This window comes from Pseudomonas sp. VE 267-6A, assembly GCF_024126555.1.
GTDB lineage: Bacteria > Pseudomonadota > Gammaproteobacteria > Pseudomonadales > Pseudomonadaceae > Aquipseudomonas > Aquipseudomonas palmensis.
On the sequence record NZ_JAMYBY010000009.1, the window covers coordinates 1 to 55,009 of the forward strand.

Here is a 55,009-nt window from a genome sequence, read left to right on the forward strand (position 1 = left end):
TGAAGGCACCGGCGGTGATCAGGCCTTGTTTGGTGCCGGTGACGGACATGTAGGCAGGTGTTGCCATGGGGGTTTGCTCCTTGCAAAAAGTGAAGCCGGACAGGCGAAAAATGCCGTGCGGCTGCAAGGAGACAGTTCAAGACGCGTGCCAACTGAAATTTAGTTGTTGTTAATCAGTAGCTTGCGTTTTTGCTGTACGTTTTTTGAGCACTTTTACGCGAGAAAACCCGAAAAAGTGCGCAACTTCTTGCGCAGTACTGTGCAAGAAGTTGCGCAGTTGGCTGCAGGCCACGTTTATTATGACCTGCAGCAATGTATGCACAGGTTTATCCACATTTTGGTGCGCAAGAAGTTGCGCAGCTGGGTGAAAGCGACGAAAGGTGAAATCCCCCGAGAATAGCGCTCCTCGAGGGGATTCAACCGGTACAAAGCGGCCCTAGGCCGTGGCAGGCTCGAAGGCATTCGGCCGCATCGCCAACAGCACCAGCCCGAACGCGCCCGCCGCCATCAGCAGCGGCAACGCATGCCCGCTCACCCACTGGCTGCCGGCCCCTGCAGCCAATGGCCCGATCAGGCAGCCGATGCCCCACAGCTGCGCCACGTGGGCGTTGGCGCGCACCAGCGCATCATCGCGATAGCGTTCGCCGATCAGGATCAGCGACAGGGTGAACAGGCCACCGGCACTGGCGCCGAACAGCACCCACAATGGCCAGATCGCCGGCGTGTGCATCAGCACCGGAATGGCCAGGCTCGACACCAGCAGGGTCATGGCGCAGCCGGTGAACAGCGTGCGGCGCGACATGTAGTCGGCCAGCGCCCCAATCGGCAGTTGCAGTACCGCATCGCCCACCACCACGGTACTGACCATGAACAGCGCCAGCTCGGTGGTGAAGCCCTGCTGCAGGCAGTACACCGGCAACAGGGTGAGGATCATCGCCTCGAACGCGGCGAACAGCGCAATGGCCCAGGCGATTACCGGCAAGCGCCGGCAGAAGCCCACCAGGTCACGCAGGCCCACACCACAGGCTTCAGCGCTGGGCGCCCCGCTGCGGCCGATCAGCACCAGCGGTGCCACCACCAGCAACCCGGCCCCGATCCAGAAGCCCAGGTCATCCTCCGAACCCAGCACGCCCAGCAGCAGCGGCCCGGCCAGCTGGCTGAGGGCATAGCTGCTGCCATACAGCGCCACCAGGCGGCCACGCCATTGCTCGACCACCAGCTGGTTGATCCAGCTTTCACCAAGGATGAACACGATGGTCAGGATCACCCCGATCAGCAGGCGCAACGCCAGCCACACCGGATAGCTGGGCAGCAGCGCCAGCAGGCCGATGGACAACGCACCGGCCAGCAGGCACAGGCGCATCAGCGTGGCGGTGCCGAAATACGCCGCCAGGCGGCTGGACAGGCTGGCGCCAACCAGCACGCCAATTGCCGGCATCGCCGCCATCACACCAATGGCAAAGCTGCCATAGCCCCAGCTCTCCAGACGCAGCGATACCAACGGCATGCTCACGCCCAGGGCAAGGCCGACGCTCAGAACCGACGACAGCACGGCGAAGTAGGTAGCCCAACGCATGTGTACTTCCTCGCAGAATGATGGATCGCCACAAGCAACACAGCCGGGCCTGCGCTAACGCAGGGCCCGGCTGTGGCGCGGATCGCTCGGGGCGCGGCACCAGGCCGCACCCATGGCCTTACAGCTTGATCCAGGTGGCCTTGAGCTCGGTGTACTTGTCCAGTGCGTGCAGCGACTTGTCACGGCCGTTGCCCGACTGCTTGAAGCCACCGAACGGCGCAGTCATGTCGCCACCGTCGTACTGGTTGACCCACACGCTGCCGGCACGCAGGGCCTTGGCGGTCTTGTGCGCCTTGCTGATGTCGGCGGTCCATACACCTGCGGCCAGGCCGTAAGGGGTGTCGTTGGCGATCTGGATGGCTTCTTCGACGCTGTCGAAGGTGATCACCGACAGTACCGGGCCGAAGATCTCTTCCTTGGCGATGCGCATGGCGTTGCTCACGCCGTCGAAGATGGTCGGTTCGACATAGGTGCCGCCGGTTTCTTCGAGGATGCGCTTGCCGCCCACCAGCAGCTTGGCGCCATCGGTGTGACCAGCCTCGATGTAGGACAGCACGGTGTTCATCTGCTGGGTGTCGACCAGGGCACCAACGGTGGTGGCCGGGTCCAGCGGGTTGCCAGGCTTCCAGGCCTTGAGGGCCTCCAGTACCAGCGGCAGGAATTTGTCCTTGATCGAGCGCTCGACCAGCAGACGCGAACCTGCGGTGCACACTTCGCCCTGGTTGAAGGCGATGGCACTGGCCGCGGCGGCGGCAGCGGCGTTCAGGTCCGGGGCATCGGCGAACACGATGTTCGGGCTCTTGCCGCCGGCTTCCAGCCACACGCGTTTCATGTTCGATTCGCCGGCGTAGATCATCAGCTGCTTGGCGATCTTGGTCGAGCCGGTGAACACCAGGGTATCGACGTCCATGTGCAGGGCCAGAGCCTTGCCGACGGTATGGCCGTAGCCAGGCAGCACGTTCAGCACGCCGGCCGGGATACCGGCCTCGATGGCCAGCTGGGCGATGCGGATGGCGGTCAGCGGGGACTTCTCGGACGGCTTGAGCACCACCGAGTTACCGGTGGCCAGCGCCGGGCCGAGTTTCCAGCTGGCCATCAGCAGGGGGAAGTTCCACGGCACGATGGCCGCCACCACACCCACAGGCTCGCGGGTTACCAGGCCTAGCTGGTCGTGCGGGGTGGCCGCGACTTCGTCGTAGATCTTGTCGATGGCTTCGCCGTTCCAGCTCAGTGCCTGGGCAGCGCCCGGCACGTCGATGTTCAGCGAGTCGTTGATCGGCTTGCCCATGTCAAGGGTTTCGAGCAGGGCCAGCTCCTCGACGTTCTGCTTGAGCAGCGCGGCGAAACGGATCAGGGTAGCCTTGCGCTTGGCCGGGGCCAGGCGTGACCACACGCCGGACTCGAAGGTGGCGCGGGCGTTTTCCACGGCGCGCTGGGCGTCGGCCTCGTCGCAGCTGGCGACCTGCGCCAGAAGGCGTCCGTCAACCGGGCTCAGGCACTCGAACGTGGCGTTGGAAACGGCGGCGGTGTATTCACCATTGATGAAAGCACGGCCTTCGATCTTGAGTTGCTGGGCACGCTGTTCCCAGTCCGCACGAGTCAGGGTGGTCATACGAAACTCCTCCTGTTGTTGAAATGCAGCGCCGCACGAGGGGCCAGGGCGCTGTCAGAATACGGCCGGAGCGATTGTCGCTCTACGGCACTCGACACCCTAAACTCTGGCACCTGAATTATCAATATATTTGACAATACATGGCCAAATGCCTAGTGATGTGCACTTTATTTAACAATCAGGGGACCCAAACATGAATATCCAGCAGATTGTCGACTTCGCACAGGTACTGACCGAGGCCGAGCGCTACCGCCCGGCTGCCGAAAAAGTGCTCAAGGGCGACCCGGAGCAGGCGGTCTACAACCATTACGCCAGCCCTTGCGGGCAATTCGCCGCTGGTGTGTGGGAGGGAGCGCCCGGGCAATGGACCGTCAATTACACTGAACACGAGTACTGCGAGATCGTGCACGGCGTATCGGTGTTGCGCGACGAAGAAGGCAACGCCAAGACCCTGCGCACCGGTGACCGCTTCGTGATCCCGGCCGGCTTCAAGGGCACCTGGGAGGTGCTGGAGACCTGCCGCAAGATCTACGTGATGTTCGAGCCCAAGGCATAGGCCATAGATAGATACCGCCGCGCCAGCCCTCCCTGGCGCGAGCATGGCGAGGTCCTTATCCGGACCCACCTGAACTCAAGGAGCCTCACCATGCAAAAGGATCAACCGGTCGTCTGTCCCATCGAAGCGTTGCAACTGAGCAACGACGAAGTGCTCACCTGCATCGGCCGCCTGGTCGGCACCCGCTACGTGCCGACCGTGAAGGCCTACATCAGCGAACTGACCGGGCGCCAGCGCGTGGTCGGCATCGGCGAGATGTCGACCCGCGAAATGGACCCGCAACGCGTGAACATCAGCGGCAACGAGGCGGGCCTGATCAGCGGTTTCCATTTCGGCTGAACAGAAAATCGCCATAAAAAAAGGCCCGCATCGTGAGATGCGGGCCTTTTTTCGTAAGCCGGGATCAATTACTTGATCTTGGCTTCCTTGTAGATCACGTGCTTGCGAACAACCGGATCGAATTTTTTGATTTCGATTTTGTCCGGAGTGGTGCGCTTGTTCTTGTCGGTGGTGTAGAAGTGGCCGGTATTAGCGGTCGACACCAGACGGATCAATTCACGCATGATTTTCTCCCTTAGACCTTGGCGCCGTTACGGCGAATTTCGACCAGAACGGCATCGATGCCGCGCTTGTCGATGATACGCATGCCTTTGGCAGAAACGCGCAGACGCACGAAACGCTTCTCCGACTCGACCCAGAAGCGGTGATGCTGCAGGTTCGGCAGGAAACGACGACGGGTTTTGTTATTCGCGTGGGAAATGTTATTCCCGGTTACCGGACCCTTACCGGTAACTTGACAGACTCTCGACATGCCTCAGCCCTCTAAAACCACATGCCCAACCCGGCATGGGTTGGCCGCTTAATCTCTCAGTCTTTGGCGCCAGGCGCCGTGTTTCTTCAGGGTCTTATCGGCAAGATCTGCAGATGCGACAAACCGAGCCCCTAGAAAAGAGCGCTGCTTTATACCAGAAAGGCCGGGGTACAACAACATTTGATGTGATCGCACGATGCATGAATCAACCCAGGCCGCCCGGATGCAGGGCTTCCAGCGACAAAACCGCTCGTCGCAATATTCCTTGAAAAAGGAGTTGGCCATTTACGGCCTTGCGCACTAGGGTAGGAGTTTTCCAGACTGCACGGGCAGATGGGCCATTGATCAGCCAAGGAGTCACCATGCGTCGTGCCGCTTTACCCCTGTTGCTCGCAGCGCTGCTAAGCCCCGCACTGGCCCAGGCAGGCGCCTTGAGCGTATGTACCGAGGCCAGCCCCGAAGGCTTTGACGTGGTGCAGTATAACGCGCTGACCACCACCAATGCTTCTGCCGATGTGCTCATGAACCGGCTGGTGGAATTCGACGCCACCAGCGGCAAGGTGGTGCCGAGCCTGGCCGAAAGCTGGACGGTATCGGCCGACGGCCTGGTCTACGACTTCAAGCTGCGCCCGGGGGTAAAGTTTCACAGTACGCCGTACTTCAAGCCCAGCCGCGTGCTGAACGCCGACGACGTGCTGTTCAGCTTCCAGCGCATGCTCTACCCCGCCCACTCCTGGCACAAGATCACCCAGAGCGGCTACCCGCATGCCCAGTCGTTGCAGCTGCCCAGCCTGATCAAGCAGGTGGAGGCACCCGATCCGCTGAGCGTGCGCTTTACCCTCGACCATCCGGACGCGACCTTCCTCGCCACCCTGAGCATGGGCTTCGCCTCGATCTATTCGGCCGAATACGCCGACCAGTTGCTCAAGGCCGGCACCCCGGAGAAGCTCAACAGCCAGCCGATCGGCACCGGCCCGTTCGTGTTCCAGCGTTTCCAGAAGGACGCGGTGATCCGCTACCGCGCCAATGCCGACTATTTTGCCGGCAAGCCGAGCGTCGACCCGCTGATTTTCGCGATCACCCCCGACGCCAACGTGCGCCTGCAGAAACTGCGGCGCAACGAGTGCCAGATCGCCCTGTCGCCCAAGCCGCTGGACGTTGCGGCAGCCGCCGAAGACGCAAACCTGAAGGTCGAGAAGACCGAGGCGTTCATGACCGCGTTCGTCGCGATCAACAGCCAGCACCCGCCGCTGGACAAGGTCGAGGTACGGCAGGCGATCAACCTGGCGTTCGACAAGACCAGCTACCTCAAGGCCGTGTTCGAAGGCACCGCAGTCGCCGCTGAAGGCCCCCTGCCGCCCAACACCTGGAGCTACGCCAAGGACTTGCCGGGTTACCCGACCGACGCGACCAAAGCCAAGGCGCTGCTGGTCAAGGCCGGATTGCCGGACGGCTTCAGCACCACAATCTGGACGCGCCCTTCGGGAAGCCTGCTCAACCCCAACCCGAGCCTGGGGGCACAACTGCTGCAGGCAGACCTGGCGAAGGTCGGCATCAAGGCCGAGATTCGCGTGATCGAATGGGGCGAGCTGATCCGTCGCGCCAAGGCCGGTGAGCACGATTTGCTGTTCATGGGCTGGGCCGGCGACAACGGCGACCCCGACAACTTCCTCAGCCCGCAGTTTGCCTGCCCGGCAGTAGAGTCGGGGACCAACTTCGCACGGTACTGCGACAAGCGCCTGGACCAGTTGATCAGTGCCGGCAAGACCACCAACGACCAGAGCGTGCGCAGCCGCCTGTACCAGCAGGCCCAGGGGCTGATCCAGCAGCAGGCGCTGTGGCTGCCACTGGCGCACCCCACGGCAGCGGTGCTGATGCGCAAGGATGTGGAGGGCTACACGGTCAGCCCGTTCGGCCGGCAGGACTTTGCCACGGTGAAGACCGCACGCTGAACGACTCGCGCCTGCAGGCTCCTGACAGCGTCCTCTGGCAGCCCGAAGGACACTGCAGCAGCCTGCAGCGCGTGTTCAGGCCGCCAGGTGACTCTCGCCATCGACTTACGATGGTTGCCCAGCGAACCGCACCGTACGGATAGCCGCATTGGATATTGAATACTGGATCGAAGCGGCTATCGCCGGCCTCACCGTGGCACTGATACTCGGCCCGGTGGTCTTCGGCGCACTGCTTCTCTACATTGCCACCCAGCGATTGGCCGAAGCGCTCGAGCACCTTCACAACTCGCCGCTGGTTGACGCTCATCGGTACAGCCTCAACCTGGGCCTGCGCCAACGATTCAGGGCAGTGGGCGACATTGCCGGCCTGTTGGCCTACCCCGATTGCCCGGTCGAGTTCGGGGGCCTGAGCGCAGAGGACATCAAGCGCTTCCCCGGCAACCTCAGAACGCTGCTGGTTCTTAGCCACCACCTCAGGCTGGCAATGCTGGCTGTTCTGGTGCTGCTGGCCCTTGCCCTGCAGGTGCTCAAAGCCGTTCAGCACCAGGGCGAGCCGACGGAGTTCGGGCTCGGCGGGTACTCACCCTATTGGCTGCCCCTTGCACTGCAACTGCCTTGCATCGCCGGCCTGGGGTGGGTCGCCACCCAGTACGCACAGGCTGGCATGCGCTACATGACCAGTGCATCCCAGTACCTTGCCAACTGCAAGGCGGTGGTGAATCGACAGCGCCCGGTGATGTACAACACGGTGTTTGGCAGAATCGTGTTTACCGTATGCATCGCTGCGCTTCTGGCTCATGCGAAGCTCTTCATCAGAACAGGATCGCTGCAGGCCGCAGACGTGGAGTCCTTTCCAGCCACGATCAGAACCGAGCTTGTGGTGCGTCACTACCTGCTGCTGGCTTCGGTTGTCGGGCTGGCTGCGTCGTTTGTTGCAACAAAGCTGATCGACTAGTACCGCCCACGCACAGCAGCGTCAGGCAGCGAACAAGCCCCGCTCCACCATCGACAATGGCTCCCCATCGCCGATGATGATGTGATCCAGCACCCGCACCTCGATCAGGCCCAGGGCTTTCTGCAAGCGCAGGGTCAGATTGATATCTGCCTGGCTTGGCTCGGAAACACCTGACGGATGATTGTGGCAAAGGATCAATGCTGCGGCATTTCTGGCCAACGCCCGCTTGATGACTTCCCGAGGGTAGACGTTGGCACTGCTGATGGACCCGCGGAACAACGCCTCGAACCCTAGAGGACGGTGCTTGTTGTCCAGGTAAAGGCAGCCGAACACCTCGCTTTCTTCATGACGCAGCATCGATTTCAGGTAACGCCGGACCGCCCCCGGGCTCTGCAACGCCGGGTCGCGGATGATGGTTTCGGCCAAGTGCCGGCGCCCAATCTCCATCACCGCCTGCAGTTGCGCATACTTCGCCGGGCCCAGCCCCAGCTCGCGCTGAAACGTCGGCTGATCGGCCTCCAGCAGTTGCCGCAAGCCGCCAAACTGCTGCAACAGGTGGCGCGCCAGGTCCACCGCGCTCTTGCCTGCCACACCGGTGCGCAGGAACACCGCCAGCAACTCGGCGTCCGACAGGCTCCCGGCCCCTCGCTCCAGCAACTTCTCCCGCGGGCGTTCCGCCGACGGCCAATCCCTGATACCCATAGCTGTCCCTCTGTCTGTGTGTGGCTGCTCCCCATTTCAGCCCTGTGCTATCGTAGCCCCCTCTTTTTACGCGACGATTCGGCCTGGGGAGGCGTCGTCGCCGCGTGCAAACACTGATCAAAGAAAGGCAAGCCTATGCAGCGGCTGTATCGGAAACGCATCGTTCTTGGCGTCGGCGGCGGCATTGCTGCCTACAAGAGCGCCGAGCTGGTTCGCCGACTCCTGGAGCACGGCGCGCAAGTGCGCGTCGTCATGACCCACGGCGGGGCCGAATTCATCACCCCGCTGACCATGCAGGCCCTGTCCGGGCACCCCGTGCACATGGACCTGCTCGACCCTGCCGCCGAAGCGGCGATGGGCCATATCGAACTGGCCAAGTGGGCCGACCTGGTGCTGATCGCACCTGCCACCGCCGACCTGATCGCGCGCCTGGCGCAAGGCGTTGCCAACGATCTGCTGACCACCCTGGTACTGGCTACCGACGCCACCGTGGCGCTGGCACCGGCCATGAACCAGGCCATGTGGCGCGACCCGGCCACCCAGGCCAACCTGCAGCTGCTGCAAAGCCGCGATATCCAGGTGTTCGGCCCGGCCTCCGGCAGCCAGGCCTGTGGCGACGTGGGCCTTGGCCGCATGCTCGAAGCCACCGACCTGGCCTGGTGCGCCGCCGAAACCTTCAAGCGCCAGTCGCTGACCGGCAAGTACGTGCTGATTACCGCAGGCCCGACCCAGGAAAACATCGACCCGGTGCGCTACATCACCAATCATAGCTCGGGCAAGATGGGCTTTGCCCTGGCCGAAGCGGCGGTGGAAGCCGGTGCTCGGGTAACCCTGGTGACAGGGCCGGTGCACCTGCCCACACCCGACCGGGTGACCCGTATCGACGTGGTGAGCGCGCGGGACATGCTCGCCGCGTGCGAAGCGGCGATCCCGTGCGATGTGTTCATCGCATCGGCTGCGGTTGCGGACTACCGCCCCGAAGTCGTCGCCCCGCAAAAGCTCAAGAAAGACCCTACGACAGGTGACGGCCTGCTGCTGCAGATGGTGCGCAACCCGGACATTCTGGCCACCATCGCCACCCGCCCCGACCGCCCGTTCAGCGTCGGCTTTGCCGCCGAGACCGAACACCTGCTCGATTACGCCGCGCGCAAGCTCAAGGACAAGAACCTCGACCTGATCGTCGCCAATGACGTGGCCAACCCCAGCATCGGCTTCAACAGCGAGGAGAACGCCTGCAGCGTGATCGATCGCCAACTTCAAGCAACACTCTTTGCACAGACCAGCAAGGGCAAGATCGCCCGTCAGCTGGTAGCCTTCATCGCCGAACGTCTCAACCAGGTTTAACTCTGCATGCACGCCTTACAAGCCAAGATTCTCGATCCGCGCCTTGGCAGCGAATTCCCGCTGCCGCAATACGCCACCCCCGGTTCTGCCGGCCTCGACCTGCGCGCCATGCTCAAGGAAGAGACCGTCCTGGAGCCGGGCCAGACCATACTGATCCCTACCGGCCTGTCGATCTACGTCGGCGACCCGGGCCTGGCCGCGCTGATCCTTCCGCGCTCGGGCCTGGGCCACAAGCACGGCATCGTGCTGGGCAATCTGGTCGGCCTGATCGATTCGGACTACCAGGGCGAGCTGATGGTGTCGTGCTGGAACCGCGGCCAGACCCCTTTCACCATCGCCATCGGCGAGCGCATTGCGCAACTGGTGCTGGTACCGGTGGTACAGGCGCACTTCGACATCGTCGAAACCTTCGACGAAACCCAGCGTGGCGCTGGCGGCTTCGGCCATTCGGGCAGCCATTGAACAACGCGCGAGCCCTGCTGCCAGGCCTGTATTGGGGCCTGGCCGGCATGCTCGTCGCCGGGCTCGCGGTGTGGCTGACGCTGGTAATCCCTCTGCAACGCGAGCAACGTAACCTGCAGACGTATTTTCCGGCCTTCGGGCTGGTCATTGCGCTCGACCAGCAGATCGCCCGTCTGGTGTCCGAGGTCGACACCGTGGCCCGCCATCCGGCCCTGCTTGCCGCTGCCAAGGCGGCTGACGCCCGCCAGGCGCGCCAGGTGCTGGACGACTTCAGCTACCTCGAAGGGTTGGTCAGCAGTCGGTTGCTCACGCCCGGCCAGGCCAGGCGCGAGAGCCTCCACGACCGCTCACTCAGCCCGCCATTGCTGGACATGATCGGACGAGCCGAACGCGGGGTACCACCGAACCTGGAGGCCCACCCGACCAACGGGCAACTGCATATCCACAGTGTCACGCCCATTCGAGGCAGTGCGACAGGCCCGGTGCAGGCCGTGCTGCTCATGACTTTCGAGCTGCAACGTGTAAGTGCTGCTCTGAAAATAGACATGCCGGAAATCGGCAAGGCCAGCCTCGTGCAAGGCGTGTTCGACGACCCTCAGGCCGTACTGGCCAGCGCAGGCGAAAGTGATAGCCCGGCAATAACCCCGATAGGGACCTTCAACGATGCATGGAGCCTGCACTTTCAGCCCGGGGCGATCTTCCAGAGGTGATCGACGGATGAATCGCCCGGCTCAAGAACTCTATGTCGAAAATGCCGTCAAAGCCGGACATCTTTAGCCGCGCGGCGCGCCGGGTGCCTGCAGCGCATGCGACCGTCGACCCAACATAGCCCCTTCCAATTGGAGTTTCCCCAGGTGAGCAACATGGAACGCATGACCCCGAACCTCCCCGCCAGCATCTTCCGCGCCTACGATATCCGAGGTGTGGTCGGCGAAGGCCTCACCGCCGAAACCGCCTACTGGATCGGCCGCGCCATCGGTGCACAGAGCCTGGCCCAGGGCGAGCCGCATGTATCGGTTGGCCGCGACGGTCGCCTGTCCGGCCCGATGCTGGTCGAGCAACTGATCAAGGGCCTGGTCGAGGCCGGGTGCAAGGTCAGCGACGTCGGCCTGGTGCCCACGCCAGCCCTGTACTACGCCGCCAACGTGCTGGCCGGCAAGTCCGGGGTGATGCTCACCGGCAGCCACAACCCGCCGAACTACAACGGCTTCAAGATCGTCATCGCTGGCGACACCCTGGCCAATGAGCAGATCCAGGCCCTCCTGATTCGCCTGCAGACCAACGACCTCACCCGCGGCGAAGGCAGCGTCGAGAAGGTCGAGATCCTGGACCGCTACTTCACCCAGATCACCGGCGACATCAAGCTGGCGAAGAAGCTCAAGGTGGTGGTGGACTGCGGCAACGGCGCCGCCGGGGTGATCGCCCCGCAGCTGATCGAGGCGCTGGGCTGCGAGATGATCCCGCTGTTCTGCGAGGTCGACGGCAACTTCCCCAACCACCACCCCGACCCGGGCAAGCCGGAAAACCTGGTGGACCTGATCGCCAAGGTCAAGGAAAGCGGCGCCGACCTGGGCCTGGCCTTCGACGGTGACGGCGACCGTGTCGGCGTAGTGACCAACACCGGCAACATCGTCTACCCCGATCGCCTGCTGATGCTGTTCGCCCAGGACGTGCTGGCGCGCAACCCGGGCGCCGAGATCATCTTCGACGTCAAATGCACCCGCCGCCTGACCCCGCTGATCGAACAGTACGGCGGCCGCGCGCTGATGTGGAAGACAGGTCATTCGTTGATCAAGAAGAAGATGAAGCAGACTGGCGCCCTGCTGGCCGGCGAGATGAGCGGGCATATCTTCATCAAGGAGCGCTGGTACGGTTTCGACGACGGCATCTACAGCGCCGCGCGCCTGCTGGAGATCCTGAGCAAGGCCGATAGCGATGCCGAAACGCTGTTCGCGGCGTTCCCGAACGATATTTGTACCCCTGAAATCAACATTGATGTGACGGACGAGGGTAAATTCAGCATCATTGAGGCACTGCAACGCGACGCCGACTGGGGCCAAGACGCCAACCTGACCACCATCGATGGTGTACGGGTCGACTACCCCAACGGCTGGGGCCTGGTTCGCGCCTCCAACACCACGCCGGTGCTGGTACTGCGCTTCGAGGCCGACAGCGAAGCCGAGCTGCAGCGAATCAAGGACGTGTTCCTTGCCCAGCTCAAGCGCGCAGCCCCTGATCTGCAACCAACGTTCTGACCGACCCCTTGTTCCAACTGGAGCCCTGCATGACCCTTGATCGTGATGCCGCCACCCATGTCGCCCAGGTACTGTCCGAAGCGCTGCCCTACATCCGCCGCTTTGTCGGCAAGACGCTGGTGATCAAGTACGGCGGCAACGCGATGGAGAGCGAAGAGCTCAAGACCGGCTTCGCCCGCGACGTGGTGCTGATGAAGGCAGTCGGCATCAACCCGGTGGTGGTGCACGGCGGCGGCCCGCAGATCGGCGACCTGCTCAAGCGCCTGTCCATCGAAAGCCGGTTTGTCGATGGCATGCGCGTCACCGATGCGCAGACCATGGACGTGGTGGAGATGGTGCTCGGCGGCCAGGTGAACAAGGACATCGTCAACCTGATCAACCGTCATGGCGGCAGCGCCATCGGTCTGACCGGCAAGGACGCCGAGCTGATTCGCGCCAGGAAGCTCACCGTCACCCGCCAGACGCCAGAGATGACCAGCCCGGAAATCATCGACATCGGTCATGTGGGCGAAGTGGTCGGGGTGAACACCGACCTGCTGAACATGCTGGTCAAGGGCGACTTCATCCCGGTGATCGCGCCAATCGGCGTGGGCGCCAACGGCGAGTCGTACAACATCAACGCCGACCTGGTGGCAGGCAAGGTGGCCGAAGCGCTCAAGGCCGAGAAGCTGATGCTGCTGACCAACATCGCCGGCCTGATGGACAAGCAGGGCACCGTGCTCACCGGCCTGACCACCGAGCAGGTTGACGAACTGATCGCGGACGGCACCATCTACGGCGGCATGCTGCCCAAGATCCGTTGCGCACTGGAAGCAGTACAGGGCGGCGTGCACAGCTCGCACATCATCGACGGCCGCGTGCCGAATGCGGTGCTGCTGGAAATTTTCACCGACAGTGGCGTGGGTACCCTGATTACCAATCACGAACCGCGCTGAGGCATCCGCCGGCAAGGCCGGCTCCTACAGGAACGGGCCACCACAGGTACAAAAAAGGCGACCCGCGGGTCGCCTTTTTGTTTGCCTCAGATACCGTACTGGGCCCGGTAGGCCTCGACGGCCGGCAAGTGCTGCTTGAGCGCCGGGTCATCGGCGAGGAACTGCAGCACCTGGGTCAGCGATACGATGCTGACCACCGGAATGCCGAAGTCACGCTCCACTTCCTGGATCGCCGACAGGTCGCCGTTGCCACGCTCCTGGCGATTCATCGCGATCAGTACGCCCGCCGCCCTGGCCTGCTGGCCCTGGATGATCTGCATCACCTCGCGGATGGCCGTGCCGGCAGTGATCACGTCGTCGATGATCAGCACGTCGCCTTCCAGTGGCGAGCCCACCAGGCTGCCACCCTCGCCGTGCGCCTTGGCTTCCTTGCGGTTGAAGCACCACGGCACATCCAGCCCATGGTGCTCGGCCAGTTGCACCGCCGTCGCGGCAGCCAGGGGGATGCCCTTGTAGGCCGGGCCGAACAGCACGTCGAACGGGATCTTGCTGTCGACGATCGCCGCCGCATAGAACCGACCGAGCTGAGCCAGGGCAGCGCCACTGTTGAACAGGCCGGCGTTGAAGAAATACGGGCTGATGCGGCCCGACTTGAGGGTGAACTCACCGAAGCGCAGAACCCCACGATCGATGGCAAAACGAATGAATTCGCGCTGATACGGCTGCATGAAGAGTCCCGGCTACCACAGATTTAGCTAAATGAGTACAGCTCGGGTATCATACACGCACGAGATTTTTGGGGCCATTTATGCGGATCATCAGTGTGAACGTTAATGGCATTCAGGCTGCAGTCGAGCGTGGTTTGCTCAGCTGGCTACAAGCCCAGAATGCCGACGTCATCTGCCTTCAGGATACCCGCGCCTCGGCCTTTGAACTCGACGACCCAGCTTTCCAGCTCGATGGCTACTTCCTTTATGCCTGCGATGCAGAAGTTCCAGCCCAAGGCGGCGTGGCACTCTACTCGCGTTTGCAGCCCAAGGCAGTCATCAGCGGCCTGGGCTTCGAGACAGCCGATCGCTACGGGCGTTACCTGCAGGCAGATTTCGACAAAGTCAGTATTGCCACCTTGCTGTTGCCTTCGGGCATGAACGGTGACGAAGACCTCAACCAGAAATTCAAGTTGATGGACGACTTCGGCAAATACCTGGACAAGCAGCGCCGCAAGCGTCGCGAGTACATCTACTGCGGCTCGCTGTATGTGGCGCAGCAGAAGCTCGACGTGAAGAACTGGCGCGACGGCCAGCAGTCGCCGGGTTTCCTGGCGCCAGAGCGGGCCTGGATGGACGAGATCGTCGGCAACATGGGCTATGTGGATGCGTTGCGCGAAGTCAGCCGTGAGGGCGACCAGTACAGCTGGTGGCCGGACAACGAGCAGGCCGAGATGCTCAACCTGGGCTGGCGTTTCGACTACCAGCTGCTGACCCCGGGCCTGCGCCGCTTCGTACGAAGCGCTCGCCTGCCGCGTCAGCCACGCTTCTCCCAGCATGCGCCACTGATCGTGGACTATGACTGGACGCTGACGATCTGATCGCTCAGCCACAAAAAAGCCGACTGCGTGTCGGCTTTTTCGTATCTGGCCTTTGGGCCCTTTCGCCGGCAAGGCCGGCTCCTACCGGGTCAACGCAACCGCCGTAGGAGCCGGTCTTGCCGACGAAGCATGTCAGGTCAGCACACGCCAGGCCCACGGATAACGAAAGGCCTTGCCCTGCTTGACCTTGACCGCCGCAATGACGATCAGTACCGCCACCCCCAGCGAGATGATGGTCAGCGCCAGCTTGGCCATCGGTACGGTAAACCCCACCACGCACACCATGCCCAGCAGGGTCATGGTCAGCTGGAAGTTCACCGCCTCCTTGCCCTGGGCGTCGACGTACGGGTCGATGCCGCGCTTGAACCACCACAAGGCCAGCGGCGCGATCAGGTTGGCGAACGGCACCACCATGCCGGCAGCCGCCGCCAGGTGGCACAACATGCCCCAATGACGGGCTGCATCACCGGGCATCGGCGCGTTGGACGGCTCGGCCATGACGACTCCCGATCAGTCCGCCAGCGCGGCCTGCTGCAGTTGGAACAGGTCGGTCATGCCCTTCTGCGCCAGCGCCAGCATGGCGTTGAGCTCTTCAGGCTGGAACGGAGCCCCTTCGGCGGTGCCCTGGACTTCGATGAAACCGCCGGCGCTGGTCATCACCACGTTCAGGTCGGTTTCGGCCGCCGAATCTTCCGGGTAGTCCAGGTCGAGCACCGGCACGCCCTGGTACATGCCGACCGATACGGCCGCAATCATGTGCTTGACCGGGTCGCCGCCCTTCAGGCCGCCACGCTTCTTGACCACGCGCAGGGCGTCGACCAGCGCAACCATGGCACCGGTGATCGACGCGGTACGGGTACCGCCATCGGCCTGGATCACGTCGCAGTCGACGTACAGGGTGATGTCGCCCAGCTTGCTCATGTCCAGCGCGGCGCGCAGCGAGCGGCCGATCAGGCGCTGGATTTCGAGGGTACGACCACCCTGCTTGCCGCGGCTGGCTTCGCGCTGGTTGCGCTCGCCGGTGGCGCGCGGCAGCATGCCGTACTCGGCGGTCAGCCAGCCCTGGCCCTGGCCTTTGAGGAAGCGCGGTACGCCGTTCTCGACGCTGACCGTGCAGATGACTTTGGTGTCTCCGAACTCGACCAGTACAGACCCCTCGGCGTGTTTGGTGTAGTTGCGGGTGATGCGGATCGAGCGCAGCTGATCGGCAACGCGACCACTTGGACGTTTCATTTGGGCTACCTGTACTGGATATGAATCTGCCCGGCATTATAGGGCTACAGGGCCCTCGGTGGACATGCCTGCGGCCAAATGCACGGCCAGCCGATCATCGGCGCACCACGCCACAAGCCCCGATCTGCCCGCGCCGCCCGGTATTTGCGGCGCCCTGCCCGCTGCTTTGTAGCATCAGCGCATTGGGAGCCGGCGCCGCACTGCGTTACAATCCTGCGCCTTTGCAGGCTGTCGGCTTGCTCCCTAATCTGCGAGGTACTTCCCATGGTGCACAGCATGACCGCCTTCGCCCGCGTCGAGCAGGCCGGGACCCAGGGCACACTGATCTGGGAACTGCGCTCGGTCAATCATCGCTACCTCGAGCCGCACCTGCGCCTGCCCGAAGCCCTGCGCGACCTCGAAGGCGCGGTGCGCGAGTCCCTGCGCCAGGGCCTGTCGCGCGGCAAGGTCGAATGTACCCTGCGCTTCAATGAAGAGAACGCCGGCAAGCCGCTGCAGGTCGACCGCGAGCGTGCCGCTCAGCTGGTCGCCGCCGCCGAGACCGTGGCCGGCCTGATCAAGCAGCCCGGTCCCCTCAACCCGCTCGAGGTGCTGGCCTGGCCGGGCGTGCTGGTGGCCGATGCCAGCGACCCGCAGGCGCTCAATGCCGAGGCCATGGGCCTGTTCGAACAGGCCCTCAAGGAGCTCAAGAACGGCCGCAACCGCGAAGGCGCGGAACTCGCCCGACTGATCAACGAGCGCCTCGACAGCATGAGCGAGGAAGTCACCACCCTGCGCGCCCTGGTGCCGCAGATGCTCGCCGCCCAGCGCCAGAAGGTGCTGGACCGCTTTGCCGACATGCAGGCCGAACTCGACCCGCAGCGTCTGGAGCAGGAGATGGTGATGCTGGCGCAGAAGAGCGATGTGGCCGAAGAACTCGACCGCCTCAGCACGCATGTCACCGAAGTGCGCCGCGTGCTCACGTCGGGCGGCGCCGCCGGCCGGCGCCTGGATTTCCTGATGCAGGAACTCAACCGCGAAGCCAACACCCTGGGCTCCAAAGCCTTTGACACACGTAGCACCCAAGCGGCGGTCAACCTCAAGGTTCTGATCGAGCAGATGCGTGAACAAGTACAGAACATCGAGTAAGGCCACCCCTACCATGACCCACAGCAGCGGCACCCTTTTCATCGTCTCGGCCCCTTCGGGCGCCGGCAAGACCAGCCTGGTCAAGGCGCTCACCGACGACCTCAACCACATTCGCGTGTCGGTCTCGCACACCACGCGGGCCATGCGTCCGGGCGAGCATGACGGGGTGAACTACCACTTCGTCGACCGCGCCGAGTTCGACCGCATGATCGCCCAGGGCGACTTCCTGGAGCAGGCCGAAGTCTTCGGCAACTGCTACGGCACCTCGCGCAGCGCACTGCAGCAGACCCTTGACCAGGGCCATGACCTGATCCTGGAAATCGACTGGCAGGGTGCGCAGCAGGTGCGCAAGCTGATGCCCGAGGCGCGTTCGATCTTCATCCTGCCGCCCAGCCAGCAGGCCCTGCGCCAGCGCCTGACCAACCGCGGCACCGACAGTGACGAGATCATCGAAGGGCGCATGCGCGAGGCGGTCAGCGAGATGGTGCATTACGACGAATACGAGTTCGTCATCATCAACGACGACTTCGCCACGGCACTGGACGACCTCAAGGCGGTGTTCCGTGCCAACCGCCTGCAGCGCGGCCAGCAGCAGCAACGTCACAGCGAACTGCTCAGGCAACTGCTTGCCTGAGCAGCGTGCCTCGGCCGCTTAACCGCGGCCGGGCACCGTTGCGTGACGGCGCAGGGTCATGCCCAGGAAGAACGCCGGCGCACGCAGGCGCGACAGCATCATCAGCACCAGGCCCAGCAAGGTGATGATCATCGCGATCACGAACACCAGCCCCAACCCCCCTACATGCGAACCGCTGCCGAACGACGGCGAAGCACTGTCATAGGCTGTCTGCAGGAAGATCACCGAAAGAATGCCGCCGCCCAGCAACGGGCACAGGCCGCGCATCAGGAAGTGACGCAGGCTGTCGGTGAGGCTGTGGCGGAAGTACCACACGCAGGCGAACGCGGTCAGCGAGTAGTAGAAGCAGATCATCATGCCCAGGGCAGTGATGGTGTCGGCCAGCACGTTCTCGCTCAGGGTACGCATGGTGACGTAGAACACGCCGGCGGCCACGCCGGCACAGATGGTGGCATAACGCGGGGTTTTCGAACGCGGGCAGACGCTCGCGAAGCGCTCCGGCACTGCGCCGTAGTACCCCATCGCCAGCAGCGTGCGCGCCGGCGAAACGAAGGTCGACTGCAACGAGGCCGCGGTGCTGGCCAGTACCGCGATCGACATCAGGATCGCCAGTGGCCCCATCACCGGGCCGGCCAGGTGGGCGAAGACGTTTTCCTGGATACGCGGGTTGCCCAGGCCCAGGCCGATATCGCTGATGCCGGCAAACTGCAGGGTGGCAATTGCGGTCACCAGGTACAGGCCTAGAATCAGCAGCACGGTCAGGGTCGCTGCCTTGCCCGGTACGTCATCGCTGCCCACCGATTCTTCGCTGATGCTCAGGCACACGTCCCAGCCCCAGAAGATGAAGATCGACAGCGACAGGCCGGCGGTGAAGGCCGAGAACGACTCCACCCCGAACGGGTTGAACCAGTCCATCTCGAAGGTCAGCGGCGGCGCCTCCGACGACCCGCCGAATGCGGCCATGGCAAAACCCAGCAGCACGATCAGTTGCAGCGCCACCAGGCCGTACTGCACGGTCATGGTGGTGGCGATGCCGCGACAGCAGATCCACACGGCCATGGCGATGAACACGCAACAGGTGGTCACATTGACCAGCAGGTTGTCGGCCAGCGCCGCCACCTCGTGCTTGCCGGTGATCTGCCCGAGGAACAGATAGAAGAAGTCCACCGCCACACCGGCGAGGTTCGACAACACGATGGTGGTGGCGGTGACCAGCCCCCAGCCACCGATCCAGCCGATCATCGGGCCGAAGGCACGTACCGACCAGGTGAACGAGGTGCCGCTGTCGGGTTCGGCGGCATTCAGCTCGCGATAACCCAGCGCCACCAGCAACATGGGCAGGAAACCGACGATGAACACCGCCGGCAGGTGGGCGCCGACTTCGCGTACGGTCGGGCCGAGGGCGCCGGTGAGGGTATACACCGGCGCAATAGTGGAAATGCCCAGCACGATGCTGGCCAGCAGTCCGAGCCGGCCCTTGGCCAGCCCTTTGGATCGCCCGCCCACACCTGGGGACAGGCCTGCTTTGTGTTCGCTCATGAGTAGTTGCCGTCACTATTGGTATTATTTTCCGGGCCCCCCGTGGGGTGCCCGCTATCACTCAATGAAACTTGTTGCAGTGCATCGCCGGCTCAGCCGGGTGACCTCATAGGGCCTTCTCCCGGCGTAGCGCATGGGCGATGCAGGCTTCGCGAAACGCCTCGAACAGGCGCAGCGACACCGGGTTTTCGGCAAAGCGGTATTCCGGGTGCCATTGCACACCGACCACAAAACCTGGGGCGTCATCCATAGACACGGCTTCGATCAGTCCATCGGGAGCCAGGGCTTCGGCGCGCAGGCCGGCGGCCAGGCGATCGATGCCCTGGCTGTGCAGCGAGTTGACCATGAAGCGGGCAGGCAGCCCCATCTGCTCGAATTTCCCCCCGGGCTGGCATGTCACCAGGTGGCGGGGGCTGTATTGCTCTTCCAGCGGCGCATCCTGCGACTCGCGATGGTCCAGGTAGCCTGGCAGCTCCTGCACACGCTGGTGCAAGGTGCCGCCCAGGCTGACGTTGAGTTCCTGGAAGCCCCGGCACACGCAGAACACCGGCACACCCCTGGCAATCGCGGCCTGCAGCAGCGGCAGGGTCAGCCGGTCACGAAACACGTCGTGGCGGGTGCCTTCCACGCTGGGGGCGCCATTGTAATGATGCGGCTCGACATTAGAAGGCGAACCGGTAAAAAGAATGCCATCCAGATGCTCCAGCACAAGATTCGGGTCGCTTGCGACGTCCCGGGCCGGGAGAATCAGCGGCAATCCGGCAAAACCGGCCGCCTCGACATACTTGTCGCCCACGGTATGCGACGAGTTCTTGCCCAGTTGCTGGCGGCAAGCACTCACACCAATCAGGGGCAGCCGCCCTGCGCGCTCGTTCATCGGTTAAGCCTCCGTTGCAGCTTTATCCAGCCATCACACCGTATGCAGGTACCAGTTGTATTCGAGGTCGGAGATCGACACTTCGAACTCCGCCATCTCGCTTTCCTTGCAGGCCACGAAGATGTCGATGTAGTCGGGGCTGATGTACTGGTTCAGCACCTCGCTGTCATCGAGCTCGCGCAGCGCATCGCGCAGGTTGTTCGGCAGGCTCTGCTCCAGTTGCTCGTAGGAGTTGCCCTCGACCGGCTCGCCCGGGTCGACCTTGTTGGTCAGGCCGTGGTGAATGCCGGCCAGGATCGAAGCCATCATCAGGTACGGGTTGGCATCGGCGCCGGCCACGCGGTGCTCGATACGCACGGCATCGCTGCTGCCGGTAGGCACGCGCACGGCCACGGTACGGTTGTCCAGGCCCCAGCTCGGGGCATTGGGCACGTAGAACTGCGCGCCGAAACGGCGGTAGGAGTTCACGTTGGGGCACAGGAAGGCCATCGATGCCGGCATGGTTTCGAGCACGCCGCCGATGGCGTGGCGCAGGGTTTCGCTGTTTTCGGGGTCGTCGGTTGCGAAGATGTTCTTGCCGGTCTTCTTGTCCAGCAGCGAGATGTGCACGTGCAGGCCGTTGCCCGCCTGGCCAGGGTACGGCTTGGCCATGAAGGTGGAGTCCATCTCATGGTCGTAGGCGATGTTCTTGATCAGGCGCTTGAGCAGCACTGCGTAGTCGCAGGCCTTCATCGCGTCAGCCACGTGGTGCAGGTTGACCTCGAACTGCGCCGGGGCGCTTTCCTTGACGATGGCATCGGCCGGGATGCCTTGCTCCTTGGCCGCTTCGAGCATGTCCTGCAGGCAGTCGACATACTCGTCCAGGTCATCGATCAGGTACACCTGGGTCGATTGCGGGCGTTTGCCCGAGATCGGCGAGCGCGGCGGCTGCGGGCGACCGTTCAGGTTGTCCTGGTCGATCAGGTAGAACTCCAGCTCGAACGCGGCGCAGATATCCAGGCCCAGCGCGTCGAACTTCTCCACCACGCCGCGCAGCACTTCGCGCGGGTCGGCGAAGAATGGCGTGCCGTCCAGTTCATGCATGGTCATCAGCAGCTGCGCGGTGGGGCGCTTCTGCCAGGGCTCGAAGCTCAAGGTGCCGGGGATCGGGTAGCAGATACGGTCGGCGTCGCCGATGTCCAGGCCCAGGCCAGTGCTTTCGACGGTGGAACCGTTGATGTCCAGGGCGAACAGCGAAGCCGGCAGGTTGATGCCTTTTTCGTAGACCTTGACCAGGCTCGCACGCTCGATGCGCTTGCCACGCACCACGCCGTTCATGTCTGCAATCAGCAGATCGACAAATTGCACCTCAGGGTGGGCCTTGAGAAATTCACCCATCTCGTCGAGAGGGATGGCGCACGGGGAGACCGACGTCATGGCTAGGCATCCTTTGATTTTTTATCGGGCGGCAATGGAGGAGGTGTTACTGCGCTATCGGGAGCGGCGATGGTTTCATTTGTTCTTTTTAAGGTTCCCATCGTGGGGAATGCCGAACGCCGCGGCATTGCACGGTCGTTCCAGGTTCTGACAACGTCGCGGGTTGATTCACGACTGCCGCCTCACTATAGAATGGCCCCCACGCAACAGACATTGGCATTTAGGCAAGCAAAGAGTGCACCCATGCAATATCAGATCAGTCACGCCGACCTTTCCCTGGTGCTCGCGCTGGTACGCGGACGCTCCCTGGCCAAGGCTGCAGACCTGCTGCGGGTCGATGTGTCGACGGTGTTCCGCTCGATCCGGCGCATGGAGGCCGCACTGGGCACCGCGCTGTTCGTGAAGAGCCGCAAGGGCTACATCCCCACCGGCACCGCCCAGGCCCTGGCCGAGCAGGCCGAACGCGCCGAGCAGGCGCTGGATGCGGCGCGGGTGGCGCTGGAGCACGGCGAACAGGTGGTCAGCGGCACGGTGCGCCTGACCTGTACCGATGCGGTGCTGCACAGCCTGCTGCTGCCGGCCCTGGCCGACTTCATGCCGGCATACCCGGCCCTGTCACTGGAACTGGCGACCTCCAACACCTTCGCCAACCTCAGCCGGCGCGACGCCGACCTGGCGCTGCGCCTGACCAATTCGCCACCCGAGCACCTTGTGGGGCGCTGCCTGGGGGCGGCCTCGTATGTGGTGTGCGGGCGCGAGGAGTACCGCGAGCGGCTGGCCGAGGCCCCGGCCAGCGTGCCCTGGATTGCCCCCGACGACTCCATGCAGGACCACGCCACAGTGGTGTGGCGCAGCCAGCAGTTGCCGGGGGTGATGCCGCGCTATCGCTGCAGCGGAATCGCGGCGATTGCACAGCTGGTGGCGGCCGGGCTGGGGGTGGCTGCCCTGCCCGACTACATGGCCGACACCTTGCCGGGGGTGGAACAGTTGAGCGGTGCCCTGCTCGGGTGCAATACCGAGCTGTGGCTGCTGACCCGCCCCGATTGCCGTGCGCTGCGTTCGGTGCAGACCCTGTTCGACGAATTGACCCCGCGTTTGCGCGGGATGCTGGGGCGCCAGGAGGGTCAGGCCTGACTTTCGGGCCCCTTCGCCGGCAAGGCCGGCTCCCACAAGGCAGGTGCACAGTTCTGCAGGCGCCGACCTGCCGGCCAAGCATTTGAATCCACCCCCACAAGACAGTTGTGCTAGAGCCTCACAACTGGTTATTGTCGGCTTACACAGGTCTCGACGTGAAATCAGCGCTTCCCTAAAGGCTGGTGATTTTTTAAACTATCGAGTCCGCTCGCCCATTCGGGCTGAACACCGCATTTGCTACTGAGGAAGACCATGGCCCGCGTAACCGTTGAAGATTGTCTAGAACACGTGGATAACCGCTTTGAGCTGGTCATGCTGTCTACCAAGCGTGCCCGCCAACTGGCCACCGGCGGCAAAGAGCCGAAAGTGGCGTGGGAAAACGACAAGCCGACCGTCGTCGCCCTGCGCGAAATCGCCGAAGGCATCTGCACCCCAGAATTCATGGCCGAACAGGACATCGTCCACGAAGACCCGGTCTTCGCTGCATTCGGTGAGGACGAGGCCAACGAGGCCGTCTAAGTCCATGCCTGGTCGACGTTGTACGGCGCAGGGCCCACTTTCTCGGCAGGAGCTAACATCGTGCCGAGCATAGACGCCCTCGCCGATCGCCTCTCGACCTACCTCGGCGCCGACCAGGTCAACCTGGTACGCCGGGCGTATTTCTACGCCGAACAAGCCCACGACGGCCAGCGCCGTCGCAGCGGCGAGCCATACGTCACGCACCCGCTGGCGGTGGCAAGCATTCTTGCCGACATGCACATGGACCATCAGAGCCTGATGGCCGCCATGCTGCATGACGTGATCGAAGACACCGGCATCGCCAAGGAAGCCCTCAGTTCCCAATTCGGCGAAACCGTCGCCGAACTGGTCGATGGCGTCAGCAAGCTGACCCAGATGAACTTCGAGACCAAGGCCGAAGCCCAGGCCGAAAACTTCCAGAAGATGGCCATGGCCATGGCCCGCGACATTCGCGTGATCCTGGTCAAGCTGGCCGACCGCCTGCACAACATGCGCACCCTGGAAGTGCTGTCGGGCGAAAAACGCCGGCGCATCGCCAAGGAAACCCTCGAGATCTACGCCCCCATCGCCAACCGCCTGGGCATGCACACCGTGCGCGTCGAGTTCGAGGACCTGGGCTTCAAGGCCATGTACCCGATGCGCTCGGCGCGTATCTACCAGGCAGTCAAGCGTGCCCGCGGCAACCGCAAGGAGCTGGTCAACAAGATCGAGGAATCACTCAGCCACTGCCTGGCCGTGGACGGTATCGAAGGCGAGGTCAGCGGGCGGCAGAAGCACATCTACGGCATCTACAAGAAGATGCGCGGCAAGCGCCGCGCCTTCAACGAGATCATGGACGTGTACGCCTTCCGCATCGTGGTCGACAAGGTCGACACCTGCTATCGCGTGCTCGGCGCCGTGCACAACCTCTACAAGCCGCTGCCGGGGCGCTTCAAGGACTACATCGCGATCCCCAAGGCCAACGGCTACCAGTCGTTGCATACCACCCTGTTCGGTATGCACGGCGTGCCCATCGAGATCCAGATCCGCACCCGCGAGATGGAAGAGATGGCCAACAATGGCATCGCGGCACACTGGCTGTACAAGTCCAGTGACGACGAGCAGCCCAAGGGCACCCATGCCCGGGCGCGCCAGTGGGTCAAGGGCGTGCTGGAAATGCAGCAGCGCGCGGGCAATTCGCTCGAATTCATCGAAAGCGTGAAGATCGACCTGTTCCCGGACGAGGTCTACGTGTTCACGCCCAAGGGCCGCATCATGGAGCTGCCAAAGGGCTCCACGGCGGTCGACTTTGCCTACGCGGTGCATACCGACGTCGGCAACAGCTGCATCGCGTGCCGCATCAACCGCCGCCTGGCACCGCTGTCCGAACCGCTGCAGAGCGGCTCGACGGTCGAGATCGTCAGCGCCCCGGGCGCACGACCGAACCCTGCCTGGCTGAACTTCGTGGTCACCGGCAAGGCGCGCACCCATATCCGCCATGCCCTGAAGCTGCAGCGCCGCTCCGAATCGATCAACCTGGGCGAGCGCCTGCTCAACAAGGTGCTCAACGGTTTCGACAGCGCGCTGGACAAGATCCCCCAGGAGCGCATCCAGGCCATGCTGGCCGAGTATCGCCTCGAAGTGATCGAAGACCTGCTCGAAGACATCGGCCTGGGCAACCGCATGGCCTACGTAGTGGCGCGCCGCCTGCTCTCCAGCGAAGGCGAGCAGTTGCCCAACCCCGAGGGTCCGCTGGCCATTCGCGGCACCGAGGGCCTGGTGCTCAGCTACGCCAAGTGCTGCACGCCGATTCCGGGCGACCCGATCGTCGGGCACCTGTCGGCGGGCAAGGGCATGGTGGTGCACCTGGAGAACTGCCGCAACATCAGCGAAATTCGCCACAACCCGGAAAAATGCATCCAGCTGTCCTGGGCCAAGGATGTCACCGGCGAATTCAATGTCGAGCTGCGCGTCGAGCTGGAACACCAGCGCGGCCTGATTGCCCTGCTGGCCAGCAGCGTCAACGCCGCCGACGGCAACATCGAGAAGATCAGCATGGACGAACGTGATGGCCGCATCAGCGTGGTCCAGCTGGTGGTCAGCGTGCACGACCGTGTGCACCTGGCCCGCGTGATCAAGAAACTGCGTGCCCTGACCGGGGTGATTCGCATCACCCGCATGCGCACGTAGCCCTCCCCCTGCAAGGAGTCACCATGACCAAGACCGTCATCACCAGCGACAAGGCCCCAGCGGCCATCGGCACCTACTCCCAGGCGATCAAGGCCGGCAATACCGTATACATGTCGGGCCAGATCCCGCTGGACCCGAAAACCATGGAGCTGGTCGAAGGCTTCGAAGCCCAGACCGTACAGGTGTTCGAAAACCTCAAAGCCGTGGCCGAAGCTGCCGGCGGCTCGTTCAAGGACATCGTCAAGCTGAACATCTTCCTGACCGACCTGAGCCACTTCGCCAAGGTCAACGAGGTCATGGGCCGCTACTTCGAACAGCCCTACCCTGCCCGCGCCGCCATCGGCGTCGCTGCGCTGCCACGCGGCTCGCAGGTTGAAATGGACGCGATCCTGGTCCTCGAGTAATACCTCGCGCGGCGGGCCGGCCGGCTCGCCGCCGCACTGTTCTGGAAGGACCCCGCCATGCGCCACGCGCTTGCCCTGGCTCTGGCCGCCGCACTGTTGAGCGGCTGCGCCAGCCACAAACCCGAAGACTACAACGGCATCTGGATCAACCAGCAGGCCATCGATGCTGCCGCCAAAGGCGTGAGCCTGCGCAAGGCGCTGCAGGACAGCGGCGGCAACCTGGAATGGAAGGTCAACGTCGCGGCCGAACAGGCCAGCTACACCAACGGTTTCGAGATCGTCGAAGGCCAGCTCAAGGCCGGCGAAAAACAGCGGGACGTGGTATTCCCGGGGAATGAGATACAGACGCTGAGCCTGGATGGCGACGAACTGGTGCAGCACGCCACCCCGATGGCGCCGCAGCACAGCTTCCAGAAGGCCAGCTCTCCCGCCCCAATGGAAGCCCGCACCGGGACCACCTTCGAGCAGGCGCTGTACGGCGCCTACCTGAAGGGTGACTGGAAGGTGATCGAGGGCCCTGGTCAGGGCAATGTCGTGCGCTTCGGCGACACGGGCAGTGTCGAGGGCCTGCCCAATCTGGACCGCTACGCACTGTGCCTGGCCGGCGACTGCGCCAGCATGAGCGGCGAGTACGACAGCCTGTGGCTGGAGCGCAACCAGCAGGGCAACCCGTGGATCTTCAAGCGTGATGGCAAGACGCTGGAAATCCTGCGTGCCCTCAACAGCGCCCAGCCAGACGAGATGCCGCAGCTGTATCCCGGCGCCCGGCAATGGCTGCTCGAGCGCGACTGATCCGGTGAGCCCTCAGGGTTGCGCCGCAAGAATCGCCGCGTAGCCTTCCTTGTAGCTCGGGTACTGTGGCACCCAGCCCAGTGCCCGGGCACGCGCATTGCTGCAGCGCTTGCTGCCGGTGCGCCGCACACGCTGCTGCTCCGACCAATGCGTGACGCCCATGTACTCGCGCAACCAGGCCACCACGTCGGCCAATGGCGCCGGCGCATCGTCCACCCCGATGTAGCAGTCCTCCAGCGCACGCCCTGCCGCATCGGCCTTGAGCAGGAAGGCCAGCAGCCCTGCCGCGTCCTCGGCATGGATGCGGTTGCCGTACAGCGGCGGCTCTTCGGTCACCCGATACCCCTGGCGCACCTGGCTGAGCAGCCATTCGCGGCCCGGCCCGTAGATACCGGTCAGGCGCACGATGCTGGCCGGAATGCCGCTGGCCAGTGCCAGCTGTTCGGCCTGGAGCATGACCTGCCCCGAATAACCTGACGGCAAGGTGGCGGCGGTTTCATCGATCCACTCGCCGTCCTGCTGGGCGAACACACTGCTGCTGGACACGAACAGCAGGCGCTGCGGTCGCTGGCCACGCTCGGCCAGCCAGCCCAGTACATGCTTGAGGCCCTGTACATAAGCCGCCTGATAGCCCGCCTCGTCATGCTGGCTGGCGGCCACGCAGTACACCAGGTAGTCGGGTGCGACCAAAGGCCAATCGGTCGGGCACTGCGGGTTTTCCAGGTCTGCCGCGATGCCGGCAACCCCCACGGGCAAGGCCGCCACATTTCTGCGCAAACCGCTTACCGACCAGCCAAGGCCCAGCAATTGCTGGGCCAGACGGCCACCCACATCGCCGCAACCGACGATCAGAACTGAAGGCGAAGACATCCGCACACTCCGTCAGACAAAGCCACAGCCTATCTGTGGAAATCGATAGGCGGCTAGTTAATATGCAAAAAAAGATACTGTGTATCTTCTGTTAACAAGAATTACTTGCAATAATGGCCGCCCAAATTTTGTTCTCGGCCCGACTCGAGGCCTGGAAGGACAACCACCCATTTCTTCTTCATCAGGTCCGGCCAGCATGACACGTATTCAACCTTCCGCTTCGCCAACCCTGTCGCGCGCCTGGCGCGCCATTGCCGCGCTGATGTTCAGCCTGGTACTGGCCCCCGCCGCCATGGCCGATGAGCCCGCCGCACAGAACGCCACACCGGCCGCCGCCGTTGCCCCTGCCGATGCTACCCCGGCCGCACCTGCTGCCCCGGGCGCCGAGCCTGCGGATGCCGCCGCCGCGCCGGGCGCTGCCCCTGTCGAAGGCCAGGCCGACGACGCCACCCAAGCGCTGGTCGAAGACACCAGCCTGGGCATGGCCCACGACCTGTCGCCATGGGGCATGTACCAGAACGCCGACATCGTGGTGAAGATCGTGATGATCGGCCTGGCCATCGCCTCGCTGATCACCTGGACCATCTGGATTGCCAAGGGCTTCGAACTGATGGGCGCCAAGCGCCGCCTGCGTTCTGAAATCGCCCTGCTGAAGAAGGCCACCAGCATCAAGGACGCCAGCGAAACCGCCGACAAGCCCGGCACCCTGGCACACCTGCTGGTGCACGATGCGCTCGAGGAAATGCACCTGTCGGCCAATGCCCGTGAAAAAGAAGGCATCAAGGAGCGCGTGAGCTTCCGCCTCGAGCGCCTGGTCGCGGCCAGCGGTCGCAACATGAGCAGCGGTACCGGCGTGCTTGCCACCATCGGCTCCACCGCTCCGTTCGTCGGTCTGTTCGGTACCGTGTGGGGCATCATGAACAGCTTCATCGGCATCGCCAAGACCCAGACCACCAACCTCGCGGTAGTTGCACCCGGTATCGCCGAGGCCCTGCTGGCCACCGCCCTGGGCCTGGTTGCCGCGATCCCCGCAGTGGTCATCTACAACGTCTTCGCCCGTTCCATCGCCGGTTACAAGGCACAGGTTTCCGACGCTTCGGCGCACGTGCTGCTGCTGGTCAGCCGCGACCTGGACCACCAGCCAGGCGAGCGTTCTGCTGCGCCACACATGGTGAAAGTGGGGTAAACCATGGGCCTGCATCTTAACGAGGGCGGCGACGATCTCGCCGAGAACCACGAAATCAACGTCACGCCGTTCATCGACGTGATGCTGGTACTGCTGATCATCTTCATGGTGGCGGCGCCCCTGGCCACGGTCGACATCAAGGTCGACCTGCCGGCCTCGACCGCCAAGCCCGTGCCCAGGCCGGAGAAGCCGGTGTTCCTCAGCGTCAAGGCCGACCAGAACCTGTACGTCGGCGACGATCAGGTGCAACGCGACCAGCTGGGCGCGGTACTGGACGCCAAGACCAAGGGCGACAAGGACACCACCATCTTCTTCCAGGCTGACAAGGGCGTCGATTACGGCGACCTGATGGAAGTCATGAACACCCTGCGCGCAGCCGGCTACTTGAAGGTCGGCCTGGTGGGACTTGAGACGGCAGCCAAGAAATGACCAATACGCGGCATAAACTGGCGCGCTACGGCGTCAGCCTGGCGATTGTGCTGGCCGTGCATGCCGTTGCCGTGGTGCTGATGCTCAACTGGTCGGTGCCCCAGGCAATCGAACTGCCGCCTGCGGCGATGATGATCGAGATGGCGCCGATGCCCGAGCCGGCCCCACCACCGCCACCGAAGGTCGTGGCCCCGCCACAGCCGCCGACGCCGGTCGAGGAGCCACCACTGCCCAAGGTGGCAGAAGCGCCCAAACCGAAAATCGCGATACCCAAGCCACCGCCCAAGCCCAAGGCCAAGCCCCAGCCTCCGAAACCGGAGAAAAAACCGGAGCCGCCGCAGGACAAGCCGGTCGACCAGGAAACCGTGGATTCCCCGCCAAGCAACGCTCCGGCGCAGAAATCCGCAGCACCGGCGCCAAGCATCGCCGCCAACAGCAATGCCCTGCCGACCTGGCAGAGCGACCTGTTGCGTCACCTTGGCAAGTACAAGCGCTACCCGGAAGACGCGCGTCGGCGGGGCCTGCAGGGCATCAACCGGCTGCGCTTCGTGGTCGACGCCGAAGGCAAGATCCTATCGTACTCGCTGGCCGGTGGTTCAGGCAGCGCGGCACTGGACCGGGCAACCCTGGAAATGATCCGCAAGGCTCAACCCGTGCCCAAGCCGCCTCAGGAACTGCTCAACAACGGCAGTATCGAAGTGGTCGCGCCGTTCGTGTACTCGCTGGACAAGAAACGCTGAGTTGTTTGTTTCTGTCACACGCACGCAAGTCTGATAACGTGCGTCTATCGATTGCAGCCGCTATGCTGGGCTCGCAACTTCATGGACGCACGTTATGACCCTCACAGAATTGCGCTACATCGTCACCCTCGCTCAGGAACAGCACTTCGGCCACGCGGCCGAGCGTTGCCACGTCAGCCAGCCGACCCTGTCGGTGGGCGTGAAGAAGCTGGAGGACGAGCTGGGCGTGCTGATCTTCGAGCGCAGCAAGAGCGCGGTGCGCCTGACCCCGGTCGGCGAAGGCATCGTGGCCCAGGCGCAGAAGGTACTGGAGCAGGCCCAGGGCATCCGTGAACTGGCCCAGGCCGGCAAGAACCAGCTGACCGCGCCGCTCAAGGTGGGGGCCATCTATACCGTCGGCCCGTACCTGTTCCCGCACCTGATTCCGCAACTGCACCGGGTTGCCCCGCAGATGCCGTTGTACATCGAAGAAAACTTCACCCATATCCTGCGTGACAAGCTGCGCAACGGCGAGCTGGATGCGGTGATCATCGCCCTGCCGTTCAATGAAGCCGACGTGCTGACGCTGCCGCTGTACGACGAGCCGTTCTACGTGCTGATGCCCAGCGAGCATCCCTGGACAAAGAAAGAGACCATCGACGCCAGCCTGCTCAACGACAAGAGCCTGCTGTTGCTCGGCGAAGGCCACTGCTTCCGCGACCAGGTGCTGGAGGCCTGCCCGACCCTGACCAAGGGCAACGACGGCGCCAAGCACACCACGGTGGAGTCCAGCTCGCTGGAAACCATCCGCCACATGGTCGCCTCGGGGCTGGGCGTGTCGATCCTGCCGCTGTCGGCCGTGCACAGCCATCACTACGCGCCGGGCATCATCGAAGTCCGCCCATTGAGCCCGCCGGCACCGTTTCGCACCGTGGCGATCGCCTGGCGCGCGAGCTTCCCGCGGCCCAAGGCCATCGAGATTCTGGCCGACTCGATCCGCCTGTGTTCGGTGGCCAAGCCACCCGCCGCACCTTAGGGCCCGAGCATGACCGAGTTGTCGAAGGTGTCGGTCACGGCACTGAAGGGCGTTGGCGAAGCCTTGGCCGAGAAGCTGGCCAAGGTTGGCCTGGAGAACATCCAGGACGTGCTATTCCACCTGCCCCTGCGCTATCAGGACCGCACCCGCGTGGTGCCGATCGGCGCCCTGCGCCCGGGCCAGGATGCAGTGATCGAAGGCGTGGTCAGTGGCACCGACGTGACCATGGGCAGGCGCCGCAGCCTGCTGGTGCGCCTGGGCGATGGCACAGGTTCGCTGAGCCTGCGCTTCTACCACTTCAGCAATGCCCAGAAAGAAGCGCTCAAGCGCGGCACCCACCTTCGCTGCTACGGTGAAGCGCGCCCCGGCGCCTCGGGCCTGGAGATCTACCACCCCGAGTACCGCGCCCTGACCGGCGACGAGCCGCCCCCGGTCGATACCACCCTGACCCCGATCTACCCGACCACCGAAGGCCTCACCCAGCAGCGCCTGCGCCAGCTGTGCCAGCAGAGCCTGGGCCTGCTCGGCCCGCGCAGCCTGCCCGACTGGCTGCCGCTGGAACTGGCACGCGACTACCAGCTGGCACCGTTGGCCGATGCGATCCGCTACCTGCACCACCCGCCAGCCGATGCCGATGTCGAAGAGCTTGCCGTGGGCCACCACTGGGCCCAGCACCGCCTGGCCTTCGAAGAGCTGCTGACCCACCAGCTGTCGCAGCAGCGCCTGCGCGAGAGCCTGCGCGCCCAGCGGGCCCCGGTGTTGCCCAGGGCGAGCAGGCTGGCGGCCCAATACCTGGCCAACCTGGGCTTCGCTCCAACCGGCGCACAGCAGCGCGTGGGCAACGAGATCGCCTACGATCTCAGCCAGCCCGAGCCGATGCTGCGCCTGGTGCAGGGCGATGTGGGTGCCGGCAAGACCGTGGTCGCCGCGCTCGCAGCCCTGCAGGCGCTGGAAGCCGGCTACCAGGTGGCGCTGATGGCCCCCACCGAGATTCTTGCCGAGCAGCACTTCGTCACCTTCAAGCGCTGGCTCGAACCGCTGGGCATCGAAGTCGCCTGGCTGGCCGGCAAGCTCAAGGGCAAGGCGCGCACCGCCGCGCTGGAGCAGATCGCCGCCGGCGCGCCAATGGTGGTGGGTACCCATGCGCTGTTCCAGGAAGAGGTGAAGTTTCACAACCTGGCGCTGGCGATCATCGACGAACAGCACCGCTTTGGCGTACAGCAGCGCCTGGCCCTGCGCCAGAAAGGCGTGGGCGGCCAGTTGTGCCCGCACCAGCTGATCATGACTGCCACGCCGATCCCGCGCACCCTGGCCATGAGCGCCTATGCCGACCTCGACACCTCGGTGCTCGACGAACTGCCGCCGGGGCGTACCCCGGTCAACACTGTACTGGTGGCCGACAGCCGCCGCATCGAAGTGGTCGAGCGCGTGCGCGCCGCCTGTGCCGAAGGGCGCCAGGCCTATTGGGTATGCACCCTGATCGAAGAGTCCGAAGAGCTGACCTGCCAGGCCGCCGAAACCACCTTCGAAGAGCTCACCAGTGCCCTGGGCGAGTTGCGCGTGGGGCTTATCCACGGGCGCATGAAGCCGGCCGAGAAGGCTGCGGTGATGGCCGAGTTCAAGCAGGGCAACCTGCAACTGCTGGTGGCCACCACCGTGATCGAGGTGGGCGTGGACGTACCCAACGCCAGCCTGATGATCATCGAGAACCCCGAACGCCTTGGTCTTGCCCAGCTGCACCAGTTGCGCGGGCGAGTCGGACGCGGCAGTGCGGCCAGCCATTGCGTACTGTTGTATCATCCGCCACTGTCGCAGATCGGGCGTGAACGCCTGGGGATCATGCGCGAAACCAATGACGGCTTTGTCATTGCGGAGAAAGACCTGCAACTGCGTGGCCCGGGCGAAATGCTCGGGACCCGCCAGACCGGCCTGTTGCAGTTCAAGGTCGCCGACCTGATGCGCGACGCCGACCTGCTGCCGGCGGTGCGCGATGCTGCACAGGCCCTGCTGGCACGCTGGCCGGACCACGTCAGCCCGTTGCTCGACCGCTGGTTACGCCACGGGCAGCAATATGGCCAGGTGTGACGTACCTCCCATGTCGACGCGGGCCGCCCCCATCGAGCCGGCTATACTGGCCGCTGAAAAAATACTGGATACAGACCATGACTGAAGTTGCCCTGGATACCGCAACCCCCCACACACCGTCTGTTATCCGGTTGTTGCTCGACAAGCTCGGCATCGCCTACCGCGAGGTCATCGACCACCCGCAGCTGGCGCCCGAGGCCAAGGTCCAGGCCGTGCTGCTCGACGACGCGGTCGGTGCGCTGATGGTGCTGTTCCCGCAGAACCAGCTGCTGGACCTCAGCCACCTGACCGAGCTGACCGGCCGCAAGCTCACCGCCGTGCCGCTCGAGCGGCTCGAACTGATGCTCAAGAAGCACGGCCTGACGATCCTGCCCGCCATTCCGGCGCTGACCAGCTCACCGTGCCTGTACGAGGAGCGCCTGCTCAAGCAGCCGGCCCTGCTGATTCATTCCGGAACCCCCGGCCTGCTGCTGGAAATCCACAGCGAGCACTTCAGGAAGATGCTGGCCAAGGCCAGTGCCGGGCATTTCGGTGTACTGCTCAGCGAGATCCGCCCCAACCTCGACCGTCCGGCCGATGACAGCAAGGAGATCACCGAGGCGGTGCAGGCATTTACCGCACGACGCATCCAGCAGCGCCTGGAATCGACCATCGAGATCCCGCCGCTGGCCGAGACCGCACAGAAGATCATCAAGCTGCGGGTCGACCCCAACGCCACCATCGACGACATCACCGGTGTGGTCGAGACCGATCCGGCGCTGGCCGCGCAGGTGGTCAGCTGGGCCGCCTCGCCCTACTACGCCTCCCCCGGCAAGATTCGCTCGGTGGAGGACGCCATCGTGCGGGTGCTGGGCTTCGACCTGGTGATCAACCTGGCGCTGGGCCTGGCCCTGGGCAAGACCCTGAGCCTGCCCAAGGATCACCCGCAGCAGACCACCCCCTACTGGCAGCAATCGATCTACACCGCCGCCGTGATCGAGGGCCTGACCCGCGCCATGCCCCGCGCCGAGCGTCCTGAGTCGGGCCTGACCTACCTGGCCGGGCTTCTGCACAACTTCGGCTACCTGCTGCTGGCGCATGTATTCCCGCCGCATTTCTCGCTGATCTGCCGCCACCTGGAGGTCAACCCGCACCTGTGCCACAGCTATGTCGAGCAGCACCTGCTGGGCATCAGCCGCGAGCAGATCGGTGCCTGGCTGATGCGCTTCTGGGACATGCCCGAAGAGCTGGCCACCGCCCTGCGCTTTCAGCACGACCCGCATTACGCGGGCGACCATGCCGCCTTCCCCAACCTGGTGTGTGTGGCGGTGCGCCTGCTGCGCGCGCGCGGCATCGGCTCGGGGCCGGACGACCGCATCCCCGACGCGTTGCTGGAGCGCCTGAACATCAGCCGCGAGAAGGCCGAGGACGTGGTGCACAAGGTGCTTGAAGCCGAATCGCTGCTGCGTGAACTGGCGTCACAGTTCACCCCGCACTGACAACCTGAAGCCTGGGCGCTGCGCTCAGGCTTTCTTCTTGCGCGGCATCAGGTACTTCATCAGGCCCTGGAACCAGATCACCAGGGCCGGGTTGCCCTTGATCTGGATCGACTTGTCCTGAATCCCCTGCATGAACGCCAGCTGCTTGTTCTTGGCCTGCAGCGTGGCGAAGCCGTAGGCGGCATCCTTGAAGGCAATGGCGAACGCAGGCTCGGCATGGGTGCCACCCTTGCTGCGGATGCGCTGGTTGCTGACGATGAAGTGCCGGGCGACCTTGCCGTCGAGGGTCTGCAACTGGAACACCAGGTCCTTGTCCTTCAGTTGCTGCTGGAACGCCGGGTTGTTGCGGCTGGCCCGGGCCATCAGCAAACCCATGGCCCAGAGCAGAAAACGAAACTTCATGTGCGCCCCTAGGCGAAAAGTGACTGAGGGGCGCAGTTTAGCTTTTTTGCGACCAAAGGCTACAGCCGTCTTCGCTTTGTTGAAGGCGACTGTATGTCAGGGTGTGCGGCCTACCGGTTGGGGTCGGCAGCCGGTACCGCATCCAGGCGCAGTTGCACCCGTGACGGAATCTTCTGCGCCGCGCCGGCCTCCAGCATCTGCTGGCGATAGCGCGCGTAGTAAGGGCCGGCTTCGCGCGAGTTGCCGTAGCCCCAGAGAATATCGGCAATGTTCAGCTGCAGCGCCCGACGCCCCTGGGCAAAGGGCTCGATGGCGCGATAGATGCGCAGCATCAGGTTGGGGTTCCAGTCGTCGCCGATCAGGTAGCCCATGTCGTTGTAGCCGGGCACGTTGTCCTGGGGCGCATGGCAGGCCATGTAGGAATCCAGGCCCATGTACACCTCTTCGGCCAGTACGGCGTGACGCGCGGGTATCTCGCGGTTCTCGCTGCTGTGCAGCAGGCCTGCGACCTTGGCCGGCTTGATGGTTTCCAGCTTGGTAGCCCAGGGCAGCTTGTTCTCCGGCTGCCAGGCGCCGTTCTGCCAACGGCCCACGCAGTACTGGGCCAGCCGCGTGGCCATCACACAACCGGTGTCCATCGCCACCATGTCGCAGCGCAGCGAGGGGGGCGTGAACTGCCGCCCCGACTGGCGCAGGCGGTAGAGCATCACGAAGCGCCCGTCAGGCGACACTGCCGAAGCGTCGCCATCGATCGCATCCCGCGCAAACTCGTGCGGGTACAAGGTGAAGCCCTTGCCATTGGCGCCTTGCCACTGCACCGCATGCCAGCCGTTCTCCTCGGCGCTCCATTTGGAGAACGAAAGCTTCGCCCCGCCTGCGCCCTCGATGGTTTTTTCGGCAGGTACTGCGGCATGGGCAGTGCCTGCCAGTGACAGTGACAACGCCAAGGCAACGGCGTGAGGGGTACGCTTCATTTCGAACCCTTGAAGATGAGGTTGAGAAAGTGGCGGTGCAGCTGCGCATTCGCGCCGATGGCCACCAGGGTCACACTGGCAGACAGTGTGCTGTAGAACAGCGCCCGCAGCGGATGCTCGGGCCACAGGTAGAAGCCGATGATCGCCGCCATGAACACCGTGGCCTGTACCTTGCCCCACACCCGTGGCAGCAGGGCGATCAGCAGGTTCATGCCGACGAAGAACCAGAACACCATGTACATCGCTATGCCAACGGCTACCCCGCGCGACGTCAGCCCGCCGGCGTACTGCTTGTACCAGCCCACCAGCGTGCCGTTGAGCGCCACGTAGGCCACCACCGCAAACAGGTGCACCACTATCGGCAGCACCCAGCGCAGCAACTGGCGGTGGGTGACCGGGCTGTCGCCACGCCAGTGTTCGGGCAGTGGCGCCAGCCCGGGCGACGGAGGCTGGTGGTCGATGTGCGCCAGATACTCTGCCCAGCCACGCGGTGCGTTGTGGCGCAGCAGGTAGGCCTGCTGGCGGGCCTTGCCCAGGCGCAACCAGAACGGCCACCAGCAGTAACGCCAGTAGTGTTCGAAATCGCCCTGCAGGCTGCCCAGCCCCTGCGGGTCGAGCTCGGGAAAGCTGACCCAGGGCGCGGGCGGGCTCAGCGTCGGGTCTTGCAGGCATTCGCGCCAGTTTTGGGCTACAGGCATGGCTGGTCCTTGTCGGCGCGGGCGCCGCGTTTGATCATCTCCTGGGCATTGAAGTCCGCCCAGTCTGCACCGTGCGCCACCGCCTCGGTGTAGCAGGCCAGCGAGCGTGCCGGTTGGGCGGGCACGATTTCACCGCGCGCATACACGCTGCCCAGCTCGTTGAAGGCATTGCCCGAGCCCATCGCGGCGGACTGACGCAAGGCGTCGAGGGCCTTCTGCGGGTGTTTGCAGGTGTTGTCGTCGGGGCGGTACTGGCCCTCGTCGCAATAGAAGCTCGCCAGCATCAGTGCCCCTTCAGGGACAGTGGCCGACGACAGGCGCAGCAACTGCTCCAGGCGCTGGTTGCTCAGGCGCGGCGCCATGCCCGACAGGCTGATTGCCGCAGCACTGTAGGCAGCGTAGGCAGAGCCCTGGTCCACGGCATCGAGGTAGCTGTTGAGCGCAGCGATGAACAGCTGCTTGTCGATGGGCTTGATTTCACCCTGGCCCAGTTGCTCGTAGGCATCGCCGCGCAGCAGCGCACGCACGCCGGGGGCGGCATCATCGGGGGTTTTCACGCTCTTGAGCGCGTCGCTCGGCGACCAGTCCTCGACCCGCGCCAGCGCCCAGCAGTCGGCCTGCTCGAAGATGAATGCCTGCAACACCTCGCCGCGCTGGTCGCGCAGGTAAACCCGGTCGGGCAGCGCGATTTCACGGATCAGCCTGTTGGCCGCCACCCGCTCCGACGACAGCTGCGAAAGATCAGGACGCAGGGCCGGCTCGAGCTTGCGTACCACCGGTTGCGGCCCCTCGGGCCCGGCCTGGAGGCGCTGCTCGACCAGGGTATGGGCGGTAAAGTCGGCCTGCAGCTGCGCATCCTCGGCAAACGCCTTGAAAAACATCGCGAAGTCGCGGCTGGGGCAAACCGGCGCGGCCTGCGCCAGCGCACTTGCCAGCAGGCCGGCCAGCAGCATCGGGATACTCGACTTCATGGCTGATACACCGGGGGCGGGTTGATGTAGTACTCGGTTTGCGTGCAGGGGTAGTCGCTGACCCACACCAGCCACAGCCACAGGTCCCAGAAGTAGCGCACCAGGTGCTCGGGTTTGCGGCAGCGGGCCTGTTCTTCGGCCACGGTGTAGTCGGTATTGGCGATGAAGCTGTTGAGCCAGTGCGGCTCCCATTGCGGCATGGCGATGTCGAAATGGCGGTCGCGCTTGTTGAAATTGATCCAGTAGATGCCCACTTCGGCTTCATCCTCGAAGTCGCGCATGTCCAGCGACTGCAGGTCGTACAGCGGCGTGCGCCAGACCTCGCCCGGGCGCTCGCGATCGGTCACGCGCATGTAGCCCATGCCGCCGAAGGGTATCAGCCAACTGCGCGCCGGCACGTTCTGGAAACGGTAGCGCCCCGACTCGCTGACGAACGAGGTCTGGCCGGGTGCCTCGATCAGCGCGTGAATCTGATAGCCCACCCACGCCAGCACGCCCAGCACCACCAGCCAGCGCCACAGTTGCTGCTTTACGGTCGGGCTGCTCATTTACGCCTCAGCCAGTGCGAGATCAGCACCGCCGACAGGCTGAGGCCGCCCGCCAGGCAACTGAAGAAATACGCCCGCACCGGGTGCTCGGGCAACAGCCACCAGAGGATCAACACGATTTGCGCGGCCACCAGCCAGTACTTGAGCTTCCAGTTGGTCAACAGGGGCAGCACCACATTGAGCGGCACGAACACCCACATCACCAGGAACACAATGCTGCCGGAGGACACGCCACGGGCGGTAAAGCCGCCGTAGTGGCCCTTGTACCAGTCCACGGCAATATCGTTGAGCACCCCGTAGAGCACGATGGCCAGTGCATGCAGGGCGACATTGATCAGCAGTTGTCGCTTCATTTGGGCGGCGTTCCTTGCAGCGCATTGCACCAGCTGCGCACATCGTCACGGTCGAACGCCGGGCAGTGATTGTCCTTGGCGATATAGCGATAGGGGTGAGCGGGCTCATGGGTGAAGTGGTAGTAGTAACGGTCGTCCTCGCCGTACAGCCAATAGTTCGATGAGCCCTGGGACACCTGATACGGCTCGAAACTCAGCAGCGACGATTCGGCGGGGATGAAGTTGTCGCGGTCCATCAGCAGCATCAGCAGGTTGCCGAACAGCGGCGTGCCCACCCCCAGCGCCAGCACGGCCACCAATACCACTCCGATTACTGCCTTCATCACGGTACCTGGGTATTCATGCAGTAGGTGCCCACACCGTGCAGCAGCACCACCGCCAACAGGCAGCCAAACGTCAGCAGCCTAACCCAGCGCGTGTTGCGCTGGCGCTCGCCGAGGTTCAGCAGCAAGGCGAACAGGCACAGGATGGCCAGGCTGCCGAACAGGTTGCTGTCGGCGAGACCTGCCAGGTAATTCTTCAGCTCAAGATCCATTGCACAGGCGCCTTTGCGCCGCCAGCAGCAGCGCGGTCAGGGTGACGAAAAAATAGCCGGCGCCCAGCAGGTAGGGCACAAAGGCCACCCACATCAGCATCAGGCCCAACCCGGCGATACGGCCGGTGAGCAGGTAGACCAGGCCATACAGCACCCAGGGCAGTGCGTAGAAAGGGACGCACCACAACGGCGCCCACCACAGGTGCCGAGGCGCCAGGTGCAGGCGGCGGCTGGCCCACAGCGCGAACAGGGGGTAGCCAAGCAGGCCGAAGCCCAGCAGGTAGATTTGCAGGAACGGCTCGAAACCGGTCACGCGCAGGCCGTACTGGTAGACATCCAGGCACAGCAGCGACACCAGGCATACCCAGGGTAACCAGACGTAGAAGCGATAGGGGGGCGCACAGCTCACAGGCATGAGCCGAACGATTCGATGAATGATGAGTTGCCCATGCCGCTCCCTCCCTGGAACACCGCCGCGCGGGTGTGGGCGGCGGCGTATGCTAGTCACAAGCACGGGGCACGGCAATAGCGCACTGCGCGGTGGGTTCCTCGCCGGCATTGCCGGCGAAGAGCCGCCACACAAACAAGAACGGGCACCTTGTAGGGGTGCCCGCTCTTCAATGCAATCAGTAGCCCACGGCCTTACGGATTGACGCTGTCCTTGAGGAACTTGCCTGGCTTGAACGCCACGGTGTTGCTGGCCTTGATCTTCACCGGCTCGCCCGTCTGAGGGTTCTTGCCGGTGCGCGCGCCACGGTGGCGCTGCAGGAACGTGCCGAAGCCTACCAGGGTGACGCTGTCTTTCTTGTGCAGCGCGTTGGTGATTTCTTCCAGTACGGCATTGAGCACGCGGTTGGCCTGCTCCTTGGTAAGGTCGGCTTTCTCGGCAATGGCTGCGGCGAGTTCTGGTTTACGCATGGTGAAGCCCCTCTGACGGATTTTTTGTTGTTATGCCGTGCTGCCTTGCAGGCAGCGCCTAAGGCACCGCAGGCTCTAAACTGCGGCAGACGGGTGTGAGAATGGCACGCCGCCAGTGGCCGCGCCAGTCTCTGGGCGGCCATTGTTCAGGCAATGGCAGGGTATATCCGACAGAACGACAGCTATTTATGCCAGCAACGGCGGAAGTTGACGGTTCAGCGCCAGCTTTTCCATCACTGCCGTACCGGTCAATACATAGCCCAGCAGCTGGCCATCGGCATCCCGGCAGAGCACCTTGATGTCGCTGCCCTGCCCTTCGACCTGCCACTGGCCTTCGCGGGCGCGTGGCGGCGGTGAAACGACCAGCGGGCATACCGGGGTCTTCACCGTGATGGGCATAGGCCCGTAGCTGACCACCGTCGGATTACCCGCCAGGGTCTGCGCCAGCGCGCGCGCGCAGGCCATCAGCGGCATCACGTACAGCAGGTTGATGCCGTCGACCTCGGCACAGTCGCCCAGGGCATGGATATTGGCGTGCGAGGTGCGCAGGTGGCGGTCGACCACCACCCCGCGATTGACCTGCAGGCCAGCGGCGGCAGCCAGGTCGATGCGGGGGCGCAGGCCGATGGCCGATACCACCAGGTCGCAGACGATCACACTGCCATCGGACAGATGCGCTTGCAGGACATCGGCCGAACGTTCCAGGCGGGTCAGCACCGGGCCCAGGTGAAAGCGCACACCAAGCCCTTGCAGCCCAGCCTGCACCGCAGCCGCGGCGGCCGGGTGCAGCAGGGTCGGCATGACCTGCTCGCAGGGGGCGACGATGTCGATCTCGAAGCCACCCAGGTGCATGTCGTTGGCGAACTCGCAGCCGATCAGCCCGGCGCCCAGAATCAGTACCCGGCGCTTGCCGGCCGCCGCGGCGCGAAAGCGCGCGTAATCTTCGAGGTCGTTGATCGGGAAGATCGCATCGGCTGCGTCGCCCTGCACCGGCACCTGGATGGTCTGCGCGCCCAGCGCCAGCACCAGGTCGCGGTACGGCACCTGCTCCTCGCCGATCCACAGGCGCTTGTGGCCCGGGTCGATGCCGCTGATGCGCGTATGGGTACGCACCTGGGCCTTGAGCTGCTCGGCCATGGCCCCCGGCTCGGCCATGCTCAGGCCGTCGGCGTCCTTGTCCTTGGCAAAGCCGGTGGACAGCATCGGCTTGGAATACGAGCGACCATCATCGGCGCTGATCAGCAGCAACGGCGTCTCGCCGTCGAGCTTGCGAAATTCGCGGGCGAGGTTGTAGCCCGCCAGCCCCGTACCGACAATCACCACCGGATCGCTCATGCCTTCATCCCTTCCCTGTATAAAAAATGATCAGTTGATTTCGATCATCTCGAAATCCATCTTGCCCACACCGCAGTCCGGGCACAGCCAGTCTTCCGGCACGTCCTGCCACAAGGTGCCCGGCGCAATGCCGTCATCCGGCCAGCCATCGGCCTCGTTGTAGATAAGCCCGCATACCACGCATTGCCACTTCTTCATGATCGCTCTCCCTCCAGTAATCCAGACGCACATCGGTTGTGATCATTACAGTCTTGGCGCTGCATGAATCGTCAGGGGGCTTTGTACTGAGGCTGGTGGCGCGATGCAAGCGCAACCGGCAAACATGCTAAGCTCGGCGCCTCACTGGCTTGTAACCGCATACCTACCGTGCCGTACGAAACCTCGCAAGTGCCCGCGCCACACTGGCTGCAGCAGCAAACGCCGCTGGCCGCAAGCGCCGACCCCCTTACCGCCGACTGGCTGTTCGACCAGGGCTCGTTGACCCGCCGCCTGACCCGATTATCCGCCGATCACTTCAGCGTGACCCCCCTGTACGAGGGCTGGCAGCCGCTGCGCGCCGACGAGTGCACCAGCCTCGGCCTGGCCCCGGGCAGCGAAGGCTGGGTGCGCGAGGTGTACCTGCGCGGGCATGGCCAGCCGTGGGTGTACGCACGCAGTGTGGCCGCGCGCAGCGCCCTGCAGCAGGGCGGCCTGGACATGGAAGCGCTGGGCAGCCGTTCGCTGGGCGAGTTGCTGTTCTGCAGCCCCGGGTTTGCCCGCCAGGCCATCGAGGTGTGCCACTACCCTGCCGCCTGGTTGCCCCGCGAGCAGCGCCATGACGGCCTGTGGGCACGCCGTTCGCGGTTCGACCAGGGTGAACTGAGCATCCTGGTGGCCGAGATCTTCCTGCCCGCCCTGTGGCAGGCCACCGACACCCGCCTGGAGGACCGCTGATGTACCTGAGCCTGCTCAAGTCGCTCAATCGCCTGCACCCCCGGGCCTGGGACTTCATCCAGCTCAGCCGCATGGACAAGCCGATCGGCATCTACCTGCTGCTGTGGCCCACCCTCACGGCGGTATGGATCGCGGCCAAGGGCACGCCCACCGTGGCCAACGTGCTGATCTTCCTGTTCGGCGTGGTGCTGATGCGCGCCGCGGGCTGCGCGATCAATGATTTTGCCGACCGCAAGGTCGACGGTCACGTCAAGCGCACCGCCGAACGCCCGCTGGCGGCCGGACGCATCAGCGGGCGCGAGGCGCTGGTCCTGTTCGCGACCCTGGTGGGGCTGAGTTTCGTGCTGGTGCTGTGCACCAATGCGCAGACGGTATGGCTGTCGTTCGGCGCCGTGGCGCTGGCAGCCTGCTACCCGTTCATGAAGCGCTACACCTATTACCCGCAGGTGGTGCTGGGCGCAGCCTATTCCTGGGGCATCCCCATGGCCTTCACCGCCGCCACCGGCGAGCTGCCGGCCATCGCCTGGCTGCTGTACATCGCCAACCTGCTGTGGACCGTGGGCTACGACACCTACTACGCGATGGTCGACCGCGACGACGACCTGAAGATCGGGGTCAAGTCCACTGCGATCCTGTTCGGCGAAGCCGATCGCGCCATCATCCTGACCTTGCAGCTGCTGTCGCTGGGCTGCCTGCTGATGGCCGGCAACCGCTTCGAGCTGGGTGGCTGGTTCCACCTGGGGCTGGTAGGCGCGGCGCTGTGCTTCGCCTGGGAATACTGGTCGACCCGCAGCCTGGATCGCGACGCCTGCTTCAAGGCCTTCCTGCACAACCACTGGGCCGGGCTGCTGGTGTTCATCGGCGTGGTACTGGACTACGCCCTGCGCTAGCCGCCCCCGGGGGCGGCCGCGCAAGGCCGGCCTCATGGCTTGGCGGCGTGCCAGACGTCCTTCATGCCGTCGCCGGTCATGTCACCGCCCTTCTTGTCCTTGACGAAGGTGTACAGCGGCTTGCCATCGTAGGCCCACTGCATCGAGCCGTCTTCGCGCTTGATCTGCGTCCACTTGCCCTCGGCGGCGTCGCCCGCCATGGCCTTGAGGGGCGGCCAGTTCTTGGCGCAGTCGTCATTGCACATGGATTTGCCGCCGGCATCCTTGTCGAAGGTGTACAGCGTCATGCCGGCAGAATCGACCAGCACGCCGTTCTTCTCCATCCCCGGCGCGGCCGCTGCCACCCCCGGCAGGGCCAGTGCTGCAACAGCAAAGAGAGCCATCCAGTTCAGCGTATGTCGTGTCATTGGATTCACCGTTTTTGGTGATGGGTGGGAGCTAAAGCCTAGCTCAGCCAAGGAATGTTGCCGCCAGGCCACACGACCTGTCACACGACTGCAATAATTCCGTTATCTAATGCGGGCCAAGACACCTTAATGGGAAGAGGTTTGAGCATGGTTGGCAGGAACATTCTGATCGTTGACGACGAGGCGCCGATTCGCGAGATGATCGCCGTTGCATTGGAAATGGCCGGCTACGACTGCCTGGAGGCGGAAAACTCGCAGCAGGCCCATGCCATCATCGTCGACCGCAAGCCCGACCTGATCCTGCTCGACTGGATGCTGCCGGGCACTTCGGGCATCGAACTGGCGCGGCGCCTCAAGCGCGACGAGCTGACCGGCGACATCCCGATCATCATGCTCACCGCCAAGGGTGAGGAAGACAACAAGATCCAGGGCCTGGAAGTCGGCGCCGACGACTACATCACCAAGCCGTTCTCCCCGCGCGAACTGGTGGCCCGCCTCAAGGCCGTGCTGCGCCGTGCCGGCCCCAGTGATGGCGAGGCCCCGATCGAGGTCGGCGGCCTGCTGCTCGACCCGATCAGCCACCGCGTGACCATCGACGGCAAGCCTGCCGAGATGGGCCCTACCGAATACCGCCTGCTGCAGTTCTTCATGACCCACCAGGAGCGCGCCTACACCCGTGGCCAGCTGCTCGACCAGGTATGGGGCGGCAATGTGTATGTGGAGGAGCGCACCGTCGACGTGCATATCCGCCGTCTGCGCAAGGCGCTGGGTGAAGCCTACGAAAATCTGGTACAAACCGTGCGCGGCACGGGATACCGGTTCTCAACCAAGAGTTGAGAACACGGCAAGCTACAAGCCTCAAGTAAGAGCAAAAGCAAACGCAGATCCGCTTCAATCTTGCAGCTTGCCGCTTGCAGCTTGCAGCGGGTCCTAAGGACCCACCGTGAACCAAAACTGGCATGGCACCCTGATTCGCCACATGCTGCTGCTGACCACCGTCTGCCTGCTGGCCGGGCTGATCAGCGGCCATTACGGCTGGAGCCTGGCCCTGGGCCTTGGCGTGTATCTGGGCTGGACCCTCAAGCAACTGCTGCGCCTGCACGACTGGCTGCGCCAGCACAAACCCGACGAGGCCCCGCCCGACGGCTATGGCCTGTGGGGCGAGGTGTTCGACAGCATCTACCACCTGCAACGCCGCGACCAACGCGTGCGCGGGCGCCTGCAGGCAGTGATCGACCGCGTGCAGGAGTCCACCGCCGCCCTCAAGGACGCGGTGATCATGCTCGACAGCGACGGCAACCTGGAGTGGTGGAACCGCGCCGCCGAGACCCTGCTGGGGCTCAAGACCCCACAGGACAGCGGCCAGCCGGTCACCAACCTGGTGCGCCACCCGCGCTTCAAGGAGTACTTCGAACAGGAGAACTACCTCGAACCGCTGGAAATCCCCTCGCCCATCAGCGACCGCCTGCGCATCCAGCTGCACATCACCCGCTACGGCAACAACGAACACCTGATGCTGGTGCGCGACGTGACCCGCATCCACCAGCTCGAACAGATGCGCAAGGACTTCGTCGCCAACGTCTCCCACGAGCTGCGCACGCCACTGACGGTGATTGCCGGGTACCTGGAGACCCTGCTCGACAACGTCGAGGAGGTGAACCCGCGCTGGGTGCGGGCCCTGACCCAGATGCAGCAGCAAGGCGTGCGCATGCAGACGCTGCTCAACGACCTGTTGCTGCTGGCCAAGCTGGAGGCCACCGACTACCCCTCCGACAACCAGCCGGTGGCCATCGACAGCCTGCTGCAGTCGATCAAGGGCGATGCCCAGGCCCTGTCCGGCCAGCGCAACCAGCGCATCACCCTGGACGCCGAGCCGGGCGTGCGCCTCAAGGGCAGCGAGGCGGAACTGCGCAGCGCGTTCTCCAACCTGGTGTTCAATGCCGTCAAGTACACCCAGGATGAAGGCCAGATCCGCATCCGCTGGTGGGCCGACGCCCAGGGCGCGCACCTGAGCGTGCAGGACTCGGGCATCGGCATCGACCCCAAGCACCTGCCACGCCTGACCGAGCGTTTCTACCGCGTCGACTCCAGCCGCAACTCCACCACCGGCGGCACCGGCCTTGGCCTGGCGATCGTCAAGCACGTACTGCTGCGCCACCGCGGCCGGCTGGAGATCAGCAGCGTACCGGGCCACGGCAGTACCTTTACCTGCCATTTCGCCCCCGTTCAGGTGGCAACCCGCACCGTTTCCTGAGCGACCGCCCTTTAAATTTGCGCAGTCAGCCGCTACATTGGCTGACTCGCGCCAGTACCTGCTGGCATTGCCACACTCCCTTATTTCAGAAGACGGACCCCGTAAAACTCCATCATGGACCCTTCCCCTGGTATCACCCTCGCTTCACTGTTCGCCGATTTCGGCATGATTCTTTTTGCTCTGCTGCTGGTTCTGCTCAACGGATTCTTCGTTGCGGCCGAGTTCGCCATGGTCAAGCTGCGCTCGACCCGGGTCGAGGCGATTGCCGGCAAGAACGGCTGGCGCGGGCATATCCTGCGTACCGTACACAGCCAGCTGGACGCCTACCTGTCGGCCTGCCAGCTGGGCATCACACTGGCCTCGCTGGGCCTGGGCTGGGTCGGCGAGCCGGCCTTCGCGCACCTGCTCGAGCCGCTGCTGGCGGCGGTGGGCGTGCAATCGCCCGAAGTCATCAAGGGCGTATCGTTCTTCAGCGCCTTCTTCGTGATCTCCTACCTGCACATCGTGGTCGGCGAGCTGGCGCCCAAGTCCTGGGCCATTCGCAAGCCCGAACTGCTGTCGCTGTGGACGGCGGTACCGCTGTACCTGTTCTACTGGATGATGTACCCGGCCATCTACCTGCTCAACGCCAGTGCCAACGCCATCCTGCGCATCGCCGGCCAGGGCGAGCCCGGCCCGCACCACGAGCACCATTACAGCCGCGAGGAGCTCAAGCTGATCCTGCACTCCAGCCGGGGCCAGGACCCCAGCGACCAGGGCATGCGCGTACTGGCCTCGGCGGTGGAGATGGGCGAACTGGAGGTGGTCGACTGGGCCAATTCCCGTGAAGACATGGTCAGCCTCGACGCCCATGCGCCGCTCAAGGAGATCCTCGCGATGTTCCGCCGGCACAAGTTCAGCCGCTACCCGGTGCTCGACGCCGAAAGCGGCGAATTCGTCGGCCTGCTGCACATCAAGGACCTGCTGCTGGAACTGGCCGCGCTGGACCACCTGCCCGAGTCGTTCAACCTGGCCGAGCTGACCCGCCCGCTGGAACGCGTATCGCGGCACATGCCGCTGTCGCAGCTGCTGGAGCAGTTCCGCAAGGGCGGCGCGCACTTTGCCCTGGTCGAAGAGGCCGATGGCAAGGTGATCGGCTACCTGACCATGGAAGACGTGCTCGAAGTGCTGGTGGGCGACATCCAGGACGAACACCGCAAGACCGAGCGCGGTATCCTCGCCTACCAGCCCGGCAAGCTGCTGGTGCGCGGCGACACCCCGCTGTTCAAGGTCGAGCGCCTGCTGGGCGTGGACCTGGACCATATCGAGGCCGAAACCCTTGCTGGCCTGGTCTACGAGACGCTCAAGCGCGTACCGGAAGAAGAAGAGGTGCTGGAGGTCGACGGCCTGCGCATCATCATCAAGAAGATGAAAGGGCCCAAGATCGTGCTGGCCAAGGTGCTCAAGCTCGATTGACGCGCCTTACGGGTTGCCGGCGGTAAAGCTCGGCAGCCCGCCGATGGGCTGGTTGAACTGGTACGGGATCGACTCCAGCGCCAGCCCCACGTTGCGCTGCACCACGAAATGCAGGTGCGGCCCGCTGCTGTTGCCGGTGTTGCCGGACCTTGCCAGCGGCGTGCCATAGGCCACCCGCTGGCCTTCGCTGACCACCACCGACCCGCGCATCAGGTGCAGGTACACGCCCATGGTGCCGTCGGCATGCAGAATCCGCACGAAATTGCCTGCCGGGTTGGTACCGCGCCCGCTCTGGGTGTTTTCCGTCTTTATCACCACCCCTGCCCGCGCCGCGATGATCGGCGTGCCTTCGGGCATGGCGATGTCCATGGCATAGCGGCCCTTGGGGCCGAAGTGGCTGTAGGTGCCATTGGGGCCCTGGGAGAGGCGGAACGGGCCGCCGCGCCAGGGGAACGGGTAGCGATAGGCCTGGGTGCGCTGGGCGGGGTTGCCCAACGTGTAGTTGAACTGCTCGCGGTAGCTGACCGGGGTACCGGGCTTGCGCGCACCGAGGGCAGTGAGCAGCAGCGTGGAACGGGCCGGTACCACCCGCCGGACGATGCGCGGCGCCAGGTTCTGCACGTTGCCCAGGCGCTCCAGGCGCAGTTCCACTTCGACCGGGGCGTGCAGCTCGTTGCGGGCACTGAAACGCACGCCGTCGGCGTACTTGCTGACCTGCAACTGCACCTGCTGGCCCAGCTGCTCGACCATGCGATCACGGAACACCAGTGCGCGAGCGCCGGGGCTGGGGCGATCGGAATAGGACACCACGCCGTCGGCGTCGGTGTTCTTGTAGATGGTCATGGCCCAGCTCGGGCCGGCAGCCAGCAACAGGGCGCAGAACAGCAGCAGGTGTGGCGGCATCGGTAGTGGCCATCTGACAGGTTAGCTGTGAGCAAGCCTAGCAGGGGAATATGGAGGGCGTGTTGCGGGGAGTGATGCGGGGTATGGCAGGCGATCAGTGGTGTGTCCTTCGCCGGCAAGGCCGGCTCCTACGGCTGTAGGAGCCGGCCTTGCCGGCGAAGAGGCCGCGAGCAGCAAAGGGCCTGTCAGGCCCCCGGCACGAAGTGCTTGAGCGCCGTACCGCGGGCAATCAGCCGCGACAGGTAGTCGAGCTTCTGCGCATCCTGGTCGACAAAGCGGAAGGTCAGCTGCAGCCAGTCGCTGTCCGGCTTGGATTCCACCGCCACCACCGCATGCAGGTACCCGTTGAGCCGCGCGATCTCGGCATTGTCGCCCTGCTCCAGGTCCAGCACCGCGCCTTCCAGGATCTGCGGCAGCACTTCGCCACGGCGTACCACCAGCAAGGCTTCCTTCAGGCTCAGGGCCTTGATCACGCAGGCCTGGTTGCCGCTGGACAGGCGCAGCTGGCCCTGTCCGCGGCCCGCCGGCGCCGCCGCCTTGGCCGCGCCCGGTTGCGGCGCATTGATCAGTGGCTTGGCCGCCGCCACCGGGGCCGCAGCTGGGGCGGCCGGGCGCACGGTCTCGGCCTTGCCGCCGGTCAGGGCCGACAGCGAGTCATTGGCAAACGCGGAGGTGGCGCGGGTGGGCGCACTGGCCATCAGGGTATCGAGCTTGCCCAGCTTGGTCAGCGCCTTCTTCACCTTGGTCAGCAACTGCTCGTTGGTGAACGGCTTGCCGACAAAGTCCGACACACCGGCCTGGATCGCCTGCACCACGTTTTCCTTGTCGCCACGGCTGGTCACCATGATGAACGGCATGGCCTTGAGCGCTTCGTGCTGGCGGCACCAGGTCAGCAGCTCCAGGCCCGACATCTCGGGCATCTCCCAGTCGCACAGCACCAGGTCGAAACGCTCGCGCTCCAGCAGCACCTGGGCCTTGCGACCGTTGACCGCGTCCTCGATGACCATGCCGGGGAAGTAATTGCGCAGACACTTTTTCACCAGGTCACGGATAAACGGCGCGTCATCCACGACCAGAACACTGACTTTACTCATCGCCACTCCTTCAAGACCCGGCTAGCATAACGTTGACTGATGGCCATTTGCCAAGACTTCGCTCATGCCGGGGCTCCGTCAAATCATTCGCGGGTGCGTGCTGTTGCGCTGCCGCAAACGAAAACGCCCGGCCAAGGCCGGGCGTTCATTCTCGGGGCAGTCCTATTTATCGTCAGGTTTGCCCGGAACATTAGCTTTTTCGCCGTTGCCGTTGCCCTCGACTTCTTCCTTCATTCGCTTCAGGCCCAGGTGACGCACGTCGGTACCGCGCACCAGGTAGATCACCAGCTCGGCGATGTTGCGCGCGTGGTCGCCGATGCGCTCCAGCGAACGCAGCGCCCAGATCACGCTCAGTACCCGCGAGATCGAGCGCGGGTCTTCCATCATGTAGGTCACCAGCTCGCGCAGGGCGGTCTTGTACTCGCGGTCGATGGTCTTGTCGTACTGCGCCACCGACAGCGCCAGCTCGGCATCGAAGCGGGCAAAGGCGTCGAGCGCGTCGCGCACCATGTTGCGTACCTGGTCGCCGATGTGACGCACCTCCACGTAGCCGCGCGGCGACTCGCCTTCTTCGCACAGCTGGATGGCGCGGCGGGCGATCTTGGTCGATTCGTCGCCGATGCGCTCCAGGTCGATCACCGACTTGGAGATGCTGATGATCAGGCGCAGGTCCGACGCCGCCGGCTGGCGCCGAGCCAGGATGCGCACGCACTCCTCGTCGATGTTGCGTTCCATCTGGTTGATCTGCTCATCGACTTCGCGCACCTGCTGGGCCAGGCCCGAATCGGCCTCGATCAGCGCGGTGACGGCGTCGTTGACCTGTTTCTCGACCAGGCCGCCCATTGCCAGAAGATGGCTGCGAACCTCTTCAAGTTCGGCGTTGAACTGCTGGGAGATGTGATGGGTAAGGCTGTCTTTGTCGATCATGAGAAATCCTTGGCGCGTCCGGTAAGTGCTGTCAGGCGGCGTTCAATCGTTGAATCCTAGCCATACCGACCGGTGATGTAGTCTTCGGTCTGCTTCTTCGCCGGGTTGGTGAACAGGGTGTCGGTGTCACCGTATTCCACCAGCTTGCCCATGTACATGAACGCGGTGTAGTCCGAAACCCGCGCGGCCTGCTGCATGTTGTGGGTCACGATGACGATGGTGTACTTGGACTTGAGTTCGTAGATCAGCTCTTCGACCTTGAGCGTGGAGATCGGGTCCAGCGCCGAGCACGGTTCGTCGAGCAGCAGCACCTCTGGCTCCACCGCGATGGTACGGGCGATCACCAGGCGCTGCTGCTGGCCGCCGGACAGGCCCAGGGCCGAGTCGTGCAGGCGGTCCTTGACCTCCTCCCACAGTGCGGCACCCTTGAGTGCCCACTCCACGGCTTCATCCAGTACACGCTTCTTGTTGATGCCCTGGATGCGCAGGCCGTACACCACGTTTTCGTAGATGGTCTTGGGGAACGGGTTGGGCTTCTGGAACACCATGCCCACGCGGCGGCGCAGCTCGGCCACGTCCTCGCCCTTGCGGTAGATGTTGTTGCCGTCGAGGTTGATCGCGCCTTCCACCCGGCAGCCGTCGACCAGGTCGTTCATGCGGTTGAAGGTGCGCAGCAGGGTCGACTTGCCGCAGCCCGAGGGGCCGATGAAGGCGGTCACGCGCTGCTTGGGAATGTTCAGGCTGACATCGAACAGCGCCTGCTTCTCGCCGTAGAACAGGCTCAGGCCCGGCACTTCGATGGCCACGGTCTCGTCGGCCAGCTGCAGGCTCTGCTTGGTGCGACCCAGGGCGGACATGTCGATGCCGTGGGTGTGGGATTCATGCTGCATGGTAAGACTCCATACGCTATCAATTTCGTTTCATCGTACCGCCCGGCACAACACACGGGCGGCGCTTGCAATAAGGGGTATCAGCTGTCCAGCGCCTTGTACTTCTCGCGCAGGTGGTTGCGTATCCATACCGCCGAGAGGTTGAGCGTGGCGATCACCATCACCAGCAGCAGCGCCGTGGCGTACACCAGCGGCCGCGCGGCCTCGACGTTGGGGCTCTGGAAGCCGACGTCGTAGATGTGGAAGCCCAGGTGCATGATCTTCTGGTCCAGGTGCAGGTACGGGTAGTTGCCGTCCACCGGCAGCGACGGCGCCAGTTTCACCACACCCACCAGCATCAGCGGCGCCACCTCGCCCGCGGCACGGGCCACGGCCAGGATCATGCCGGTCATCATCGCGGGGCTGGCCATCGGCAGCACGATCTTCCACAGCGTCTCGGCCTTGGTCGCACCCAGGGCCAGCGAGCCCTCGCGCACGGTCCGCGGGATCCGCGCCAGGCCTTCTTCGGTGGCCACGATCACCACCGGCACCGCCAGCAGCGCCAGGGTCAGCGAGGCCCACAGCAGGCCCGGGGTACCCAGGGTCGGCGCCGGCAGTGCTTCGGGGAAGAACAGGTGGTCGAGCGAGCCGCCCAGCACGTACACGAAGAAGCCCAGGCCGAACACGCCGTAGACGATCGCCGGCACGCCGGCCAGGTTGTTCACCGCGATGCGGATCAGCCGGGTCACCGGGCCCTGGCGGGCATATTCACGCAGGTACACCGCCGCCAGCACGCCGAACGGGGTGACGATCACGGCCATGATCAGGGTCATCATCACGGTGCCGAAGATCGCCGGGAAGATCCCGCCCTCGGTGTTGGCTTCACGCGGGTCGTCGCTGAGGAACTCCCACACCTTGGCGAAGTAGGTGCCCAGCTTGGTGAAGTTGTTCATGGCGTTGGGTTGGTAGGCGTGCACCACCTTGTCGAGGTTGATCTCGACTTCGCGGCCATTGCCGTCACGGGCCACCAGGCTGTCGCGGCTGAAGTCCTGGTGCAGCTTGCCCAGGCGGTCCTCGATGGCCTTGTAGCGGTTGTTCAGCTCGGCGCGCTCGGCATCCATGTCGGCCTGCGCTACAGGGGTCAGCTTGCCTTGCAGTTCCAGCTTGCGGGCTTGCAGGCGCAGGCGCTCAAGGCCATGGTTGATCGCACCGATGTCCTTCTTCTCGAGCTTCTGCAGCTCGCCGGCCAGGCCGGCAGCACGCTTGAGGCGTGCCTGCAGCTCGTTCCAGGCGGCCTGCCCTTCGGCAACCACCTTGCCGTTTTCCTTGACGCTGACCAGGTAGCCGTAGAAGTTGCCCCACTCGCGGCGCTCCAGGGCGATCAGGTCGACCGGCTTCTGCTGGTCCACCAGCCAGTCGCCGACCACCCAGGTGAAGTCACTGCCGTTGAGGTCGCGGTTGCCGACCTTGATCAGCTCGCGGGTCATGAACTCCGGGCCGTTGTCGGGTACCGGCAGGCCGGCCCCCTTGAGGCGTGCCAGCGGCACCTCTTCCTTTTGCACCACTTCGCCGATGACGATGTGGTTGGCCTGGCCCGGCACGTTGTAGCTGGCCTGGATCAGGTCGGCCGGCCAGAAGTGCGCCAGGCCGCGCACGGCGATCACGGAGAGCAGACCGATGGTCATGATCACCGCGATGGACACCGCGCCACCGCTTATCCAGACGCCGGGGGCGCCGCTCTTGAACCAGCTCTTGAGGGAATCCTTTTTCACGGATCTCTACCTTTCTATCAAAGCGACGAGTATTTCTTGCGCAGACGCTGGCGAATCAGCTCGGCCAAGGTGTTCATCACGAAGGTGAACATCAGCAGCACCAGCGCGGCGAGGAACAGCACGCGGTAGTGGCTGCCACCGACTTCCGATTCGGGCATCTCCACCGCGACGTTGGCCGCCAGGGTGCGCATACCTTCGAACAGGTTCATTTCCATGACCGGGGTGTTGCCCGTGGCCATCAGCACGATCATGGTTTCACCCACCGCGCGGCCCATGCCGATCATCAGCGCCGAGAAGATGCCCGGGCTGGCGGTCAGGATGACCACGCGGGTCAGGGTCTGCCACGGCGTGGCGCCGAGTGCCAGCGAGCCCAGGGTCAGGCTGCGCGGCACGCTGAACACGGCGTCCTCGGCAATCGAGTAGATGTTCGGGATGACCGCAAAGCCCATGGCGATACCGACCACCAGGGCGTTGCGCTGGTCGTAGGTGATGCCCAGGTCATTGGTGATCCACAGGCGCATGTCGCCGCCGAAGAACCAGGTTTCGAGGAACGGGCTCAGGGTCAGCGCGCCCCAGCCGGTGAACAGGATCACCGGGATCAGGATCGCCGCTTCCCAGCCATCCGGCACACGCAGGCGGATCGACTCCGGCAGGCGGCTCCAGATGAAGCCGGCCAGCAGGATGCCGAACGGCATCACCACGAACAGGCTGAACACACCGGGCAGATGCCCTTCCAGGTAAGGCGCCAGGAACAGCCCGGCGAAGAAGCCGAGGATCACCGTGGGCATCGCCTCCATCAGCTCGATCACCGGCTTGACCTTGCGGCGCATGCCCGGGGCCATGAAGTAGGCGGTGTAGATCGCTGCGGCAATCGCCAGCGGTGCGGCCAGGATCATCGCGTAGAACGCGGCCTTGAGCGTACCGAAGGTCAGTGGCGACAGGCTCAGCTTGGGCTCGAAGTCGGTGTTCGACGCGGTGGACTGCCAGACGTACTTGGGCTCGTCGTAGTTCTCGTACCAGACCTTGCTCCACAGCGCGCTCCAGGACACTTCCGGGTGCGGGTTGCGCAGGCTGGCCGGGATCAGCTTGCCGCCCTCTTCGACGAACAGGCGGTTGGCCCGTGGCGACAGTGCCAGCACGCCGGCGCCTTCGGCCATCGGCTCCACCAGCAGGGTGCGGTGTGCGGTGCTGTGGAACACGCCGAGCTTGCCGCTGGCATCCAGTGCCACGAAGCCCTTGCGGCGCTCTTCGGCATCGATCTGCACGATCGGCGCCTTGCCCATCTGGAAGGTTCGGATCTGCTTGAAGCGCTGTTCACCGTCCGGGTCGCGGGCCATGAACCACTGGGCCAGGCCACCCTTGGAGTCACCGATGATCAGCGAGATGCCGCCCACCAGCTGGGCGCTGGCGGTGACTTCGGCATCGGCGTCGTCGAGCAGCTTGTAACGACCGTTGAGGCTCTTGTCGCGCAGGCTGAACACATCGGCCTGGGCCCGCCCGTTGATCACGTACAACCACTGCTGGCGCGGGTCGATGAAGATCGCCTTGACCGCCTCGGTCATCTGCGGCAGTTCGATGTGGTTCTGCTCGCTGGTGACTTCGCCGGTCATCATGTTTTCTTCGCGGCTCAGTTGCAGTACCTGCAACTGCGCACCGCTGGAGCCGGCCACCACCAGGGTGTCGCCATTGACGTTCAGGCTCACGTGCTCCAGCGCACGGCCCGAATCGCCGAGGGCGAACGGTTGCTGGCCATAGGGGTAGTCGATGGCCGGGGTGATGGTCTTGTGGTTGTCCGGGTAGGTGATCTTGTAGCTGTGGCTGAACACCAGTGCCTGGCCGTTGGACAGGCCCAGCACCACCAGCGGGTTGCCCGGCTGGTCGGCGCCGATCGAGGTCACCTGGGTGCCGGCCGGTACCGGCAGGTCGACACGCTTGAGCTCGGCACCGGTCTTGGTGTCGAAGAACAGCGCCTGCCCCTTGTCCGAGACGCGCATGCCGACCAGGTTCTGCTCTTCGAGCGCGATCATCAGCGGCTTGCCGGCGTCCTGGGTCAGCCAGGCCGGGGTCATGGCCTTCTTGGTGGTCAGTTCGGCGCCTTGAAACAGCGGCACCACCACGTAGGCCAGGTAGAAGAAGATCAAGGTGATCGCCGCCAGCACGGCGAGCCCGCCCACCAGTACATACCAGCGGGTCAGGCGGTCCTTGAATGCACGCAGGCGACGCTTGCGTTGCAGCTCGGGCGTATTGAAATCAATCCGCACGGGGGGAGAATTTTGGGTCATGGTGGAGTTGGCCAGATCATTCATGCGCTCACCCTAGCGGTCCCGTATGACAAAAACATGACAATGCAGTGACGCAAAAAAGCCCGCCGCTCA

Annotated in this window: 58 protein-coding genes and 2 pseudogenes; 28 read left to right on the forward strand and 32 right to left on the reverse strand. The window is 64.2% G+C overall.

Annotated features, from left to right (window positions below; genetic code table 11):
• The 3 genes and pseudogenes from NJH59_RS11935 to NJH59_RS11945 all read right to left on the reverse strand — a co-directional run.
• Positions 1-67: pseudogene (locus NJH59_RS11935) on the reverse strand (type VI secretion system tube protein Hcp); the annotation flags it as partial.
• A gap of 369 nt (positions 68-436) precedes the next feature.
• Positions 437-1,576, reverse strand: a complete 1,140-nt coding sequence (locus NJH59_RS11940; RefSeq protein ID WP_043859849.1) for an MFS transporter — start codon at positions 1,574-1,576, stop codon at positions 437-439.
• 118 nt (positions 1,577-1,694) lie between these two features.
• Entirely contained in the window at positions 1,695-3,188 is a 1,494-nt protein-coding gene (locus NJH59_RS11945; RefSeq protein ID WP_043859850.1) for an aldehyde dehydrogenase, read from the reverse strand.
• Between the two features lie 193 nt (positions 3,189-3,381).
• Between NJH59_RS11945 and NJH59_RS11950 the strand changes: the two genes are divergently transcribed.
• Both NJH59_RS11950 and NJH59_RS11955 read left to right on the forward strand, forming a co-directional pair.
• Positions 3,382-3,744 carry a cupin domain-containing protein gene (locus NJH59_RS11950; RefSeq protein ID WP_043859851.1) on the forward strand — a complete coding sequence of 121 codons (363 nt, stop codon included), beginning with the start codon at positions 3,382-3,384 and terminating at the stop codon, positions 3,742-3,744.
• Between the two features lie 135 nt (positions 3,745-3,879).
• Positions 3,880-4,083, forward strand: a complete 204-nt coding sequence (locus NJH59_RS11955; RefSeq protein WP_054916677.1) for a hypothetical protein — start codon at positions 3,880-3,882, stop codon at positions 4,081-4,083.
• Between the two features lie 68 nt (positions 4,084-4,151).
• Here NJH59_RS11955 and rpmG read toward each other — a convergent pair whose 3' ends face one another.
• Positions 4,152-4,307 carry a 50S ribosomal protein L33 gene (gene rpmG, locus NJH59_RS11960; RefSeq protein WP_010225867.1) on the reverse strand — a complete coding sequence of 52 codons (156 nt, stop codon included), beginning with the start codon at positions 4,305-4,307 and terminating at the stop codon, positions 4,152-4,154.
• Positions 4,308-4,318: 11 nt separating this feature from the next.
• A complete protein-coding gene (gene rpmB / locus NJH59_RS11965; protein WP_043859852.1) occupies positions 4,319-4,555 on the reverse strand; it encodes a 50S ribosomal protein L28 in 237 nt (78 codons plus the stop codon).
• Between the two features lie 362 nt (positions 4,556-4,917).
• Here rpmB and NJH59_RS11970 point away from each other — a divergent pair, with 362 nt between their 5' ends.
• Both NJH59_RS11970 and NJH59_RS11975 read left to right on the forward strand, forming a co-directional pair.
• Positions 4,918-6,507, forward strand: coding sequence for an ABC transporter substrate-binding protein (locus NJH59_RS11970; RefSeq protein WP_054916672.1), 1,590 nt, complete (start codon positions 4,918-4,920; stop codon positions 6,505-6,507).
• Between the two features lie 148 nt (positions 6,508-6,655).
• Positions 6,656-7,462, forward strand: a complete 807-nt coding sequence (locus tag NJH59_RS11975; protein WP_253086829.1) for a hypothetical protein — start codon at positions 6,656-6,658, stop codon at positions 7,460-7,462.
• Between the two features lie 21 nt (positions 7,463-7,483).
• On the opposite strand, the gene radC is transcribed toward NJH59_RS11975, so the two are convergent.
• Positions 7,484-8,164, reverse strand: coding sequence for a DNA repair protein RadC (gene radC, locus NJH59_RS11980; protein WP_043859855.1), 681 nt, complete (start codon positions 8,162-8,164; stop codon positions 7,484-7,486).
• A 135-nt stretch (positions 8,165-8,299) separates the two neighbouring features.
• Here radC and coaBC point away from each other — a divergent pair, with 135 nt between their 5' ends.
• From coaBC to argB, 5 genes and pseudogenes are all read left to right on the forward strand, one after another.
• Positions 8,300-9,508: a bifunctional phosphopantothenoylcysteine decarboxylase/phosphopantothenate--cysteine ligase CoaBC gene (gene coaBC / locus NJH59_RS11985; protein WP_253086830.1), complete on the forward strand. Its 1,209-nt coding sequence runs from the start codon at positions 8,300-8,302 to the stop codon at positions 9,506-9,508.
• A 6-nt stretch (positions 9,509-9,514) separates the two neighbouring features.
• A complete protein-coding gene (dut, locus tag NJH59_RS11990; protein ID WP_043859857.1) occupies positions 9,515-9,970 on the forward strand; it encodes a dUTP diphosphatase in 456 nt (151 codons plus the stop codon).
• A complete protein-coding gene (locus NJH59_RS11995; RefSeq protein WP_043859858.1) occupies positions 9,967-10,680 on the forward strand; it encodes a hypothetical protein in 714 nt (237 codons plus the stop codon). Before dut ends, NJH59_RS11995 begins: the two co-directional genes overlap by 4 nt.
• 174 nt (positions 10,681-10,854) lie before the next feature.
• Positions 10,855-12,225: pseudogene (locus NJH59_RS12000) on the forward strand (phosphomannomutase/phosphoglucomutase); the annotation flags it as partial.
• A gap of 29 nt (positions 12,226-12,254) precedes the next feature.
• Positions 12,255-13,160 (forward strand): acetylglutamate kinase, encoded by a 906-nt coding sequence (gene argB / locus NJH59_RS12005; RefSeq protein WP_043859860.1) that lies wholly within the window; start codon positions 12,255-12,257, stop codon positions 13,158-13,160.
• Between the two features lie 86 nt (positions 13,161-13,246).
• On the opposite strand, the gene pyrE is transcribed toward argB, so the two are convergent.
• Positions 13,247-13,888, reverse strand: a complete 642-nt coding sequence (pyrE, locus tag NJH59_RS12010) for an orotate phosphoribosyltransferase (RefSeq protein WP_253086831.1) — start codon at positions 13,886-13,888, stop codon at positions 13,247-13,249.
• Positions 13,889-13,968: 80 nt separating this feature from the next.
• Between pyrE and NJH59_RS12015 the strand changes: the two genes are divergently transcribed.
• A complete protein-coding gene (locus NJH59_RS12015) occupies positions 13,969-14,748 on the forward strand; it encodes an exodeoxyribonuclease III (protein WP_043859862.1) in 780 nt (259 codons plus the stop codon).
• Positions 14,749-14,880: 132 nt separating this feature from the next.
• On the opposite strand, the gene NJH59_RS12020 is transcribed toward NJH59_RS12015, so the two are convergent.
• Positions 14,881-15,246, reverse strand: a complete 366-nt coding sequence (locus NJH59_RS12020) for a DUF4870 domain-containing protein (protein WP_043861577.1) — start codon at positions 15,244-15,246, stop codon at positions 14,881-14,883.
• Between the two features lie 12 nt (positions 15,247-15,258).
• Complete coding sequence (rph, locus tag NJH59_RS12025; protein WP_043861576.1) at positions 15,259-15,981, reverse strand: ribonuclease PH; 723 nt, start codon at positions 15,979-15,981, stop codon at positions 15,259-15,261.
• A gap of 264 nt (positions 15,982-16,245) precedes the next feature.
• On the opposite strand from rph, the gene NJH59_RS12030 reads away from it, so the two are divergent.
• Positions 16,246-17,109 carry a YicC/YloC family endoribonuclease gene (locus NJH59_RS12030; protein ID WP_043861575.1) on the forward strand — a complete coding sequence of 288 codons (864 nt, stop codon included), beginning with the start codon at positions 16,246-16,248 and terminating at the stop codon, positions 17,107-17,109.
• Positions 17,110-17,122: 13 nt separating this feature from the next.
• Positions 17,123-17,743, forward strand: a complete 621-nt coding sequence (gmk, locus tag NJH59_RS12035; protein ID WP_043861574.1) for a guanylate kinase — start codon at positions 17,123-17,125, stop codon at positions 17,741-17,743.
• Positions 17,744-17,761: 18 nt separating this feature from the next.
• Here gmk and NJH59_RS12040 read toward each other — a convergent pair whose 3' ends face one another.
• The 3 genes from NJH59_RS12040 to NJH59_RS12050 all read right to left on the reverse strand — a co-directional run bounded on the left by NJH59_RS12040 (position 17,762) and on the right by NJH59_RS12050 (position 21,575).
• Entirely contained in the window at positions 17,762-19,282 is a 1,521-nt protein-coding gene (locus NJH59_RS12040; RefSeq protein ID WP_043861573.1) for an APC family permease, read from the reverse strand.
• A gap of 106 nt (positions 19,283-19,388) precedes the next feature.
• Complete coding sequence (locus tag NJH59_RS12045) at positions 19,389-20,159, reverse strand: gamma-glutamyl-gamma-aminobutyrate hydrolase family protein (RefSeq protein ID WP_054916675.1); 771 nt, start codon at positions 20,157-20,159, stop codon at positions 19,389-19,391.
• Between the two features lie 33 nt (positions 20,160-20,192).
• On the reverse strand, positions 20,193-21,575 hold the full coding sequence (locus NJH59_RS12050; RefSeq protein WP_043861571.1) for a glutamine synthetase family protein: 1,383 nt from the start codon (positions 21,573-21,575) through the stop codon (positions 20,193-20,195).
• Positions 21,576-21,818: 243 nt separating this feature from the next.
• Here NJH59_RS12050 and NJH59_RS12055 point away from each other — a divergent pair, with 243 nt between their 5' ends.
• The 5 genes from NJH59_RS12055 (at position 21,819) to NJH59_RS12075 (ending at position 26,593) form a co-directional block, all read left to right on the forward strand.
• A complete protein-coding gene (locus tag NJH59_RS12055) occupies positions 21,819-22,709 on the forward strand; it encodes a LysR family transcriptional regulator (protein ID WP_253086832.1) in 891 nt (296 codons plus the stop codon).
• Positions 22,710-22,961: 252 nt separating this feature from the next.
• Entirely contained in the window at positions 22,962-23,228 is a 267-nt protein-coding gene (rpoZ, locus tag NJH59_RS12060; protein WP_043861569.1) for a DNA-directed RNA polymerase subunit omega, read from the forward strand.
• 60 nt (positions 23,229-23,288) lie between these two features.
• Positions 23,289-25,397, forward strand: a complete 2,109-nt coding sequence (gene spoT, locus NJH59_RS12065; protein WP_043861568.1) for a bifunctional GTP diphosphokinase/guanosine-3',5'-bis pyrophosphate 3'-pyrophosphohydrolase — start codon at positions 23,289-23,291, stop codon at positions 25,395-25,397.
• A 23-nt stretch (positions 25,398-25,420) separates the two neighbouring features.
• Positions 25,421-25,801: a RidA family protein gene (locus NJH59_RS12070; RefSeq protein ID WP_043861567.1), complete on the forward strand. Its 381-nt coding sequence runs from the start codon at positions 25,421-25,423 to the stop codon at positions 25,799-25,801.
• 57 nt (positions 25,802-25,858) lie between these two features.
• Positions 25,859-26,593 carry a hypothetical protein gene (locus tag NJH59_RS12075; RefSeq protein WP_043861566.1) on the forward strand — a complete coding sequence of 245 codons (735 nt, stop codon included), beginning with the start codon at positions 25,859-25,861 and terminating at the stop codon, positions 26,591-26,593.
• Positions 26,594-26,605: 12 nt separating this feature from the next.
• On the opposite strand, the gene NJH59_RS12080 is transcribed toward NJH59_RS12075, so the two are convergent.
• Positions 26,606-27,463, reverse strand: a complete 858-nt coding sequence (locus tag NJH59_RS12080; RefSeq protein ID WP_253086833.1) for an SDR family oxidoreductase — start codon at positions 27,461-27,463, stop codon at positions 26,606-26,608.
• A gap of 196 nt (positions 27,464-27,659) precedes the next feature.
• Between NJH59_RS12080 and exbB the strand changes: the two genes are divergently transcribed.
• From exbB to NJH59_RS12110, 6 genes are all read left to right on the forward strand, one after another.
• Positions 27,660-28,649 (forward strand): tonB-system energizer ExbB, encoded by a 990-nt coding sequence (gene exbB / locus NJH59_RS12085; RefSeq protein ID WP_043861564.1) that lies wholly within the window; start codon positions 27,660-27,662, stop codon positions 28,647-28,649.
• A 3-nt stretch (positions 28,650-28,652) separates the two neighbouring features.
• A complete protein-coding gene (gene exbD, locus NJH59_RS12090) occupies positions 28,653-29,078 on the forward strand; it encodes a TonB system transport protein ExbD (protein WP_043861563.1) in 426 nt (141 codons plus the stop codon).
• Positions 29,075-29,818: an energy transducer TonB gene (locus NJH59_RS12095; protein WP_043861562.1), complete on the forward strand. Its 744-nt coding sequence runs from the start codon at positions 29,075-29,077 to the stop codon at positions 29,816-29,818. Before exbD ends, NJH59_RS12095 begins: the two co-directional genes overlap by 4 nt.
• Before the next feature lie 94 nt (positions 29,819-29,912).
• Complete coding sequence (locus tag NJH59_RS12100) at positions 29,913-30,833, forward strand: hydrogen peroxide-inducible genes activator (RefSeq protein WP_043861561.1); 921 nt, start codon at positions 29,913-29,915, stop codon at positions 30,831-30,833.
• Positions 30,834-30,842: 9 nt separating this feature from the next.
• Positions 30,843-32,918 (forward strand): ATP-dependent DNA helicase RecG, encoded by a 2,076-nt coding sequence (gene recG / locus NJH59_RS12105; protein ID WP_043861560.1) that lies wholly within the window; start codon positions 30,843-30,845, stop codon positions 32,916-32,918.
• 77 nt (positions 32,919-32,995) lie between these two features.
• Positions 32,996-34,396, forward strand: a complete 1,401-nt coding sequence (locus tag NJH59_RS12110; protein ID WP_054916472.1) for an aminoacyl-tRNA deacylase and HDOD domain-containing protein — start codon at positions 32,996-32,998, stop codon at positions 34,394-34,396.
• A gap of 24 nt (positions 34,397-34,420) precedes the next feature.
• Here NJH59_RS12110 and NJH59_RS12115 read toward each other — a convergent pair whose 3' ends face one another.
• The 12 genes from NJH59_RS12115 to NJH59_RS12170 form a co-directional block, all read right to left on the reverse strand.
• Entirely contained in the window at positions 34,421-34,798 is a 378-nt protein-coding gene (locus tag NJH59_RS12115) for a helicase (protein WP_043861558.1), read from the reverse strand.
• A 110-nt stretch (positions 34,799-34,908) separates the two neighbouring features.
• Complete coding sequence (locus NJH59_RS12120) at positions 34,909-35,772, reverse strand: hypothetical protein (RefSeq protein WP_253086834.1); 864 nt, start codon at positions 35,770-35,772, stop codon at positions 34,909-34,911.
• Positions 35,769-36,470 carry a hypothetical protein gene (locus tag NJH59_RS12125; protein ID WP_253086835.1) on the reverse strand — a complete coding sequence of 234 codons (702 nt, stop codon included), beginning with the start codon at positions 36,468-36,470 and terminating at the stop codon, positions 35,769-35,771. The genes NJH59_RS12120 and NJH59_RS12125 overlap by 4 nt, the downstream gene beginning before the upstream one ends.
• The gene (locus tag NJH59_RS12130; protein ID WP_253086836.1) at positions 36,461-37,441 is read right to left on the reverse strand and encodes a sel1 repeat family protein; all 981 of its coding nucleotides are present in this window, start codon (positions 37,439-37,441) and stop codon (positions 36,461-36,463) included. The genes NJH59_RS12125 and NJH59_RS12130 overlap by 10 nt, the downstream gene beginning before the upstream one ends.
• The gene (locus tag NJH59_RS12135) at positions 37,438-37,989 is read right to left on the reverse strand and encodes a hypothetical protein (RefSeq protein WP_052504257.1); all 552 of its coding nucleotides are present in this window, start codon (positions 37,987-37,989) and stop codon (positions 37,438-37,440) included. Before NJH59_RS12135 ends, NJH59_RS12130 begins: the two co-directional genes overlap by 4 nt.
• A complete protein-coding gene (locus NJH59_RS12140; protein ID WP_043861556.1) occupies positions 37,986-38,342 on the reverse strand; it encodes a hypothetical protein in 357 nt (118 codons plus the stop codon). The genes NJH59_RS12135 and NJH59_RS12140 overlap by 4 nt, the downstream gene beginning before the upstream one ends.
• The gene (locus tag NJH59_RS12145; RefSeq protein ID WP_088513975.1) at positions 38,339-38,665 is read right to left on the reverse strand and encodes a hypothetical protein; all 327 of its coding nucleotides are present in this window, start codon (positions 38,663-38,665) and stop codon (positions 38,339-38,341) included. The genes NJH59_RS12140 and NJH59_RS12145 overlap by 4 nt, the downstream gene beginning before the upstream one ends.
• Entirely contained in the window at positions 38,665-38,877 is a 213-nt protein-coding gene (locus NJH59_RS12150; protein ID WP_043861554.1) for a hypothetical protein, read from the reverse strand. Before NJH59_RS12150 ends, NJH59_RS12145 begins: the two co-directional genes overlap by 1 nt.
• A complete protein-coding gene (locus NJH59_RS12155) occupies positions 38,867-39,292 on the reverse strand; it encodes a hypothetical protein (RefSeq protein WP_058541951.1) in 426 nt (141 codons plus the stop codon). Before NJH59_RS12155 ends, NJH59_RS12150 begins: the two co-directional genes overlap by 11 nt.
• 227 nt (positions 39,293-39,519) lie before the next feature.
• A complete protein-coding gene (locus tag NJH59_RS12160) occupies positions 39,520-39,795 on the reverse strand; it encodes an HU family DNA-binding protein (protein WP_008366879.1) in 276 nt (91 codons plus the stop codon).
• A 186-nt stretch (positions 39,796-39,981) separates the two neighbouring features.
• Positions 39,982-41,130, reverse strand: a complete 1,149-nt coding sequence (locus NJH59_RS12165) for an FAD-dependent oxidoreductase (protein WP_253086837.1) — start codon at positions 41,128-41,130, stop codon at positions 39,982-39,984.
• A 30-nt stretch (positions 41,131-41,160) separates the two neighbouring features.
• The gene (locus tag NJH59_RS12170) at positions 41,161-41,328 is read right to left on the reverse strand and encodes a rubredoxin (protein ID WP_007954349.1); all 168 of its coding nucleotides are present in this window, start codon (positions 41,326-41,328) and stop codon (positions 41,161-41,163) included.
• A 207-nt stretch (positions 41,329-41,535) separates the two neighbouring features.
• On the opposite strand from NJH59_RS12170, the gene NJH59_RS12175 reads away from it, so the two are divergent.
• A complete protein-coding gene (locus NJH59_RS12175) occupies positions 41,536-42,063 on the forward strand; it encodes a chorismate lyase (RefSeq protein WP_235384226.1) in 528 nt (175 codons plus the stop codon).
• The gene (gene ubiA, locus NJH59_RS12180; protein ID WP_054916464.1) at positions 42,063-42,953 is read left to right on the forward strand and encodes a 4-hydroxybenzoate octaprenyltransferase; all 891 of its coding nucleotides are present in this window, start codon (positions 42,063-42,065) and stop codon (positions 42,951-42,953) included. Before NJH59_RS12175 ends, ubiA begins: the two co-directional genes overlap by 1 nt.
• A gap of 32 nt (positions 42,954-42,985) precedes the next feature.
• On the opposite strand, the gene NJH59_RS12185 is transcribed toward ubiA, so the two are convergent.
• Entirely contained in the window at positions 42,986-43,360 is a 375-nt protein-coding gene (locus NJH59_RS12185) for a hypothetical protein (RefSeq protein ID WP_043861550.1), read from the reverse strand.
• Positions 43,361-43,507: 147 nt separating this feature from the next.
• Here NJH59_RS12185 and phoB point away from each other — a divergent pair, with 147 nt between their 5' ends.
• The 3 genes from phoB to NJH59_RS12200 all read left to right on the forward strand — a co-directional run bounded on the left by phoB (position 43,508) and on the right by NJH59_RS12200 (position 47,069).
• Entirely contained in the window at positions 43,508-44,197 is a 690-nt protein-coding gene (gene phoB, locus NJH59_RS12190) for a phosphate regulon transcriptional regulator PhoB (protein ID WP_028942483.1), read from the forward strand.
• A 142-nt stretch (positions 44,198-44,339) separates the two neighbouring features.
• Positions 44,340-45,614, forward strand: coding sequence for a phosphate regulon sensor histidine kinase PhoR (phoR, locus tag NJH59_RS12195; protein WP_213085772.1), 1,275 nt, complete (start codon positions 44,340-44,342; stop codon positions 45,612-45,614).
• 114 nt (positions 45,615-45,728) lie between these two features.
• Positions 45,729-47,069, forward strand: a complete 1,341-nt coding sequence (locus NJH59_RS12200; RefSeq protein ID WP_043861548.1) for a hemolysin family protein — start codon at positions 45,729-45,731, stop codon at positions 47,067-47,069.
• A gap of 6 nt (positions 47,070-47,075) precedes the next feature.
• On the opposite strand, the gene NJH59_RS12205 is transcribed toward NJH59_RS12200, so the two are convergent.
• The 6 genes from NJH59_RS12205 to NJH59_RS12230 all read right to left on the reverse strand — a co-directional run bounded on the left by NJH59_RS12205 (position 47,076) and on the right by NJH59_RS12230 (position 54,940).
• Positions 47,076-47,972: a M23 family metallopeptidase gene (locus NJH59_RS12205; protein ID WP_054916463.1), complete on the reverse strand. Its 897-nt coding sequence runs from the start codon at positions 47,970-47,972 to the stop codon at positions 47,076-47,078.
• Positions 47,973-48,157: 185 nt separating this feature from the next.
• Positions 48,158-49,066 (reverse strand): response regulator, encoded by a 909-nt coding sequence (locus NJH59_RS12210; RefSeq protein WP_088513972.1) that lies wholly within the window; start codon positions 49,064-49,066, stop codon positions 48,158-48,160.
• A gap of 162 nt (positions 49,067-49,228) precedes the next feature.
• Positions 49,229-49,993 carry a phosphate signaling complex protein PhoU gene (phoU, locus tag NJH59_RS12215; protein WP_043861545.1) on the reverse strand — a complete coding sequence of 255 codons (765 nt, stop codon included), beginning with the start codon at positions 49,991-49,993 and terminating at the stop codon, positions 49,229-49,231.
• Positions 49,994-50,049: 56 nt separating this feature from the next.
• On the reverse strand, positions 50,050-50,883 hold the full coding sequence (gene pstB / locus NJH59_RS12220; RefSeq protein ID WP_043861544.1) for a phosphate ABC transporter ATP-binding protein PstB: 834 nt from the start codon (positions 50,881-50,883) through the stop codon (positions 50,050-50,052).
• 80 nt (positions 50,884-50,963) lie between these two features.
• Positions 50,964-52,634 (reverse strand): phosphate ABC transporter permease PstA, encoded by a 1,671-nt coding sequence (gene pstA, locus NJH59_RS12225; protein WP_043861543.1) that lies wholly within the window; start codon positions 52,632-52,634, stop codon positions 50,964-50,966.
• A gap of 17 nt (positions 52,635-52,651) precedes the next feature.
• Positions 52,652-54,940 carry an ABC transporter permease subunit gene (locus NJH59_RS12230; RefSeq protein ID WP_043861542.1) on the reverse strand — a complete coding sequence of 763 codons (2,289 nt, stop codon included), beginning with the start codon at positions 54,938-54,940 and terminating at the stop codon, positions 52,652-52,654.
• Between the last annotated feature and the right edge of the window lie 69 nt (positions 54,941-55,009).

What these genes read in the sequence shown, in the direction of transcription:
- NJH59_RS11940 (WP_043859849.1), bottom strand. Translation starts at nt 1,576, where the DNA reads ATGCGTTGGGCTACCTACTTCGCCGTGCTGTCGTCGGTTCTGAGCGTC.
- NJH59_RS11945 (WP_043859850.1), bottom strand. Translation starts at nt 3,188, where the DNA reads ATGACCACCCTGACTCGTGCGGACTGGGAACAGCGTGCCCAGCAACTC.
- NJH59_RS11950 (WP_043859851.1), top strand. Translation starts at nt 3,382, where the DNA reads ATGAATATCCAGCAGATTGTCGACTTCGCACAGGTACTGACCGAGGCC.
- rpmG (WP_010225867.1), bottom strand. Translation starts at nt 4,307, where the DNA reads ATGCGTGAATTGATCCGTCTGGTGTCGACCGCTAATACCGGCCACTTC.
- rpmB (WP_043859852.1), bottom strand. Translation starts at nt 4,555, where the DNA reads ATGTCGAGAGTCTGTCAAGTTACCGGTAAGGGTCCGGTAACCGGGAAT.
- NJH59_RS11970 (WP_054916672.1), top strand. Translation starts at nt 4,918, where the DNA reads ATGCGTCGTGCCGCTTTACCCCTGTTGCTCGCAGCGCTGCTAAGCCCC.
- radC (WP_043859855.1), bottom strand. Translation starts at nt 8,164, where the DNA reads ATGGGTATCAGGGATTGGCCGTCGGCGGAACGCCCGCGGGAGAAGTTG.
- coaBC (WP_253086830.1), top strand. Translation starts at nt 8,300, where the DNA reads ATGCAGCGGCTGTATCGGAAACGCATCGTTCTTGGCGTCGGCGGCGGC.
- dut (WP_043859857.1), top strand. Translation starts at nt 9,515, where the DNA reads ATGCACGCCTTACAAGCCAAGATTCTCGATCCGCGCCTTGGCAGCGAA.
- argB (WP_043859860.1), top strand. Translation starts at nt 12,255, where the DNA reads ATGACCCTTGATCGTGATGCCGCCACCCATGTCGCCCAGGTACTGTCC.
- pyrE (WP_253086831.1), bottom strand. Translation starts at nt 13,888, where the DNA reads ATGCAGCCGTATCAGCGCGAATTCATTCGTTTTGCCATCGATCGTGGG.
- NJH59_RS12015 (WP_043859862.1), top strand. Translation starts at nt 13,969, where the DNA reads ATGCGGATCATCAGTGTGAACGTTAATGGCATTCAGGCTGCAGTCGAG.
- NJH59_RS12020 (WP_043861577.1), bottom strand. Translation starts at nt 15,246, where the DNA reads ATGGCCGAGCCGTCCAACGCGCCGATGCCCGGTGATGCAGCCCGTCAT.
- rph (WP_043861576.1), bottom strand. Translation starts at nt 15,981, where the DNA reads ATGAAACGTCCAAGTGGTCGCGTTGCCGATCAGCTGCGCTCGATCCGC.
- NJH59_RS12030 (WP_043861575.1), top strand. Translation starts at nt 16,246, where the DNA reads ATGGTGCACAGCATGACCGCCTTCGCCCGCGTCGAGCAGGCCGGGACC.
- gmk (WP_043861574.1), top strand. Translation starts at nt 17,123, where the DNA reads ATGACCCACAGCAGCGGCACCCTTTTCATCGTCTCGGCCCCTTCGGGC.
- NJH59_RS12040 (WP_043861573.1), bottom strand. Translation starts at nt 19,282, where the DNA reads ATGAGCGAACACAAAGCAGGCCTGTCCCCAGGTGTGGGCGGGCGATCC.
- NJH59_RS12045 (WP_054916675.1), bottom strand. Translation starts at nt 20,159, where the DNA reads ATGAACGAGCGCGCAGGGCGGCTGCCCCTGATTGGTGTGAGTGCTTGC.
- NJH59_RS12050 (WP_043861571.1), bottom strand. Translation starts at nt 21,575, where the DNA reads ATGACGTCGGTCTCCCCGTGCGCCATCCCTCTCGACGAGATGGGTGAA.
- NJH59_RS12055 (WP_253086832.1), top strand. Translation starts at nt 21,819, where the DNA reads ATGCAATATCAGATCAGTCACGCCGACCTTTCCCTGGTGCTCGCGCTG.
- rpoZ (WP_043861569.1), top strand. Translation starts at nt 22,962, where the DNA reads ATGGCCCGCGTAACCGTTGAAGATTGTCTAGAACACGTGGATAACCGC.
- NJH59_RS12070 (WP_043861567.1), top strand. Translation starts at nt 25,421, where the DNA reads ATGACCAAGACCGTCATCACCAGCGACAAGGCCCCAGCGGCCATCGGC.
- NJH59_RS12075 (WP_043861566.1), top strand. Translation starts at nt 25,859, where the DNA reads ATGCGCCACGCGCTTGCCCTGGCTCTGGCCGCCGCACTGTTGAGCGGC.
- NJH59_RS12080 (WP_253086833.1), bottom strand. Translation starts at nt 27,463, where the DNA reads ATGTCTTCGCCTTCAGTTCTGATCGTCGGTTGCGGCGATGTGGGTGGC.
- exbB (WP_043861564.1), top strand. Translation starts at nt 27,660, where the DNA reads ATGACACGTATTCAACCTTCCGCTTCGCCAACCCTGTCGCGCGCCTGG.
- exbD (WP_043861563.1), top strand. Translation starts at nt 28,653, where the DNA reads ATGGGCCTGCATCTTAACGAGGGCGGCGACGATCTCGCCGAGAACCAC.
- NJH59_RS12095 (WP_043861562.1), top strand. Translation starts at nt 29,075, where the DNA reads ATGACCAATACGCGGCATAAACTGGCGCGCTACGGCGTCAGCCTGGCG.
- NJH59_RS12100 (WP_043861561.1), top strand. Translation starts at nt 29,913, where the DNA reads ATGACCCTCACAGAATTGCGCTACATCGTCACCCTCGCTCAGGAACAG.
- recG (WP_043861560.1), top strand. Translation starts at nt 30,843, where the DNA reads ATGACCGAGTTGTCGAAGGTGTCGGTCACGGCACTGAAGGGCGTTGGC.
- NJH59_RS12110 (WP_054916472.1), top strand. Translation starts at nt 32,996, where the DNA reads ATGACTGAAGTTGCCCTGGATACCGCAACCCCCCACACACCGTCTGTT.
- NJH59_RS12115 (WP_043861558.1), bottom strand. Translation starts at nt 34,798, where the DNA reads ATGAAGTTTCGTTTTCTGCTCTGGGCCATGGGTTTGCTGATGGCCCGG.
- NJH59_RS12120 (WP_253086834.1), bottom strand. Translation starts at nt 35,772, where the DNA reads ATGAAGCGTACCCCTCACGCCGTTGCCTTGGCGTTGTCACTGTCACTG.
- NJH59_RS12125 (WP_253086835.1), bottom strand. Translation starts at nt 36,470, where the DNA reads ATGCCTGTAGCCCAAAACTGGCGCGAATGCCTGCAAGACCCGACGCTG.
- NJH59_RS12130 (WP_253086836.1), bottom strand. Translation starts at nt 37,441, where the DNA reads ATGAAGTCGAGTATCCCGATGCTGCTGGCCGGCCTGCTGGCAAGTGCG.
- NJH59_RS12135 (WP_052504257.1), bottom strand. Translation starts at nt 37,989, where the DNA reads ATGAGCAGCCCGACCGTAAAGCAGCAACTGTGGCGCTGGCTGGTGGTG.
- NJH59_RS12140 (WP_043861556.1), bottom strand. Translation starts at nt 38,342, where the DNA reads ATGAAGCGACAACTGCTGATCAATGTCGCCCTGCATGCACTGGCCATC.
- NJH59_RS12145 (WP_088513975.1), bottom strand. Translation starts at nt 38,665, where the DNA reads ATGAAGGCAGTAATCGGAGTGGTATTGGTGGCCGTGCTGGCGCTGGGG.
- NJH59_RS12150 (WP_043861554.1), bottom strand. Translation starts at nt 38,877, where the DNA reads ATGGATCTTGAGCTGAAGAATTACCTGGCAGGTCTCGCCGACAGCAAC.
- NJH59_RS12155 (WP_058541951.1), bottom strand. Translation starts at nt 39,292, where the DNA reads ATGCCTGTGAGCTGTGCGCCCCCCTATCGCTTCTACGTCTGGTTACCC.
- NJH59_RS12160 (WP_008366879.1), bottom strand. Translation starts at nt 39,795, where the DNA reads ATGCGTAAACCAGAACTCGCCGCAGCCATTGCCGAGAAAGCCGACCTT.
- NJH59_RS12165 (WP_253086837.1), bottom strand. Translation starts at nt 41,130, where the DNA reads ATGAGCGATCCGGTGGTGATTGTCGGTACGGGGCTGGCGGGCTACAAC.
- NJH59_RS12170 (WP_007954349.1), bottom strand. Translation starts at nt 41,328, where the DNA reads ATGAAGAAGTGGCAATGCGTGGTATGCGGGCTTATCTACAACGAGGCC.
- ubiA (WP_054916464.1), top strand. Translation starts at nt 42,063, where the DNA reads ATGTACCTGAGCCTGCTCAAGTCGCTCAATCGCCTGCACCCCCGGGCC.
- NJH59_RS12185 (WP_043861550.1), bottom strand. Translation starts at nt 43,360, where the DNA reads ATGACACGACATACGCTGAACTGGATGGCTCTCTTTGCTGTTGCAGCA.
- phoB (WP_028942483.1), top strand. Translation starts at nt 43,508, where the DNA reads ATGGTTGGCAGGAACATTCTGATCGTTGACGACGAGGCGCCGATTCGC.
- phoR (WP_213085772.1), top strand. Translation starts at nt 44,340, where the DNA reads ATGCTGCTGCTGACCACCGTCTGCCTGCTGGCCGGGCTGATCAGCGGC.
- NJH59_RS12200 (WP_043861548.1), top strand. Translation starts at nt 45,729, where the DNA reads ATGGACCCTTCCCCTGGTATCACCCTCGCTTCACTGTTCGCCGATTTC.
- NJH59_RS12205 (WP_054916463.1), bottom strand. Translation starts at nt 47,972, where the DNA reads ATGCCGCCACACCTGCTGCTGTTCTGCGCCCTGTTGCTGGCTGCCGGC.
- NJH59_RS12210 (WP_088513972.1), bottom strand. Translation starts at nt 49,066, where the DNA reads ATGAGTAAAGTCAGTGTTCTGGTCGTGGATGACGCGCCGTTTATCCGT.
- phoU (WP_043861545.1), bottom strand. Translation starts at nt 49,993, where the DNA reads ATGATCGACAAAGACAGCCTTACCCATCACATCTCCCAGCAGTTCAAC.
- pstB (WP_043861544.1), bottom strand. Translation starts at nt 50,883, where the DNA reads ATGCAGCATGAATCCCACACCCACGGCATCGACATGTCCGCCCTGGGT.
- NJH59_RS12230 (WP_043861542.1), bottom strand. Translation starts at nt 54,940, where the DNA reads ATGAATGATCTGGCCAACTCCACCATGACCCAAAATTCTCCCCCCGTG.